At 71.4% G+C, this 53,452-nt stretch carries 42 protein-coding genes; 33 read left to right on the forward strand and 9 right to left on the reverse strand.

Features of this window, described 5'->3' with window-relative positions; translation table 11 throughout:
• Positions 1-84 precede the first annotated feature (84 nt).
• The 10 genes from ACWEF6_RS29815 to mmsB all read left to right on the forward strand — a co-directional run bounded on the left by ACWEF6_RS29815 (position 85) and on the right by mmsB (position 15,225).
• The gene (locus ACWEF6_RS29815; RefSeq protein WP_449686007.1) at positions 85-1,587 is read left to right on the forward strand and encodes a sugar ABC transporter ATP-binding protein; all 1,503 of its coding nucleotides are present in this window, start codon (positions 85-87) and stop codon (positions 1,585-1,587) included.
• Positions 1,584-2,630: an ABC transporter permease gene (locus ACWEF6_RS29820; RefSeq protein WP_449685971.1), complete on the forward strand. Its 1,047-nt coding sequence runs from the start codon at positions 1,584-1,586 to the stop codon at positions 2,628-2,630. Before ACWEF6_RS29815 ends, ACWEF6_RS29820 begins: the two co-directional genes overlap by 4 nt.
• Positions 2,627-3,610, forward strand: a complete 984-nt coding sequence (gene yjfF, locus ACWEF6_RS29825) for a galactofuranose ABC transporter, permease protein YjfF (protein ID WP_310976243.1) — start codon at positions 2,627-2,629, stop codon at positions 3,608-3,610. Before ACWEF6_RS29820 ends, yjfF begins: the two co-directional genes overlap by 4 nt.
• Positions 3,611-3,626: 16 nt before the next feature.
• A complete protein-coding gene (locus ACWEF6_RS29830) occupies positions 3,627-7,448 on the forward strand; it encodes a LamG-like jellyroll fold domain-containing protein (protein ID WP_449685972.1) in 3,822 nt (1,273 codons plus the stop codon).
• A 70-nt stretch (positions 7,449-7,518) separates the two neighbouring features.
• Entirely contained in the window at positions 7,519-9,147 is a 1,629-nt protein-coding gene (gene araB / locus ACWEF6_RS29835) for a ribulokinase (protein WP_449685973.1), read from the forward strand.
• On the forward strand, positions 9,147-9,824 hold the full coding sequence (locus tag ACWEF6_RS29840; protein WP_449685974.1) for an L-ribulose-5-phosphate 4-epimerase: 678 nt from the start codon (positions 9,147-9,149) through the stop codon (positions 9,822-9,824). The genes araB and ACWEF6_RS29840 overlap by 1 nt, the downstream gene beginning before the upstream one ends.
• Positions 9,825-9,840: 16 nt before the next feature.
• The gene (gene araA, locus ACWEF6_RS29845) at positions 9,841-11,349 is read left to right on the forward strand and encodes an L-arabinose isomerase (RefSeq protein WP_449685975.1); all 1,509 of its coding nucleotides are present in this window, start codon (positions 9,841-9,843) and stop codon (positions 11,347-11,349) included.
• Between the two features lie 32 nt (positions 11,350-11,381).
• Positions 11,382-12,491 (forward strand): multiple monosaccharide ABC transporter substrate-binding protein, encoded by a 1,110-nt coding sequence (gene chvE / locus ACWEF6_RS29850; protein ID WP_449685976.1) that lies wholly within the window; start codon positions 11,382-11,384, stop codon positions 12,489-12,491.
• On the forward strand, positions 12,488-14,008 hold the full coding sequence (gene mmsA / locus ACWEF6_RS29855) for a multiple monosaccharide ABC transporter ATP-binding protein (protein WP_449685977.1): 1,521 nt from the start codon (positions 12,488-12,490) through the stop codon (positions 14,006-14,008). The genes chvE and mmsA overlap by 4 nt, the downstream gene beginning before the upstream one ends.
• A complete protein-coding gene (gene mmsB / locus ACWEF6_RS29860; protein WP_449685978.1) occupies positions 14,005-15,225 on the forward strand; it encodes a multiple monosaccharide ABC transporter permease in 1,221 nt (406 codons plus the stop codon). Before mmsA ends, mmsB begins: the two co-directional genes overlap by 4 nt.
• A gap of 234 nt (positions 15,226-15,459) precedes the next feature.
• On the opposite strand, the gene ACWEF6_RS29865 is transcribed toward mmsB, so the two are convergent.
• Positions 15,460-16,905, reverse strand: coding sequence for a DUF1996 domain-containing protein (locus ACWEF6_RS29865; RefSeq protein WP_449685979.1), 1,446 nt, complete (start codon positions 16,903-16,905; stop codon positions 15,460-15,462).
• A 239-nt stretch (positions 16,906-17,144) separates the two neighbouring features.
• Here ACWEF6_RS29865 and ACWEF6_RS29870 point away from each other — a divergent pair, with 239 nt between their 5' ends.
• Positions 17,145-17,978: a substrate-binding domain-containing protein gene (locus ACWEF6_RS29870; protein ID WP_449685980.1), complete on the forward strand. Its 834-nt coding sequence runs from the start codon at positions 17,145-17,147 to the stop codon at positions 17,976-17,978.
• Between the two features lie 10 nt (positions 17,979-17,988).
• Here ACWEF6_RS29870 and ACWEF6_RS29875 read toward each other — a convergent pair whose 3' ends face one another.
• The 3 genes from ACWEF6_RS29875 to ACWEF6_RS29885 all read right to left on the reverse strand — a co-directional run bounded on the left by ACWEF6_RS29875 (position 17,989) and on the right by ACWEF6_RS29885 (position 22,036).
• Positions 17,989-19,212, reverse strand: a complete 1,224-nt coding sequence (locus tag ACWEF6_RS29875; RefSeq protein ID WP_449685981.1) for a cytochrome P450 — start codon at positions 19,210-19,212, stop codon at positions 17,989-17,991.
• A 111-nt stretch (positions 19,213-19,323) separates the two neighbouring features.
• A complete protein-coding gene (glpK, locus tag ACWEF6_RS29880) occupies positions 19,324-21,273 on the reverse strand; it encodes a glycerol kinase GlpK (protein ID WP_449685982.1) in 1,950 nt (649 codons plus the stop codon).
• Positions 21,274-21,283: 10 nt separating this feature from the next.
• Positions 21,284-22,036 carry an IclR family transcriptional regulator gene (locus ACWEF6_RS29885; RefSeq protein ID WP_449685983.1) on the reverse strand — a complete coding sequence of 251 codons (753 nt, stop codon included), beginning with the start codon at positions 22,034-22,036 and terminating at the stop codon, positions 21,284-21,286.
• 154 nt (positions 22,037-22,190) lie between these two features.
• Here ACWEF6_RS29885 and ACWEF6_RS29890 point away from each other — a divergent pair, with 154 nt between their 5' ends.
• Genes ACWEF6_RS29890 through glpD form a run of 3 tightly spaced genes read left to right on the forward strand, consistent with a single transcriptional unit; the run spans position 22,191 to position 26,247 of the window.
• On the forward strand, positions 22,191-23,012 hold the full coding sequence (locus tag ACWEF6_RS29890; protein ID WP_449685984.1) for an MIP/aquaporin family protein: 822 nt from the start codon (positions 22,191-22,193) through the stop codon (positions 23,010-23,012).
• A gap of 14 nt (positions 23,013-23,026) precedes the next feature.
• On the forward strand, positions 23,027-24,541 hold the full coding sequence (gene glpK, locus ACWEF6_RS29895) for a glycerol kinase GlpK (RefSeq protein ID WP_449685985.1): 1,515 nt from the start codon (positions 23,027-23,029) through the stop codon (positions 24,539-24,541).
• A gap of 17 nt (positions 24,542-24,558) precedes the next feature.
• On the forward strand, positions 24,559-26,247 hold the full coding sequence (glpD, locus tag ACWEF6_RS29900) for a glycerol-3-phosphate dehydrogenase (protein ID WP_449685986.1): 1,689 nt from the start codon (positions 24,559-24,561) through the stop codon (positions 26,245-26,247).
• Positions 26,248-26,464: 217 nt separating this feature from the next.
• Here glpD and ACWEF6_RS29905 read toward each other — a convergent pair whose 3' ends face one another.
• Complete coding sequence (locus tag ACWEF6_RS29905) at positions 26,465-27,391, reverse strand: aminoglycoside phosphotransferase family protein (RefSeq protein ID WP_449685987.1); 927 nt, start codon at positions 27,389-27,391, stop codon at positions 26,465-26,467.
• 97 nt (positions 27,392-27,488) lie between these two features.
• On the opposite strand from ACWEF6_RS29905, the gene argG reads away from it, so the two are divergent.
• Positions 27,489-28,934, forward strand: a complete 1,446-nt coding sequence (argG, locus tag ACWEF6_RS29910; protein ID WP_310976225.1) for an argininosuccinate synthase — start codon at positions 27,489-27,491, stop codon at positions 28,932-28,934.
• Positions 28,935-28,985: 51 nt separating this feature from the next.
• Here the strand turns inward: argG and ACWEF6_RS29915 are convergent, their stop codons facing one another.
• Together ACWEF6_RS29915 and ACWEF6_RS29920 are read right to left on the reverse strand one after the other, a co-directional pair.
• Entirely contained in the window at positions 28,986-29,993 is a 1,008-nt protein-coding gene (locus ACWEF6_RS29915) for a medium chain dehydrogenase/reductase family protein (protein WP_449685988.1), read from the reverse strand.
• Between the two features lie 78 nt (positions 29,994-30,071).
• On the reverse strand, positions 30,072-30,629 hold the full coding sequence (locus tag ACWEF6_RS29920; RefSeq protein ID WP_449685989.1) for a TetR/AcrR family transcriptional regulator: 558 nt from the start codon (positions 30,627-30,629) through the stop codon (positions 30,072-30,074).
• 173 nt (positions 30,630-30,802) lie between these two features.
• Between ACWEF6_RS29920 and ACWEF6_RS29925 the strand changes: the two genes are divergently transcribed.
• The gene (locus ACWEF6_RS29925; RefSeq protein ID WP_449685990.1) at positions 30,803-33,571 is read left to right on the forward strand and encodes a BTAD domain-containing putative transcriptional regulator; all 2,769 of its coding nucleotides are present in this window, start codon (positions 30,803-30,805) and stop codon (positions 33,569-33,571) included.
• Positions 33,572-33,924: 353 nt separating this feature from the next.
• Here the strand turns inward: ACWEF6_RS29925 and ACWEF6_RS29930 are convergent, their stop codons facing one another.
• Complete coding sequence (locus ACWEF6_RS29930) at positions 33,925-34,431, reverse strand: hypothetical protein (RefSeq protein ID WP_310976221.1); 507 nt, start codon at positions 34,429-34,431, stop codon at positions 33,925-33,927.
• Positions 34,432-34,651: 220 nt separating this feature from the next.
• Here ACWEF6_RS29930 and ACWEF6_RS29935 point away from each other — a divergent pair, with 220 nt between their 5' ends.
• From ACWEF6_RS29935 to ACWEF6_RS29960, 6 genes are all read left to right on the forward strand, one after another.
• Positions 34,652-35,221, forward strand: coding sequence for a DUF6801 domain-containing protein (locus ACWEF6_RS29935; protein ID WP_449685991.1), 570 nt, complete (start codon positions 34,652-34,654; stop codon positions 35,219-35,221).
• 201 nt (positions 35,222-35,422) lie between these two features.
• Positions 35,423-36,001 (forward strand): papain-like cysteine protease family protein, encoded by a 579-nt coding sequence (locus ACWEF6_RS29940; protein WP_449685992.1) that lies wholly within the window; start codon positions 35,423-35,425, stop codon positions 35,999-36,001.
• Positions 35,998-36,759: a hypothetical protein gene (locus ACWEF6_RS29945; RefSeq protein ID WP_449685993.1), complete on the forward strand. Its 762-nt coding sequence runs from the start codon at positions 35,998-36,000 to the stop codon at positions 36,757-36,759. The genes ACWEF6_RS29940 and ACWEF6_RS29945 overlap by 4 nt, the downstream gene beginning before the upstream one ends.
• Before the next feature lie 84 nt (positions 36,760-36,843).
• The gene (locus ACWEF6_RS29950) at positions 36,844-37,881 is read left to right on the forward strand and encodes an Lrp/AsnC family transcriptional regulator (RefSeq protein WP_449685994.1); all 1,038 of its coding nucleotides are present in this window, start codon (positions 36,844-36,846) and stop codon (positions 37,879-37,881) included.
• Between the two features lie 30 nt (positions 37,882-37,911).
• Positions 37,912-39,027, forward strand: a complete 1,116-nt coding sequence (locus ACWEF6_RS29955; RefSeq protein ID WP_449686008.1) for a serine hydrolase domain-containing protein — start codon at positions 37,912-37,914, stop codon at positions 39,025-39,027.
• Positions 39,028-39,065: 38 nt separating this feature from the next.
• Positions 39,066-40,298, forward strand: coding sequence for an FAD-binding protein (locus tag ACWEF6_RS29960; RefSeq protein ID WP_449685995.1), 1,233 nt, complete (start codon positions 39,066-39,068; stop codon positions 40,296-40,298).
• On the opposite strand, the gene ACWEF6_RS29965 is transcribed toward ACWEF6_RS29960, so the two are convergent.
• The gene (locus ACWEF6_RS29965; RefSeq protein ID WP_449685996.1) at positions 40,295-41,278 is read right to left on the reverse strand and encodes a LacI family DNA-binding transcriptional regulator; all 984 of its coding nucleotides are present in this window, start codon (positions 41,276-41,278) and stop codon (positions 40,295-40,297) included. The two genes, ACWEF6_RS29960 and ACWEF6_RS29965, sit on opposite strands and share 4 nt — an antisense overlap.
• A gap of 300 nt (positions 41,279-41,578) precedes the next feature.
• On the opposite strand from ACWEF6_RS29965, the gene ACWEF6_RS29970 reads away from it, so the two are divergent.
• The 11 genes from ACWEF6_RS29970 (at position 41,579) to ACWEF6_RS30020 (ending at position 53,327) form a co-directional block, all read left to right on the forward strand.
• Positions 41,579-42,775, forward strand: coding sequence for a Gfo/Idh/MocA family protein (locus ACWEF6_RS29970; RefSeq protein ID WP_449685997.1), 1,197 nt, complete (start codon positions 41,579-41,581; stop codon positions 42,773-42,775).
• A gap of 210 nt (positions 42,776-42,985) precedes the next feature.
• Entirely contained in the window at positions 42,986-44,278 is a 1,293-nt protein-coding gene (locus ACWEF6_RS29975; RefSeq protein WP_449685998.1) for an ABC transporter substrate-binding protein, read from the forward strand.
• A gap of 3 nt (positions 44,279-44,281) precedes the next feature.
• Positions 44,282-45,256 carry a carbohydrate ABC transporter permease gene (locus ACWEF6_RS29980; protein ID WP_449685999.1) on the forward strand — a complete coding sequence of 325 codons (975 nt, stop codon included), beginning with the start codon at positions 44,282-44,284 and terminating at the stop codon, positions 45,254-45,256.
• Positions 45,253-46,098: a carbohydrate ABC transporter permease gene (locus ACWEF6_RS29985; protein ID WP_449686000.1), complete on the forward strand. Its 846-nt coding sequence runs from the start codon at positions 45,253-45,255 to the stop codon at positions 46,096-46,098. The genes ACWEF6_RS29980 and ACWEF6_RS29985 overlap by 4 nt, the downstream gene beginning before the upstream one ends.
• Before the next feature lie 4 nt (positions 46,099-46,102).
• On the forward strand, positions 46,103-46,660 hold the full coding sequence (locus tag ACWEF6_RS29990) for a DUF624 domain-containing protein (RefSeq protein WP_449686001.1): 558 nt from the start codon (positions 46,103-46,105) through the stop codon (positions 46,658-46,660).
• Complete coding sequence (locus ACWEF6_RS29995) at positions 46,657-47,781, forward strand: Gfo/Idh/MocA family protein (protein WP_449686002.1); 1,125 nt, start codon at positions 46,657-46,659, stop codon at positions 47,779-47,781. The genes ACWEF6_RS29990 and ACWEF6_RS29995 overlap by 4 nt, the downstream gene beginning before the upstream one ends.
• A 13-nt stretch (positions 47,782-47,794) precedes the next feature.
• Complete coding sequence (locus ACWEF6_RS30000; protein WP_449686003.1) at positions 47,795-49,021, forward strand: Gfo/Idh/MocA family protein; 1,227 nt, start codon at positions 47,795-47,797, stop codon at positions 49,019-49,021.
• Positions 49,018-49,959 (forward strand): DUF6807 domain-containing protein, encoded by a 942-nt coding sequence (locus tag ACWEF6_RS30005; RefSeq protein ID WP_449686004.1) that lies wholly within the window; start codon positions 49,018-49,020, stop codon positions 49,957-49,959. Before ACWEF6_RS30000 ends, ACWEF6_RS30005 begins: the two co-directional genes overlap by 4 nt.
• A gap of 13 nt (positions 49,960-49,972) precedes the next feature.
• On the forward strand, positions 49,973-51,259 hold the full coding sequence (locus ACWEF6_RS30010; protein WP_449686005.1) for a pectate lyase family protein: 1,287 nt from the start codon (positions 49,973-49,975) through the stop codon (positions 51,257-51,259).
• A 209-nt stretch (positions 51,260-51,468) separates the two neighbouring features.
• On the forward strand, positions 51,469-52,239 hold the full coding sequence (locus tag ACWEF6_RS30015; RefSeq protein ID WP_449686009.1) for a pectate lyase: 771 nt from the start codon (positions 51,469-51,471) through the stop codon (positions 52,237-52,239).
• Positions 52,240-52,304: 65 nt separating this feature from the next.
• Positions 52,305-53,327, forward strand: a complete 1,023-nt coding sequence (locus tag ACWEF6_RS30020) for a pectinesterase family protein (RefSeq protein WP_449686006.1) — start codon at positions 52,305-52,307, stop codon at positions 53,325-53,327.
• The last annotated feature ends 125 nt before the right edge of the window (positions 53,328-53,452 follow it).

The raw sequence follows: 53,452 nt of genomic DNA on the forward strand, positions 1-53,452 counted from the left end.
GTGGTAAGGCGGGTTAGAACCCGCCTTACCACTCACGACCCCCGCCTCCTCCCCGGAGCACACCAAATGCCTGAACCGCAGCCCATGGTGCGGATGAGCGGTATCCGCAAGGAGTTCCCCGGCGTCCTCGCCCTCGACGGGGTCGACTTCCGGATGTACCCCGGCGAAGTCCACGCCCTGATGGGCGAGAACGGCGCCGGGAAGTCCACCCTCATCAAGGTGCTGACCGGGGTGTACGGGGTGGACGCGGGCACGATCGAACTGGACGGCGACACCGTCGCCTTCAACGGACCGGGCTCGGCCCAGCAGGCCGGCATCAGCACGGTCTACCAGGAAGTCAACCTCTGCCCGAACCTGTCCGTGGCCGAGAACGTCTGCCTCGGCCGTGAACCCCGCCGCTTCGGCCGCATCCAATGGGGCCCGATGCGGAAGCGGGCCGAGGAGCTGCTGGCCCGGCTGGACGTCCACGTGGACGTCTCGGCCGAGCTGTCCACCTGCTCCATCGCGGTGCAGCAGCTGGTCGCGATCGCCCGCGCGCTCGACGTCGACGCGCGGGTGCTCGTGCTCGACGAACCGACGTCCAGTTTGGACGCCGGTGAAGTCGAACAGCTGCTGACGGTCGTCCGGTCCCTGCGCGAAAGCGGCATGGCGATCCTGTTCGTGTCCCACTTCATCGACCAGGTCTTCGCCATCGCCGACCGGATGACCGTGCTGCGCAACGGAAAGCTGATCGGCGAGTACCGCACCGCGGACATCACGCCGGTCGAACTGGTCACCAGGATGATCGGCAAGGAGCTCCAGGTCCTCGAGGACCTGGAGGACTCCGGCCCGTCCCGGGCCGAGGTCGCCGGCGCACCCGTGCTGCTGTCGGCCGAAGACCTGGGCCGCAAGGGCGGTGTCGCGCCGTTCAGCCTCGACATCCACGCCGGCGAGGTCGTCGGCCTGGCCGGCCTGCTGGGTTCCGGCCGCACCGAACTCGCCCGGCTGCTCTTCGGCGCCGACCACTCCGACAGCGGAACGGTGACCGTCGACGGCGACACCACCTCACTGCGCACGCCGCGCGCCGGGCTCGACCACAAGATCGCGTTCCTCTCGGAGAACCGCAAGGCCGAAGGCCTGGTCGAGGAACTGACCGTCCGCGAGAACATCGTCCTGGCGCTGCAGGCCTCCCGCGGCTGGGCGCGGCCGCTGTCGCGCCGCCGCCAGGACGAGATCGCCGAGAAGTACGTCAAGGCGCTCGACATCCGGCCCGCCAACCCCGAAGCGCTGGTGGGCAACCTCTCCGGCGGCAACCAGCAGAAGGTGCTGCTGGCCCGCTGGCTCATCACCGAACCGCGGCTGCTGATCCTCGACGAGCCCACGCGCGGCATCGACATCGGCGCCAAGACGGAGATCCAGAAACTGGTCACCCAGCTCTCCGGCGACGGGATGGCCGTCGTGTACATCTCCGCCGAACTGGAAGAGGTCCTGCGGCTGAGCCACCGGGTCGTGGTGCTGCGCGACCGGAAGGTCGTGGCGGTCCGGGACAACCAGGGGCTCACCGCGGACGACATCATGGCCACGATGGCCGAGGGGGTGCAGGCGTGAAAGCCCTGACGAAACACCGGCTCTTCTGGCCCGTGGTGGCCCTGCTGGTGCTGCTGGTGGGCGACCTGATCGCGAGCCCGTCGTTCTTCAAGATCGAGCTGCGCGACGGGCACCTCTACGGGAACCTCGTCGACATCCTCAAGAACGGCGCCCCGCTGATCCTCATCGCGATCGGCATGACGCTGGTGATCGCCACCCGCGGCATCGACCTCTCGGTCGGCGCGGTCGTGGCGATCAGCGGCGCCCTCGCCTGCCTGTGGGTCAGCGACAACCCCGACGGGGTCGGCACCACGCTGATCGCGTTCGGCCTGGCGCTGGGGCTGTCCCTGGTGCTCGGGGTGTGGAACGGCTGGCTCGTCGCGGCCCTGGGCATCCAGCCGATCATCGCCACGCTGATCCTCATGGTCGCCGGCCGCGGCATCGCGCAGCTGATCACCGACGGGCAGATCATCACCGTCAACTCCCACTCCTTCGAGTGGATCGGCAGCGGGTTCCTGTTCACCCTGCCCGGCGCGATCTTCATCGCGCTGGGGGTGTTCGTGCTGGCATCGGTGCTCGTCCGCCGGTCGGCGCTCGGGCTGCTGGTCGAAGCGGTCGGCGGCAACCCCGAAGCCAGCCGGCTGGCGGGCCTGCGCTCGGCGCGGCTGACCTGGCTCGTCTACGTCTTCTGCGCCCTGTGCGCGGGCATCGCGGGGCTGATGATCAGCGCCAACGTGCACAGCGCCGACGCCAACCACGCCGGGCTGTTCATCGAGCTCGACGCGATCCTCGCCGTCGTCGTCGGCGGCACCCAGCTGACCGGCGGCCGGTTCTCCCTCGGCGGTTCGGTGATCGGCGCGCTGCTCATCCAGACGCTCACCACCACCGTGTACGCCCTCGGCATCCCGCCCGAGGCGATCATGCTCGTCAAGGCCGTCGTCGTGCTGGCGGTGTGCCTCCTGCAGTCGCCGGCCTTCCGCCGGAAGCTCCGGCGCCGCCGGGCCGCCACGCCGGGACGTCCGGCCACCACGCCCGCTCCCGAGAAGGTGGAGGTCACGGCATGACCACGCTCGCCCGCGTGAAGGGCTACCGGCCGCAGCAGCGGCACGTGCCGATCCTCGCGACGCTGGCGCTGCTGATCGCCGCGTACGTGTTCGGCGCGATCCAGTACGAGGCCTTCGGGTCCGGGCAGGTCGTCCTCGACCTGTTCATCAACAACGCCTTCCTGCTCGTGGTCGCGGTCGGCATGACGTTCGTGATCCTCACCGGTGGCATCGACCTGTCCGTCGGGTCGGTGGTCGCCCTCTCCACCGTCGTCTCCGGCGACCTGATGCAGAAGCACGGCTGGCCGGCGTACGCGGCGATCGCCGTGGTGCTGGTGGTCGGCGCCGTGCTCGGCGCCGGGATGGGCGCGCTGATCCACTTCTTCGAGATCCAGCCGTTCATCGCGACGCTGATCGGGATGTTCTTCGCCCGCGGCCTCTGCTACACGATCACCACCGAGGCGTACTCGATCGACAACGCCACGATCGCCACCCTGGCCCAGACGCAGATCCCGCTCGGCGGCGAGCTGCACATCTCGATCAGCGTGGTGGTCGCCCTGGTGGTCGTCGCCGCGGCGGCGTACGTCCTGGCGTTCACCCGGTTCGGGCGCACGGTGTACTCGATCGGGGGCAACGCGCAGTCCGCGATGCTGATGGGCCTCAAGACCGGCCGCACCAAGATCGCGGTGTACACGATCAGCGGCGTCTGCTCGGCCCTCGGCGGGCTGCTGCTGGTGCTCTACAAGTCTTCCGGCGACCCGCTCAACGGCGTCGGCCTGGAGCTGACGGCGATCGCGGCGGTCGTCATCGGCGGCACCATCCTCACCGGCGGTTCCGGCTACGTCCTGGGCACCGTGCTGGGGATCATGGTGCTCGGCATCATCCAGACCCTGATCACCTTCGACGGCACCCTCAACTCCTGGTGGACCTCGATCATCACCGGGGCCCTGCTGTTCGTCTTCATCGTCCTGCAACGCCTCGTCACCCGACGCACCCGCTGAGCCTCAAGGGAGAGCCATGCTCCGCAGACTGCGGCGGCCCACGGCCGTGCTCGCCGCTCTGGCGCTGTGCGCCGCCGTTCCCCTCGCGGCGGCGCCGGCCGCCGCGGCCGGCACCGACCCGGCCCTGGCGGGGCACTGGACGTTCGACGACGGCAGCGGGACGACCGCCGCCGACACCGCGGGCAGCCACCCGGCGACCTTGACCGGCGGCGTCGGCTGGGGCCCGGGCATCCGCGGTGGCGCCCTGACCACCGACGGGTCCACCGGCTTCGCGGACGCGGGGGCGCCCGTGCTCGACACCACCAAGAGCTTCTCGGTGAGCAGCTGGGTCAAGCTCGACAAGACGTCCGGCTACCAGACGTTCGTCAGTGCCGACGGCACTCAGGTGAGCAACTTCTTCCTGCAGTTCCGCGACGACTCCCGGCGGTTCGCCTTCACCCGGCTGGCCGGGGACGCGCCGACCGACGGTGTGGTGGCGGGCGCGAACTTCGACCCGGTCGCCGGCCAGTGGTACCAGCTGACCGGCGTGTACGACGCGAGCGCGTCGACGCTGTCCCTCTACGTCGACGGCACCCGGCAGACCACCGTCGCCGCGCCCACGGCGTGGGCGGGCGCCGGGCACCTGGTGATCGGCCGCGGCAAGTACGGCGGCAACCCGGTGGACTTCGTGGACGGCACGATCGACGACGTCCGCGCCTACTCGGGCGCGCTGACCGCGGCCGACGCCGCTCGCCTGGCCATCGCCGGGCACTGGGGCCTCGACGAGGGCACCGGCACCGCCACGGCGGACGATTCGCTCGACGCCCGCACCGCCACCCTGACCGGGGGTGCCGCGTGGGGTGACGGCGTCGTCGGCCCGCACGGCGTCGCGCTGAACGGCACCGACGCCGCGGTCGACGTCCCCGGTCCCGTCGTGGACACCGCGCAGAGCTTCTCGGTCTCGGCGTGGGTCAAGCCCACCGCGGCCGGCGGCTTCCGGACGGCGGTGAGCGTCGACGGTTCGTCGATCAGTGGCTTCTACCTGCAGCGCGCCGCCGACGGCCGGTTCGCCTTCACGCGCCGCGCGGGCGACGGGGACACCGCTTCATCCTCAGCGGTGTCGACGTTGCCCGCGCAGGCCGACCAGTGGCAGCACGTGGCCGGCGTCTACAACCGGGCGGCCGGCACGCTTTCCCTGTACGTCAACGGAACCTTCCAGCAGAGCGTCCCGTTCACGACGCCGTGGACCGCTTCCGGGCACCTGGAGATCGGGCGCGGCAAGTGGGCGGGTGCCGCCGCCGACTGGTTCGCCGGCGGCATCGACGACGTCCGCGCGTACCCGACGCCGCTGACCGCCTCCGCCGTCGCCGCGCTGGCCGCGAGCGGCTCGTGGCACTTCGACGAAGGCAGCGGCACCCTCGCCCGCGATGCCTCGGCGAACGCGGCCGACGGCACGCTGCGCGGCGCCACCTGGACCGCCGGGGCGGCCGGGAAGGCCGTCCAGTTCGACGGCAAGTCCACTGTGGACATGGGAAGCTCGCCCGCGTTCGACACCGGCACCGGCTCGCTGTCCTTGGCCGCGTGGTTCCGCACCACCGCGGGCGGCACCCTGGTCGACCACGGCGACGGCTACGCGCTCGGCGTCACCGGCGGCAAGCTCACCGCCCGCGTCGGCACCATCCAGGTGACCACGAACGGCAGCGGCCTCGCCGACGGCAACTGGCACCACGCCGCCCTAGTCCTGGACCGCGCTTCGCAGCGGCTCACCGTCTACGCCGACGGGGACGCCTCCGCGGTCACGAGCACCTGCGGGACGCCCACCGGCACGACCCTCGACGTCTCCGCCTGCCCGGCCTCGGGCACCGCGGCGGCCCCGTTCACCGTCGGCGCCGGCTTCACCGGCGCCGTCGACGAGGTCGAGCTGCGCCGCTTCCCGCTCACCGCGGCCCAGATCGGGACCCTCGCCGGGGCCAACCAGCTGGCCGTCGACGCCAACGTCGTGCGCGCCAACACCCGGCCGACGACGTACGGCTCCATCCTCGAAGACATCAGCCACTCGGTCGAAGGCGGCCTCTACGCCGAGCTCGTCCGCAACCGCACCTTCAAGGAGGGCTACCAGCCCGGCAGCGGCGCGGGCAACACGCCGGTGCCGTACTGGTCGCTGCTCACCTCGGCGGGCGCGACCGGGACGTACTCGGTCGACACCGCGAACCCGCTGAACACCGCGCTCGACCGCTCGCTCGAGCTGCACGCCGACACCGTCCCCGCCGCGGGCCGGCTGGCCGCCGCCAACGTCGGCTTCTACGGCGTCGCCGCCAAGCCGGCCACCAAGTACACCGGCAGCTTCTTCGCTCGCGGAACGTGGACCGGCGCGGTCCGCGTCAGCCTGGAGAAGCCGGACGGCACGGTCTTGGCGAGCAAGGACGTCCAGCCGGTCGGGGCCGCGTGGACGCAGCAGACGTTCAGCTTCACCACGCCGTCGACGATCACCGCCTCCACCGACAACCGGATCGTCGTGTCCCTGGTCAACAAGGGGAAGAAGGTCCTGAGCGGGGACGCCTGGTTCCAGCAGGTGTCGCTGTTCCCGCCGACCTTCAAGAACCGGCCCAACGGTGTCCGCGCCGACCTCGGGCAGAAGCTCGCGGCGATGAAGCTCGGCCTGTTCCGCGTCCCCGGCGGCAACTACCTCGAAGGCAACACGCTCGACACCCGCTTCGAGTGGAAGAAGACCATCGGCAAGCTCGAAGAGCGGCCCGGCCACCAGAACACCGCGTGGGGGTACTGGTCCACCGACGGCTTCGGCATCCTCGACTACCTCAAGCTCGCCGAGGACATCGGTGCCCAGCCGCTGCTGGCCCTGTTCGCCGGGTACACCCTGAACGGCCAGCACGTCAGCCAGGCCGATTACCCGGCCTACGTCCAGGAAGCCCTCGACGAGATCGAGTACGCCATCGGCGACAGCTCGACCACGTGGGGCGCCAAGCGGATCGCCGACGGGCACCCGGCGCCGTTCGACCTGCACTACGTCGAGGTCGGCAACGAGGACTGGTTCGACACCTCGGGCAGCTACGCCTGGCGCTTCACGGACATGAACAACGCGATCAAGGCGAAGTACCCGCAGCTGACCGTCATCGCCACCACCGGCGGCCTGCAGGGCGGAGCGGCGTCGACCACGCCGGGGGTGCGGCCGGACGCCGCGGACGACCACTACTACCAGTCGCCGCAGTGGTTCACCGACAACTCGACCCGCTACGACACCGCCGACCGCAGCGGCCCGGACATCCTGGTCGGCGAGTACGGCGCCCAGGACGGCCGGCCCACCGGCACCCTGGCCGCCGCCATCGGCGAGGCCGCGTTCCTGACCGGGCTCGAACGCAACAGCGACGTCGTCATCGGCTCGATGTACGCGCCGGTGCTGGTGCAGGAGAACCAGTCCAACTGGCCGGTCAACCTGATCGGGTTCGACGCCGGGACGAGCTACGCCTCGCCGTCGTACTGGGTGCAGCAGATGTTCTCCAGCACGCTGGGCAAGCAGATCGTCACCAGCCGCCTCAACCAGGGCAGCCCCCTGCGGCAGGTGGTCAACGTGACCACGAAGAGCGGAAGGAAGACCTTCACGGTCAAACTCGTCAACCCGACTTCGCAGGTGCAGACCGCCCGGCTGTCGCTCACCGGCGTCACCGCCGTCGACGGCACCGGCACCCTCACCACGCTCACCGGCGACCCGGCGGGGCGCAACAGCCTCGCCGCGCCGGCCGCCATCGTGCCGCAGACCAGGGAGATCACCGGCCTGGCCGCGACGTCGAAACTGACGCTGCCGGCCAACTCGGTGACGACGCTGGTCCTCACCGGCCGCTAAGACCCCGGGACGCGGCGCGTTCACCGCCGCCCGCGCCGCGTCCCGGTCACCAACCAGGAGGGAAGACACCGTGGGAGAACCACTCACCGTCGGCGTCGACTTCGGCACCCTGTCCGGCCGCGCGGTGGTCGTGCGCGTGGCCGACGGGGCCGAACTCGGCTCCGGCGTCTTCGAGTACCCGCACGGGGTGCTCGACGAGACGCTGCCCGCCACGGGCCGCGCGCTGCCGCCGGAATGGGCGCTGCAGGTCCCGGCGGACTACGTAGGAGTGCTCCGCAACGCCGTACCGGCGGCGCTGCGGGACGCCGGCGTCGACGTGGCGGACGTCGTCGGGATCGCCACCGACTTCACCGCGTGCACGATGGTGCCGACGACGGCGGACGGCACGCCGCTGTGCGAGCTGCCCGAGTTCGAAGGCAACCCGCACGCGTACGTGAAGCTCTGGAAGCACCACTCGGCGCAGCCGCAGGCGGTGCGGATCAACGAGCTGGCCCGTACCCGCGGCGAGAAGTGGCTCCCGCGCTACGGCGGCCTGATCTCCTCGGAGTGGGAGTTCGCCAAGGGCCTCGAGCTGTTCGAAGAGGCCCCCGACGTCTACGCCGCGATGCGGCACTGGGTGGAGGCGGCCGACTGGATCGTCTGGCAGCTCACCGGCGGCTACGTCCGCAACGCCTGCACCGCCGGCTACAAGGGGATCCTGCAGGACGGCCAGTACCCGAGCCGCGACTTCCTCCGCGAGCTCGCCCCCGGCTTCGAGGACTTCGTGACCGACAAGCTGGAGCACCCGCTGGGCCAGCTGGGGTCGCGCGCGGGTTCGCTGACCGCGGAGGCCGCGGCCTGGACCGGGCTGCCCGAGGGCATCGCGGTCGCCGTGGGCAACGTCGACGCGCACGTCACCGCCCCCGCCGCCCAGGCCGTCGAGCCCGGGCAGATGGTGGCGATCATGGGCACCTCGACCTGCCACGTGATGAACGGCGCCGAGCTGCACGAGGTCCCCGGCATGTGCGGGGTCGTCGAAGGCGGCATCGTGCCCGGGCTGTGGGGGTACGAAGCCGGCCAGAGCGGTGTCGGCGACATCTTCGGCTGGTTCGTCGAGCACTTCGCCGACGCCTCGCACGAGGAGCTCACCCGGCTCGCCGCCCAGCAGGAGATCGGCGAGCACGGCCTGATCGCGCTGGACTGGCACAGCGGCAACCGGTCGGTGCTGGTGGACCACGAGCTCTCCGGCGTGATCGTCGGGCAGACGCTCGCCACCCGCGCCCAGGACGTCTACCGCGCGCTGCTGGAGGCCACCGCCTTCGGCACCCGGAAGATCATCGAGACGTTCGACGCCGCCGGTGTCCCGGTCACCGAGCTGATCATCGCGGGCGGGCTGGCGAAGAACGCGCTGCTCATGCAGATCTACGCCGACGTCACCAACCTCCCGCTGTCGGTGATCGGCTCGGCGCAGGGACCCGCGCTCGGGTCGGCCATCCACGCGGCCGTGGCCGCCGGGGCCCACGCGGACATCCGCGCGGCCGCCGCGGCGATGGGCTCGGTCGAGCGCGCGGTGTACCGGCCGGTGCCCGCGCACGTCACGGCCTACGACGAGCTGTACGCCGAGTACACCGAGCTGCACGACTACTTCGGCCGCGGCGGCAACGATGTCATGCACCGGCTGGCCGCCCGCAAGCGTGCCGTCGCGAAAGGACAGTCCTGATGTCGCTGACCGGTGAAGTGCTCGACACCGTCGCCGAGCTGAAGGAGACGGTGGCGAAGCTGCACGGCGAGCTGACCCGCAACGAGCTGGTCATCTGGACCGCGGGCAACGTCTCGGCCCGGGTCCCGGGGCGGGACCTGCTGGTCATCAAGCCCTCGGGGGTCTCCTACGACACCCTGTCCGCGGACACCATGGTGGTCACCGACCTGCACGGCGAACTCGTGGAAGGGGACCTCGCGCCGTCGTCCGACACGGCCGCGCACGCCTACGTCTACCGGCACATGCCGGAGATCGGCGGCGTCGTGCACACCCACTCGACCTACGCCACGGCGTGGGCGGCCCGCGGCGAACCGATCCCGTGCGTGCTGACGATGATCGCCGACGAGTTCGGCGGGGAGATCCCGGTCGGGCCGTTCGCCCTGATCGGCGACGACTCCATCGGCCGCGGCATCGTCGAAACGCTTCGCTCGAGCCGCTCGCCCGCGGTGCTGATGCGCAACCACGGCCCGTTCACGGTCGGCCGCACCGCGCGCGACGCGGTCAAGGCCGCGGTGATGGTCGAGGACGTGGCCCGCACCGTCCACAAGGCCTTCGAGCTCGGCACGCCCGAACCCCTCCCGCCCGAAGACGTCGACCGGCTCTACGCCCGGTACCAGAACGTCTACGGCCAGCACTGACTTCCCAAGGAGAACGATGACTTCGGCATCGAAACCCCAGCTCTGGTTCCTCACCGGGAGCCAGGCCCTCTACGGCGAGGAGACCCTCGAGCAGGTCGCCGGCCAGTCGCTGCGCATCCAGCAGCTGCTCACCGCCTCCGGCGCGCTCCCGGCCGAGATCGTCGGCAAGCCGGTGCTGACCGAGGCTTCCTCGATCCGCCGCGTGCTGCAGGAGGCCAACGCCGACGCCGCCTGCGTCGGCGTGATCGCCTGGATGCACACCTTCTCGCCCGCGAAGATGTGGATCACCGGCCTGGACGCGCTGCGCAAGCCGCTGCTGCACCTGCACACGCAGCTCAACGAGGCGCTCCCGTGGTCCACCATCGACATGGACTTCATGAACCTCAACCAGGCCGCGCACGGCGACCGGGAGTTCGGGTTCATCCAGACCCGCCTCGGCGTGCCGCGCAAGACCGTCGCCGGGCACGTGTCCGACCCGGCCGTCGTCGCCCGGATCGACGCGTGGGCGCGGGCCGCGATCGGCGCCGACCACCTGCGGAACCTGCGGCTCGCCCGGTTCGGCGACAACATGCGCGACGTCGCGGTCACCGAAGGCGACAAGGTCGAGGCGGAGCTGCGGTTCGGCGTCTCGGTCAACACCTACGGCGTCAACGACCTGGTGGAACTGGTCGACCAGGTGTCCGAAAAGGACACAGTGGACGCGCTGGTGCGGCAGTACGCCGAGGATTACAACGTTGTCGCGGACCTGGCGGCCGGGGGAGCGCGGCACGAGTCGCTGCGGTACGCGGCGAAGATCGAAGCCGGGATGCGGAAGTTCCTCGCCGACGGTGGCTTCGGCGCGTTCACCACGAACTTCGAGGACCTCGGCGGGCTGCGGCAGCTGCCCGGCCTCGCGGTGCAGCGGCTGATGGCCGACGGCTACGGGTTCGGCGGCGAGGGCGACTGGAAGACCTCGGCGCTGCTCGCCGCGGTCAAGGCGATGGGCGTCGGCAAGTCCGCCGGCACGTCGTTCATGGAGGACTACACCTACCACTTCGGACCGGGCAAGCCGAAGATCCTCGGCGCGCACATGCTCGAAGTCTGCCCGAGCATCGCCGCCGCCAAGCCGTCGTGCGAGATCCACGCGCTGGGCATCGGCAACCGGGAGGACCCGGTCCGGCTCGTGTTCGACGCCGCGCCCGGCCCCGGTGTGGTGCTGGGCCTGGTCGACCTCGGCGACCGGTTCCGGCTGGTGGCCAACGAAATCGACGTCGTCGCGCCGGACGAGCCGCTGCCGAACCTGCCGGTCGCCCGGGCGGTCTGGGAGCCGGCGCCGTCGCTGGCGACGTCCGCGGAGTCGTGGATCACCGCGGGCGGTCCGCACCACACGGTGCTCACCCAGGCCGTGGGTACCGAGACCCTGCGCGACTTCGCGAATCTGCTGGGAGTAGAACTGCTCGTCATCGATCACGACACGACGCCGCACGACTTCGCCGACCGGATCCGCTGGAACCAGGCCTACCACCGGCTCGCCCAGGGTTTCTGAACACCGAGCTTCTGAGAAAGGAAGAAGGAACGATGAAGTTCACCAGAGGAATCGCGGCGCTCGCCGCCGCGGGGCTCGCGCTCACGCTGTCGGCGTGCGGCTCGAGCCAGAAGACCGCGGACCAGACGGCCGCACCCGGCGCCGGCGCCAGTGCCGAGGGCAGCCTGGTCGGCGTCACCATGCCGACGAAGTCGTCGGAGCGGTGGATCCACGACGGCGACAACATCAAGGCCGCCCTGGAGAAGCTCGGCTACAAGGTCGACCTGCAGTACGCCGAGAACGACATCCCGACCCAGGTGAACCAGATCGAGAACCAGATCACCAAGGGCGCGAAGCTCCTGGTCATCGCCTCGATCGACGGCACCGCCATCACCACCCAGCTGCAGGAAGCGGCCGACAAGAAGATCCCGGTCATCGCCTACGACCGGCTGATCCGCAACTCGCCGAACGTCGACTACTACGCCACCTTCGACAACTTCAAGGTCGGCGTCGAGCAGGCGAACTCGCTGGTCAAGGGCCTGGGTGACGGTGCCGGTCCGTTCAACGTCGAGCTGTTCGCCGGTTCCCCGGACGACAACAACGCGACGTTCTTCTTCAACGGCGCGATGTCGGTCCTCAAGCCCCTGATGGACAGCGGCAAGCTGGTCGTCAAGAGCGGCCAGACCGACTTCGCCCGCGCGGCCATCCTCCGTTGGGACCCGGCCACCGCGCAGCGCCGCATGGAGGACCTGCTCACCAAGACCTACACCGGTGGCGCGAAGGTCCAGGGCGTGCTCTCGCCGTACGACGGCCTGTCGATCGGCATCCTGTCGGCGCTGAAGAGCAACGGCTACGGCACCGCCGGCCAGCCGTACCCGATCGTCACCGGGCAGGACGCCGAGGTCGCCTCGGTCAAGTCCATCATCGCCGGTGAGCAGTACTCGACGATCTTCAAGGACACCCGCAAGCTCGCCGACACCACCGTCAAGATGGCCGACGCCGTGCTGAAGGGCCAGAAGCCCGAGGTCAACAACACCAAGGACTACGACAACGGCAAGAAGGTCGTCCCGTCCTACCTGCTGCAGCCGGTCACCGTGGACAAGACGAACTACCAGAAGGAACTCGTCGACTCGGGCTACTACACGGCAGGTCAGCTGAAATGACCGAACTGCTCGGCATGCGCGGGATCACCAAGACCTTCCCCGGGGTCAAGGCGCTGTCGGACGTCAACCTTTCCGTGCGCCGCGGGGAGATCCACGCGATCTGCGGGGAGAACGGCGCCGGGAAGTCCACCCTGATGAAGGTGCTCTCGGGCGTCTACCCCCACGGGTCGTACGACGGCGAGATCACCTTCGACGGGCAGCGGTGCGAGTTCGGGTCGGTGCGCGACAGCGAACGGCGCGGGATCGTGATCATCCACCAGGAACTCGCGCTGTGCGGTCAGTTGTCGATCGCGGAGAACATCTTCCTCGGCAACGAACAGCAGAAGCGGGGCTGGATCGACTGGAACCGCACCAACCACGAGGCCGGCGCGCTGCTCAAGCGCGTCGGCCTCGCCGAAAACGCCACGCGGGCGGTGCAGGAACTCGGGGTCGGCAAGCAGCAGCTCGTCGAGATCGCGAAGGCGCTGTCCAAAGAGGTCAAGCTGCTGATCCTCGACGAGCCCACCGCGGCGCTCAACGACGACGATTCGGCCCACCTGCTCGAGCTGCTGCGCGGGCTGCGGGACGAGGGCGTCACGTGCGTGATCATCTCGCACAAGCTCGGCGAGGTGACGGCGATCGCCGATACCGTCACGATCCTGCGTGACGGCAAGACGATCGAGACGCTCGAAGCGGCGGGGCTGACCGAAGAGCGCATCATCACCGGGATGGTCGGCCGCGACCTCGAGCACCGGTTCCCGCCGCGGGAGCCGGAGATCGGGGAAGAGGTGCTGCGGATCGAGGACTGGACGGTGCACAGCCCGACCCAGGCCGGGCGGGTCGTCGTCGACCACGCGTCGCTCTCGCTGCGGCGCGGGGAAATCGTCGGCCTGGCCGGGCTGATGGGCGCGGGCCGCACCGAACTCGCGATGAGCGTGTTCGGCCGGTCGTGGGGCAAGGACATCTCCGGCCGCATCTACAAGCGCGGCGAGGAGATCGAGGTCCGGTCGGTGCAGGAGGCCGTCCGCCACGGCATCGCCTACGCCACCGAGGACCGGAAGCGGTACGGGCTCAACCTGATCGAGGACATCCAGCGCAACGTGTCCGCGGCCGGGCTGGGCAAGCTGGCCAAGCGTGGCTGGGTCAACGAGCACGCCGAGCACGACACCGCCAACCGGTACCGCCGCGACCTGCGGATCAAGGCACCGAGCGTGCAGAGCGTCACCGGGAAGCTCTCCGGCGGCAACCAGCAGAAGGTCGTGCTCGCCAAGTGGATCTTCACCGATCCGGACGTGCTGATCCTGGACGAACCGACCCGCGGCATCGACGTGGGCGCGAAGTTCGAGATCTACACGATCATCAACGAGCTGGCCGCCCAGGGGAAGGCCGTCCTGGTCATCTCCTCCGAGCTGCCGGAGCTGCTCGGGCTCTGCGACCGGATCTACGCGCTGTCGGCGGGGCGGATCACCGGCGAGACCAAGCGCGAAGAAGCCACCCAGGAACTGCTGATGCAGTACATGACTAAGGAACGGGAATGACCACGACCGAAGCGCGGCCTGCCGTGCCCCCGGTTGAGCGCTCCAAGCGGAGGATCTCGATCAACCCGCGCCAGAGCGGCATCTACGTCGCGTTCGCGCTGATCGTGGTGCTGTTCGAGGTGCTCACCGGTGGCGCGCTGCTGGAGCCGCAGAACATCTCCAACATCATCGTGCAGAACAGCTACGTGCTGATCCTCGCGATCGGGATGATCCTGGTGATCATCTCCGGGCACATCGACCTGTCCGCCGGGTCGGTGGTCGCGATGACCGGCGCGGTGTCGGCGGTGCTGATGGTGAACTCGCACGTGCCGTGGTTCTGGGCCGTGCTGATCACCCTCGTCGTCGGCGCGGCGATCGGCGCGTGGCAGGGGTACTGGGTCGCCTACTTCGGCATCCCGGCGTTCATCGTGACGCTCGCCGGCATGCTGGCGTTCCGGGCCTTGACCCTGACGGTGCTGGGCAACCAGGGCATCGGCCCGTTCCCGGACGCGATCCGCACGCTGTCGAACGGCTTCACCGACGGCTACCTCGGCAACATCGGCCTCGGCCCGCTCGGCGGCGCCGACCTGGTGTCGCTGCTCGCGGGGGTGGCCGCGGTGGCCGGGATCGTGTTCACCCAGTGGCGCAAGCGGATGGGGCGGCTGGGCTACGGCCAGGACGTCGATCCCTTCCCGGTGTTCGTGCTCAAGCTGGTCGGGATCGCGGCGCTGGTGCTCGCGCTGGTCGTGCAGCTGGCCCGGTTCAAGAACCTGCCGTGGGTGCTGATGCTCCTGGCGGCGCTGGTGCTCGGCTACTCGCTGGTGGCCGGCAAGTCGGTGTTCGGCCGGCACATCTACGCCGTGGGCGGCAACCTGCAGGCCGCGACGCTCTCGGGCGTCAAGGTCAAGCAGGTGACGTTCTGGATCTTCGTCAACATGGGCGTCCTGGCGGCCCTGGCGGGGATCATCTTCGCGGGCCGGCTCAACCAGGCCGGCCCGACGGCGGGCATCAACTTCGAGCTGGACGCGATCGCGGCGGCCTTCATCGGCGGCGCGGCGGTCCAGGGCGGCGTCGGCAAGGTGGTCGGCGCGATCACCGGCGGCCTGATCATGGCGGTGATCAACAACGGCATGTCCCTGATCGGCGCCCCGAGCGAGCGCGTGATGCTGGTCAAGGGCGTCGTCCTGCTGGCGGCGGTGGCCTACGACATCTGGACCAAGCGCCGCGCGGCTTCCTGACGCGCATGGTCACGTGAAGGCCGCCTCGGGGCTCGGTCCCCGAGGCGGCCTTCGCCGTGTCGCCCCACCAATCACGCGAGATCCGCCTCCAATCACGCGAGTTCCGCCTCCAATCACGCGAGTTCCGCGCTCGATCACGCGAGTCCCGGGTTCGATGGCGCGGGCGGCCCGCGCCCAGCGCGAAGGCCACCTCGGGGAGTGTCCCCGAGGTGGCCTTCACCGTGTTCCCTCAGCTCACTGGTTGCAGCGCTTGCCGGTGTTGATGCAGTTGACGACCTGGTTCATCAGGCGCTGGCCCATGACGTTGGCGAAGTCGTCGTGGTCCGAGCGCGGGTTGTGCTTCTCCTGCGCGAAGGCGTCCACTTTGTACTGGCCCTTGACCTGGATGTCGTGCGGGATGTTGTAGACCAGCTTGATCACCAGCTGCGGCACGTTCTGGAAACCCTTCGGGCACTTGCCCTGCTGGTCGGCGAACACGATGTGCGTGCGGTGGTTGGCGCTGTCGATGTTCTTGCCGTCCCAGCAGTTCGGGAAGGCGTGGATCCGCTCCACCTTGCTGTTCTGCGGGCAGATCGGGTAGTGGTCGGTCAGCCGGTCCTCGAAGCCGGTGCAGGTCCAGCTGGGCCGGGCGTTGGCCGGGCCGTTGGTGCTCTGCTTGGCGTCACCGTAGAGGATCCGGAGGAACTGCGGCATCGCGACGACCTTCTTCGCGCCGCCGCTGGTGAACGTGATCGTCGCCGACTGGACGCGCTGGATCTCGCCGTCGTTGTCGCCGACCTCGTTCTTGTCGTTGACGCCCGGCAGTTCGCCCGCCTGGCCGCCCGAGTTCTGGCCGCCGTTGTCGAGGCCGCCCTTGCCGTTCTGCTTGAGCACGCACTGCGCGAGCCCGCCGAGGTTGGTCGGCTTCGCGGCCCGGCGGCCGATCGCGATGGCGATCCGGTCGATGGTGGCCGCGCGCTTGTCCTTGAGCGGGCCGACGACGGCGTTCTGGATGTCCTGCGGGGTCTTGAGGTCGCCGTTCGCGATCCGCTTGTTGGCCTCGTCGATCTGCTTGTCGAGCAGGTCGAGGTTGCGGTTCACCTCGTCCATGGCCTGGTCCGGGACGTCGGGCAGCTTGCTCGCGACGTCCGGGCAGTCGACCTGGGCGCTCGCCTTGTCCTTGGCGCTGCCGGCCCGGTCGGGCTGCGTGGCGGGCGGGTTCTTCTCGGCGTCGCCGGTGTCGATGCGGACCACGGGCCAGAAGTAGGCGGACTTGTCGCCGTTCTTGCAGGTGGTGCCGGCCTTGGCGAGGCTCTTGTTGTTCGAGTCGGCGTTGGTGGAGAGGTTGCCGACGTAGTCGTGCAGGTGCTGGGCACCGTTCTTGATCCCCGGCTGGGCGATGAAGTTGTCCGGGTTGAAGTGCTGGTTCTCGTTGCGGCCGCAGTCCACCGTGAACGTGCCGCGCGCGCCCTTCTGCTGCAGCGCCTTGTTCACGTTGATGCCCGACGGGACCTTCGCGATGTCGATGAAGAACGACGGGTCGGCCTCGTCGGCGCTGGCCTCACCGGTGCGGCCGGCGGTGGTCGCGACGACGATGCCGCCGACGGCCAGCGCGAGAGCCAGGCCGCCGGTCGCGATCTTCGTGCGGCGGGTGATGCGATGTCTGCCCGTGGCGGGGGTGCGGGAGTTATTCCGGGCCATGTTCACCTCGTTCGGTTGTCCGGGCACGCCGAAACACGCCTGCGTACCCGGTCTGGAGACGCGCGGAACCCGGGGAGTGAGCATCGGGCGCGGGTATCGGGGGAACCCGCCCGGTGTCACTGGTTCCGGCATTGGGGGGAACGGCCGCCGGCCGGGGCCGGTTCAGCCCGTTACCTTTTCGTTATTTATGGAAGGTGAACAAAGTTCACGTATGATCTTGTGATCGCTAACATCACCTCATGCCCGTGGACGACGCAGGTCCTGACGGCCCGCTCCGCGCGCGGCCCCTCCGGCGCCGGGGCACGCTCGGGGTGATCGCCACCGGCTCGTCGGCCTCGGGGCCGGTGCTGCACGGCCTCCGCGAGGCCGCCCGCGAGCAGGAGTACGTGCTGAGCGTCTTCAGCGTGTCGAGCAGGAGCGCCGCGGCGGTGCTGGCGGCGGTGGCCGGGCTGCAGCTGCAAGGCGTCGCCGGGATCGTGGTGCTCGACGGGCACCTGCTGGCCGAGCTGGCCCCGGTCGCCGGCATCCCGCTGGTCCCGGCGGCGTCGACCGACCAGTACGCGGGCGCGCGCCAGGCGACCGAGCACCTCCTCGAACTCGGCCACGCGACGGTCTGGCACCTCGGCGGCCCGGAGGAGGGCCCGGTCGCCCGGGCCCGCGAACGCGGCTGGCGCGAGACGCTGGAGCGGCACGGAGCCGAGGTCCCGCCCGTGGTCCGCGGCGACTGGTCGGCCCGCTCGGGCTTCCGCGCGGGCCAGTCCCTGGCGGTCGAATCCGGTGTGGGCGCGGTGTTTTCGGCGAACGACCACATGGCACTGGGGCTTCTGGCGGCCTTCGCGGAGGCGGGCATGCAAGTCCCGCGAGACGCTCACGTGGTCGGCTTCGACGACGTCCCCGAGGCGGCGTACTTCGCACCCCCGCTGACCACGGTCCGCCAGGACTACCTGGCGGCGGGCCGTCGCACCCTGGCCACGATGGCGGCCCGCCTCGATGGAGTCGCGCTCCCGGCCTGGGGAACGGTCGAGGCCGAGCTGGTGGTGCGCGAGAGCAGCCGCTGCCTCAAGGGCGCGTAGGTTCCGGAAGTCACCGGGTCAGCGGCAGGGACGCCATCCCGCGCAGCGCCGGGTTGGGACGGCGCGTCACCTCGCCGCCGATCCGCAGCGTCGGAAACCGCTTTCCCAGCTGTTCGAGCAGCACGGTCATTTCGAGCCGCGCCAAGGCCGCGCCGAGGCAGAGGTGCAGGCCGTGCCCGAAGAACAGCCCGCGGCCGCCGTCCCGGGTGATGTCGAAGCGGTCCGGGTCGGCGAACCGCGCGGGGTCCCGGTTCGCCGACCCCGAGAGCAGCACGATCACGTCGCCCTCGGCAATCTCGCGGCCGTCGAGCACCGCCGGCCGGGCGGCCGCGCGCTGGGTCACCTGGGCGGCCCCGTCCCACCGCAGGATCTCCTCGGCCGCACCGGCCGCCAGTCCCGGATCGCCGGTGAGCAGGGCGAACTGGTCCGGGTGGGTCAGCAGGGCGTGGACCCCGTTGCCGAGCGCGCCCGCGGTCGTCTCGTAGCCGCCGCCGAACAACACGAGCAGCGAGTTGAGCACCTCTTCGCCGGACATCAGCTCCTCGCCGGCGGCGGGCCTGGCCAGCAGCGCGGACGTCAGATCGTCGCGCGGCTCCGCCCGCCGCCGTGCGATCAGATCCGTGAAATAGGCGTGGTATTCGACGGCGGCCGCGTCGACCGCGGCGCGCAGCTCCGGCGACATCGCGGGGTCGACCTGCTTGCCGATCAGGTCGGTGACGCGGCGCAGCCGGTCGTGGTCGGTTTCGGGCACGCCGACCAGATCGCCGATCACCGCCATCCCGAGCGGGTAGAGGACGGTGCCGACGAACTCCGCCGCGGTCCCGCCGGCGGTGGCGTCGGCGAAGCGGTCGAGCACGCGGTCGGTGGCCCGGCGGACGGAAGGCTCCAGCGCCTGGACGCGCCGGACGGTGAAGTCGCGGACGAGCAGCCGGCGTTCGCGGGTGTGGTCCGGCGGGTTCTTCCACGGCAGCAGATCGGCCAGCAACGCCATCGCGGGGTTGTCCCGCCAGCCCGGCGTGTGCCGGTCGCGCCACCCGGCGTCGAGGACGCGGAAGGTCTCGCCGTCGGCGAGCACCTGCTGGCAGTCGGCGAACCGGCTGAGCACCCAGCCGCCGAAGACCTCGCTGCGGAAGATCGGCGTCTCCTCGCGGAGCTTCGCGTAGACGGGGTACGGATCGGCGAGCCCGGCCGGGCTGGACAGGGACAACAGGGCGTGATCGGCGGCTGCGGACACGAGTGCTCCCTCCGGTGGCGGAAAGCGGTACCCGCAGTCTTCTCCCGACGCCCCGGCCGGGCAACGTCCGGCAGCCGGCCACCACTCGGCGGACCGCCCGTGCGGCAGGCACTACAGCTTCAGGCGGTCACCGAGCCCGCGGACGTGGTCCGCCCGGCCGCAGTCGAGGTCCTGCTGGCGGCGGCGTTCCGCGACGAACGCGCGGCCCAGTCCCGTCCGGTCCGAAGTGGACATACTCCGGCGCAGGTCGTTCAGCAGCCCGCGTTCCTCGCCGCGGACGTGGGCGTCGACGACGTTCTCCAGCCGCAGCAATGCCTTCTCGAAGTCGTCACCCTCCAGGACGGCCAGCAGGTCCTCGGCGAACGGCGAGCCCGGAGACTCCGGCCGGACGATCCGCTCGGTCGCCGTCGCGTGCGCGACCAGGAGGGCCGACAGCTCCGCCACCAGGGCCGGCCGGTCGGCTTCGGTGTTGCGCAGGTCGCGCAGCAGCTGCTCGAACCGGCGGTGGTCGGCCAGCAGCACCTCGACCAGGTCCGAACCCGGTGCCGCCGCGGCCGGGGCCGGGCGCATCCAGCCGAACGTCAGCTCCACCGCCTGGCGCCAGTGCGCGTACTCGGAGTCGCGGCGGGCCGGGTCCATCGCCGGCAGCCACTGGCCCGCCCGGTGCCAGTTGCGCCGCAGGCCCTCCAGGTCCGGCCAGTACCCGACGGACAACCCCGCCGCGTAGGCCGCGCCGAGCGACACCGTCTCCGCCACCATCGGGCGCACCACCGGCACGTCGAGGACGTCGGCGATGAACTGCATCAGCAGGTTGTCCGCGGTCATCCCGCCGTCGACTTTCAAGGTCGAGAGCGCCAGCCCGGAGTCGGCGTTCATCGCGTCGACGACCTCGCGGGTCTGCCAGCCCGTCGCCTCCAGCACCGCTCGCGCGAGGTGGCCCTTCGTGATGTACGACGTCAGCCCGGCGATCACGCCGCGTGCCTCGCTGTGCCAGTGCGGCGCGAAGAGGCCGGAAAACGCGGGCACGATGTAGCAGCCGCCGTTGTCCTCGACCGTCCGGGCGAGGGTCTCGATCTCGGGCGCGCTGCCGATCAGCTCCAGGCCGTCGCGGAACCACTGCACCAGCGACCCGGTGACGGCGATCGACCCTTCCAGGGCGTACACCGCGGGCTCGTCGCCGATCTTGAAGCCGACCGTGGTGAGCATGCCGTGGGTGGACAGCACCGGCGTCGGGCCGGTGTTGAGCAGCAGGAAGCTGCCGGTGCCGTAGGTGCACTTCGCCTCGCCGGGCGCGAAGCACGTCTGGCCGAACAGCGCCGCCTGCTGGTCACCCAGCGCGGCGGCGATGCGGATGCCGGGGACCACGCGGGACGTCGTGCCGTAGACCTCGGTCGACGAGCGGATCTCCGGCAGCATCGCGCGCGGGACGTCGAAGAACTCCAGCAGCTCGTCGTCCCAGTTGAGGGTGCGCAGGTTCATCAGCATGGTCCGCGAGGCGTTGGTGACGTCGGTGACGTGCACGCCGCCCTCGGCGCCGCCGGTCAGGTTCCAGATCAGCCAGCTCTCGATGGTGCCGAAGAGGACGTCCCCGCGTTCGGCGCGCTCGCGCAGGCCGGGGGTGCGTTCGAGCAGCCAGCGGATGCGCGGAGCGGAGAAGTAGGTGGCGAGGGGGAGGCCGCACAGCCGGCGCACCCGGTCGGCGCCGGGTTCGCGGGCGAGCTGTTCGAGCATCGCGTCGGTCCGGGTGTCCTGCCAGACGATCGCCCGCCCGATCGGGTTGCCGGTGCGCCGGTCCCACAGGACGGTGGTCTCGCGCTGGTTGGCGATCCCGAGCCCGACGACCTGCTCGGCGGTCGCGCCGGCGTCGGCGAGGGCCTGCGGGACGATCCGCGAGACGTTCCGCCAGATCTCGGTGGCGTCGTGCTCGACCCACCCGGGTCGCGGGAAGTGCTGCTGGTGCTCCCGCTGCACGACGGAGACGAGCCGGCCGCGGGCGTCGAACAGGATGCACCGGGTGGAGGTGGTGCCCTGGTCGATGGACATCACGTACCGCTGGACCATGGTCCTCCCTTCACCACCGGGACGCGCCCAGGTCTCGCGAGACCGCCCGGGCCGCGTCGCGGACCTGGGTCAGCAGCCTCGGGCTCGGGGCGCCGTCGGGCTCGCAGATCCGCTCCACCGGACCCGACACCCCGATCGCGCCGACCACGATGCCGCCGTGGCCGCGGATCGGGGCCGCGATCCCGGCCTCACCCGAGATCATCTCGCCGTTCTCCGCCGCCCAGCCCGCCTCCCGTACCTTCGCACACGCCCGCTTGATCGCCGTCTGGGTGACCAGCGTGCGGCGCGTGTACGGCTCCGGGACCGCCTTCAGCGTCGTGTCGTAGGCCAGCAGCACCTTCCCCAGCGCGGTCGCGTGCAGCGGCAGCAGGGTGCCGACGTCGAGGGTCTGCAGGCTGTCGTCCGGGCGGAACACGTGGTGCACGACCAGCACCCGGCCCTCCAGCGGTGCCCCGATCCGGACGGCCTCGCCGCTGCGGGCGGCCAGTGCGTCGGCCCAGTTGATCGCCCGGGAGCGCAGCTCGTTGACGTCCAGGTAGCTCGTGCCCAGGTGCAGCAGCGCCGCGCCGAGCTGGTACTTGCCCGTGTCGCGGTCCTGCTCGACGAAGCCGACGCCCTGCAGCGTGCGCAGGATCCCGTGCGCGGTGCCCTTCGCCAGCTCGAGGGACTCGGCGATCTCGCCGACGCCCAGACGGCCCGAGCCGCGCGCCAGCAACCGCAGGATCGCGGCGGCGCGCTCGATGGACTGGATCGGACCGGGCACGGCGCGACCCTAACCCGACCGGCCCCGATTCGACAATGTCGAACATCCACTTCGGCCGTTCGACAATGCCGACCGGCGTCCGTTGACCGGCCTGACCCGCGAATTTAACTTTCATCCACCAATAGGGGGACAAGGTCCTTTGTGGAGGAAAGCAATGGTGCGAAGCCTCAAGGCCCGCGGGCTCGCCGGCGAGATGGCCGCCGAGTTCGTGGGGACGATGATCCTCATCCTGTTCGGGTGCGGCGTGGTGGCGCAGGTCGTCGCCGCGGGCATCGGGGACCACGACAGCATCGCCTGGGCCTGGGGCCTCGGCGTCACCCTGGGTGTCTACGTCGCTTCGCGGATCAGCGGCGCCCACCTGAACCCGGCTGTGACGGTCGCCCTCGCGGTGTTCAAGGGCTTCGAGTGGCGCAAGGTCGCCCCCTACGCCCTGGCCCAGACGGCCGGCGCGTTCCTGGCGGCGATGCTGGTGCGCTGGAACTACACCGAGGTCCTCAACGCGAAGGACCCCGGCCTGACCATCAAGACCCAGGGCGTGTTCTCCACCCTGCCCGGCAACGGCACGCTGCCCGTCGGTGACTGGGCCGCCTTCCGCGACCAGATCATCGGTACCGCGATCCTCGTCCTGGTGATCTTCGCGATCACCGACCTGCGCAACACCTCGCCCGGCGCGAACCTCGCCCCGGTCGTGGTCGGCTTCCTCGTCGTCGCCATCGGCATGGCCTGGGGCACCAACGCCGGCTACGCGATCAACCCCGCCCGCGACTTCGGCCCGCGCCTGGCCTCCTGGCTGACCGGCTACGACACGGCGTTCACGGACCAGTACGGCTTCCCGTACTGGTGGATCCCGATCGTGGCGCCGGTGCTCGGCGCGATCGTCGGCGGCGCGATCTACAAGTACCTGATCGAGCGCCACCTCCCGGCCGGCGACCCGCTGGACGCCATGCCCGCCAAGGACCTCGAGCCCGCCAACTGAGTAGGAGCACGACCATGCCGGACTTCGTCGGTGCCGTGGACCAGGGCACGACCAGCACCCGCTTCATGATCTTCGACCACGGCGGCAACGAGATCGCCCGCCACCAGCTCGAGCACGAGCAGATCCTGCCCAAGCCGGGCTGGGTCGAGCACGACGCCACCGAGATCTGGGAACGCACCCGCTCGGTCATCGCGACCGCGCTCAACAAGGCCAACCTGACGGTCGGCGACCTGGCCGCGCTCGGCATCACCAACCAGCGCGAGACCACCGTCGTGTGGAACCGCCGCACCGGCCGCCCGTACGGCAACGCGATCGTCTGGCAGGACACCCGCACCGACCGGATCGCCTCCGCGCTCGAGCGCGAGGGCAAGGGCGACATCATCCGCCGCAAGGCCGGCCTGCCGCCCGCCACCTACTTCTCCGGCGGCAAGCTGCAGTGGATCCTCGAGAACATCCCGGGGGTGCGCGAGGACGCCGAGAAGGGCGACGCGCTCTTCGGCACCACCGACTCGTGGCTCATCTGGAACCTCACCGGCGGCCCGGACGGCGGCGTGCACGTCACCGACCCGACCAACGCCTCCCGCACCATGCTGATGGACCTGGAGACCCTCGACTGGGACGACGAGCTGCTGTCGTTCTTCGGCGTCCCGCGGCAGATGCTGCCGGCGATCCGGCCGTCGTCGAACCCGGGCTTCGGCACCACCCGCGCGGACGGCCCGCTCGGCGGCGAGGTCGCCATCACCGGCGTCCTCGGCGACCAACAGGCCGCCACCGTCGGGCAGGTCTGCTTCCGGCCCGGCGAGGCCAAGAACACCTACGGCACCGGCAACTTCCTGCTCCTCAACACCGGCCAGGAGCTGGTGCGCTCCCAGCACGGCCTGCTGACGACGCTGTGCTACCAGTTCGGCGACGACAAGCCGGTCTACGCCCTCGAAGGCTCGATCGCCGTCACCGGGTCGGCCGTGCAGTGGCTGCGCGACCAGCTGGGCATCATCAGCGGCGCGGCCCAGAGCGAGAGCCTGGCCCGCCAGGTCGAGGACAACGGCGGCGTCTACTTCGTCCCGGCGTTCTCCGGCCTGTTCGCCCCCTACTGGCGCTCCGACGCCCGCGGCGCGATCGTCGGCCTCACCCGCGCCACGACCAACGCCCACATCGCCCGGGCCACCCTGGAAGCGATCTGCTACCAGACCCGCGACGTCGTCGAAGCCATGCAGAACGACTCCGGCGTCACCCTCGACGTGCTGCGGGTGGACGGTGGCGTCACCGCCAACGAGCTGTGCATGCAGCTGCAGGCGGACATCCTCGGCGTGCCGGTGTCGAAGCCGGTCGTCGCCGAGACCACCGCGCTGGGCGCCGCGTACGCGGCCGGGCTGGCGGTCGGCTTCTGGAAGTCGACCGACGAGCTGGAGCAGAACTGGAACGAGGACAAGCGCTGGACGCCGTCGTGGAGCGACGAGCAGCGCGCCGAAGGCTACGCGGGCTGGCAGAAGGCCGTCGGCCGCACGCTCGACTGGGTCGACGTGCAGTGAGCAGGAGGAGGAACACCGTGACCCCGCTTTCCCCGGCCTACCGGGCGGAGACGCTGCGGAAGCTGGTCAACGAAGAGGTCGACGTGCTGGTCGTCGGCGGGGGAGTCACCGGGGCCGGCGTCGCGCTCGACGCCGCGTCCCGGGGGCTGTCGACCGCGCTGGTCGAGGCCCGCGACTTCGCCGCCGGCACGTCCAGCCGGTCGTCCAAGCTGATCCACGGCGGCCTGCGCTACCTGGAGCAGCTGGACTTCAAGCTGGTGCGCGAGGCGCTCAAGGAACGCGGCCTGCTGCTGCAGAAGCTGGCCCCGCACCTGGTGCGGCCGGTGAAGTTCCTGGTCCCGCTGCAGCACCGGGTGTGGGAGCGCGGCTACATCGGCGCCGGCGTCACGCTGTACGACACCCTCGGCGGCGCCCGCGCGCTGCCGCGGCACCGGCACCTGTCCAAGCGGGGCGCCTTCCAGGTGGCCCCGGCGCTCGCGGACGACGCGCTGATCGGGGCGATCCAGTACTACGACGCCCAGGTCGACGACGCCCGCCACACGATGACGATCGCCCGGACGGCGGCCGAGCAAGGCGCTTCGGTGCTCACGCGGACTCGCGTCACTTCGCTGCTCCGCGACGGCGAGCGCGTCGTCGGCGCGAAGGTGGTCGACCGCGAGAGCGGTGTCGAGTTCGAGATCCGCGCTCGCACCGTCGTGGCGGCCACCGGTGTCTGGAGCGACGACATGGCGGAGGCGGCCGGCATCCCGGCGCCGTTCACCGTGCGGGCCTCGAAGGGCATCCACCTCGTGGTGCCGCGGGAGAAGATCGACCTCGACACCGGGCTGATCCTGCGCACGGAGAAGAGCGTGTTGTTCGTCATCCCGTGGGGACGGCACTGGATCGTCGGCACCACCGACACCGAGTGGGACCTCGACCGCGAGCACCCGGCGGCGAGCCGCGCGGACGTCGACTACGTGCTCGAACACCTCAACGCCGTCCTGCGCACCCCCGTGACGCACGACGACATCGAGGGCGTCTACGCCGGCCTGCGCCCGCTGCTGGCGGCGAAGGCGGCCGCGACGACGAAGCTGTCGCGGGAGCACGCGGTGGCGCACCCGGTGCCGGGCCTGGTCATCGTGGCCGGCGGCAAGTACACGACGTACCGGGTGATGGCCGCGGACGCGGTCGACGTCGCGGTCGAGGAGCTCGGCCGCCCGGCCCCGCCGTCCTGGACCGACCGGCTCCCGATCGCCGGCGCCGAGGGCTACCACGAGCTGTGGGAGGACCGGTCCGGCGTCGCCGCGAAGTCGGGCCTGCCGCTGACCCGCGTCGAGCACCTGCTGCAGCGGTACGGCACGCGGATCTGGAACCTCCTTTCGCTCATCGAGGAAGACCCTGCGCTCGCGGAGCCGATCACGGAGGGCTCGGAGTACCTCCGCGTGGAGGCGGCGTACGCGGTCTCCCACGAGGGGGCGCTGCACCTGGAGGACGTCCTGACGCGGCGGACGCGCATCTCGATCGAGGAGCGCGACCGCGGCGTCGCGGCGGCGCCGGTCGTCGCGGAGCTGATGGCCCCGCTGCTCGGCTGGGACGCACCGAAGCGCGAGCGCGAGGTGGCGAACTACCTCGCGCGCGTCGAGGCGGAGCGCTCGGCCCAGGAAGCCCCGGACGACGCGGCGGCGAACGCCACCCGCCTCGCGGCTCCGGCGCTGCTGCCGAGCTGAACCGGACACCCGGAACCGACCTGAAGGGGAGGACAGGGATGTTCAGCGGCGTCTCGCGACGGCGGTGGTGCTCGCCGCGGTACCGGCGAGTGCGGACGAACCGGGCGGCCCGATCGATCTGGACACGCTGCCCGGCGGGCTGACCGGGTCACTCCGCTGCCGTTGCCCGCCAAGGGCGCTTACTGCCGTGCCGCGGACCTCAACGACCGTGGCGCGGTCACGGGCGAATGCTCGGTTCCGGAGCAGAACTCGCACGCCGTGCGGTGGGACCTGCCGGTGATCGGGAACCGGTGAGCACGCCCAGCTCGGCGAGCACGTACCGGGCGTTGGCCGAAATGACCGGGTTGGTGTGCCGGTAGTACGGCAGCTGGAGCACGGCCATCGCCAGCGCCCGGCCCCGGCCGCGGGCCCAGGTGGCGTCGTCGGGGGCCACGGCGTCGCGGAAGGCGTCCCGGGTGTCCGTGGTCAGCAGGCCCCACGCCGGGATCAGATCGATCGCCGGGTCGCCGAGGCCCGCGGTCGCCCAGTCGAGGACGCCGCTGAGGTGGCCGTCGCGCAGCAGGAGGTTGCTCGGCATCAGGTCGCCGTGCACCCAGCGCGGCGGCCCGGTCCATTGTGGAGCGTCGACTGCTTCGGCCCACACGGCGAGGGCCGCCTCCGCGTCGAACGGCTCGTCGGTGCGGCTCAGCTCGGCGATCGCCTCGCGGGCGGCCGTGTCCACGGTGGACAGCGGCCGCCCGCGGTGGGCCGGCGGACCCGCTGCCCGGTTCGCCCGGAGCGCGAGGACGAACTCCGCCAGCCCGGGAGCCGGGTGGCCTTCGAGCGCCGGGAAGCCGTCGAGCCAGCGGTGCACCGCCCACGGCCACGGGTACCCCTCGGCGGGCTCACCGACCGCGACGACCGCCGGGACCGCCACCGGCAGGTCGCCCAGTGCGCCGAGGGCCTCGCGTTCCTTCGCGATGTCGCCGGCGCCACCAGCGGTCAGCGGCAGCCGGACGGTCAGCTCGGTCCCGAGGCGGTACACGGCGTTGACCGTGCCGCCGGAAGCCAGGGGAGTGAGGGGCAGCCCGGCCCAGCGGGGGAACTGCCCGTCGACGAGCCGCCGGACCAGGCCGGTGTCGATGGTGTGCTGATCGGCGTGCATCGGCATGCTCCCACCGAACCACCCTGGTCAACGGGGTTTTCGTGACCACGAGCACCCCGGATTGCACGACGATGCATAGGCGTGCATAATCATTCGCATGTCCAAGGTGCTCACTTCCCTGCCCGTCGGCGAGCGTGTCGGTATCGCCTTCTCCGGCGGCCTCGACACTTCCGTAGCGGTCGCGTGGATGCGCGACAAAGGCGCGGTCCCCTGCACCTACACCGCCGACATCGGCCAGTACGACGAGCCCGACATCGAGTCGGTGCCCGGCCGGGCCGGCCAGTACGGCGCCGAGATCGCCCGGCTGGTCGACTGCAAGGAAGCACTGGTCGAAGAGGGACTCGCGGCCCTGACCTGCGGCGCGTTCCACATCCGCACCGGCGGCCGCAGCTACTTCAACACCACCCCGCTCGGCCGCGCCGTCACCGGCACGCTGCTGGTGCGCGCGATGCTCGAGGACGACGTCCAGATCTGGGGCGACGGCTCCACCTACAAGGGCAACGACATCGAGCGGTTCTACCGCTACGGCCTGCTGGCCAACCCCTCCCTGCGCGTCTACAAGCCGTGGCTCGACGCGGACTTCGTCACCGAGCTCGGCGGCCGCAAGGAGATGTCCGAGTGGCTGCTCGCGCACGACCTGCCCTACCGCGACAGCACCGAGAAGGCCTACTCGACCGACGCCAACATCTGGGGCGCCACGCACGAGGCCAAGTCCCTCGAGCACCTGGACACCGGGATCGAGATCGTCAAGCCGATCATGGGCGTGGCGTTCTGGGACCCCGAGGTCGAGATCCCCGCCGAAGACGTCACCATCGGCTTCGAGCAGGGCCGCCCGATGACGATCAACGGCAAGGAGTTCGCCTCCGCCGTCGACCTGGTCCTGGAGGCCAACGCCATCGGCGGCCGGCACGGCCTGGGCATGTCCGACCAGATCGAGAACCGGATCATCGAGGCGAAGAGCCGCGGCATCTACGAGGCCCCCGGCATGGCGCTGCTGCACGCCGCCTACGAGCGGCTCGTCAACGCCATCCACAACGAAGACACCCTCGCCAGCTACCACAACGAGGGCCGCCGCCTCGGCCGCCTGATGTACGAGGGCCGCTGGCTGGACCCGCAGGCCATGATGCTGCGCGAGTCGCTGCAGCGCTGGGTCGGCACTGCGATCACCGGCGAGGTGACGCTGCGGCTGCGGCGCGGCGAGGACTACTCGATCCTCGACACGACCGGCCCGGCGTTCAGCTACCACCCGGACAAGCTGTCGATGGAGCGCACCGAGGATTCGGCGTTCGGCCCGGTCGACCGGATCGGCCAGCTGACCATGCGCAACCTCGACATCGCCGACTCGCGGGCCAAGCTGGAGCAGTACGCGAGCCTCGGCATGGTCGGCGGCTCGAACCCGAAGCTGATCGGCGCCGCCCAAGCCGCGTCGACCGGCCTGATCGGCGCGATGCCCGAGGGCGGCGCCGAGGTGATCGCCTCGCGCGGCAAGACCGACGACGTCGAGCTGCTCGACAGCGCCGCGATGGAGTTCGGCACGGACTGATTGCCCACGACCCGAAGGCCACCACGCTCGCCGTGGTGGCCTTCGGTGCGTTCAGGGGACGAGCACGACCTTGCCGGTCACCGTGCCGGATTCGGCCAGCGCCAGTGCTTTCGCGGCTTCGGTCAGGGGAATCCGCGCGGCCACCTGGGCCTGGAGCTTTCCCTGGACGGCCAGGTCGAAGACGGCGGTCAGGTCTTCGACCAGGCGCGCGCGGAACCGCGGGAGGTTCCGCTTGCCGCCCCAGACGTTGTAGAAGTGCGCGCGGCGGCGGTTCGGCAACGCGGTCCACCACAGCAGGCGGGCGAACAGCTTCAGCACCGGCAGCCGCGAGTTGCCCGGCTGGTCCTTGGTGGCCGCGCTGCCGTAGGCGACCAGCGTCCCGCCCGGGGTGAGCAGCCGGAACGAGTCGGCGATGCCGGGCCCGCCGACGTGGTCGAACACGGCGTCGACGCCTTCCGGGGCCAGCTTGCGCACCTCGGCGGGCACGTCGCCGCGGTAGTCGACGGCGGTCGCGCCGAGCGCGGTCACCACGCCGGCGTTGCGGGCCGAGGCGGTGCCGATCACCTCGATCCCGGCCGCGCGGGCCAGCTGGACCAGCGTCGTGCCGACGCCGCCGCTCGCGCCGTGCACCAGGATCGTCGCCCCGGCCGGGACCTTCGCGATCCGGTGCAGCATCTGCCACGCCGTGATGCCGTTGACGACGAACGTCTCCGCCTCGGCCGCGTCGAGCCCGTCCGGCACCGGGACCAGGTCGGCGGCGGGCAGGACGAGGTGGGTGCGCCAGCCGCCGATCTTGGTCAGCGCGGCCACGCGCCTCCCGATCAAGGCCGGGTCGGCGGCTTCGAGCACGGTGCCGACCACGTCGTAGCCGGGCACGAACGGGAACGGCGGCTGGTCGAAGTACTTGCCCCGGCGCATCTGCTGCTCGGCGAAAGAGACGCCGGTGGCTTCGACGCGGACGAGGGCTTCCCCGGCGGCGGGCCGGGGGAGCGCACGGTGTTCGACGCGCAGGCCGTCCGGCTCGACGATGCCGGGGAGGACGATTTCGGTGACGGTCACGGGAATTCCTTTCGTGGCGTGAGTGACTGGTCAATCACTCGACGGGCGAGAAAAAAGCCCCGAGGTGGGGCCGGGTTTTCAGTGGCGGATGCCGGCGGACAGCACGGCGGCCCACTCGCCGGCGTGCTCGTCCAGGTCGAGGGTGGCGACCAGGTGGCAGAGCTGGCCGTAGGCGATGAACCGCTGCACCTCGTCGTCGGCCGCGCCGGAGCGCGAGCGGGCGAACTCGGTCACCTTGGCCAGCCCGCGGCGGACGGCGTCGGCGATCTCGGGGGTGTCGGCGGCCGACTGGGCGTGCACCTGCAGCATCAGGAGGTTCCGGTCGGCGATCAGTTCGGCGTACGCGCCGCCCATCTCGTGGAGGATCTTCCCGGGGTCGGCGCCCTCGACGCGGGCGGCGCCGTTGGAGAGCGCGTGCACGACGAGTTCGTAGCACCGGTCCAGCGCGGCGACGAACAGGGAAACCTTGCCGGGGAACAACTTGAAGACGTACGCGGGCGAGATGTCGGCGCGAGCGGCCACCGCGCTGATCGGCGTGCTGTGGTAGCCGCCGTGGGCGAATTCGGCGATGGCCGCGTCGACGACGGTGTCCCGCCGGGCGTCGGAGGTGGAGAGGGTGGCACCGCGTTTCGTCACGTGAGTGACTGTACACTCACTCTCGCTGAACGGGCAACTCTCCGGCAATCGAGTGACGTTCACCGTCTCGATGTCTCGGATGTCCGCGAATTCCCCACGGGCAGCGCCGCGGTCCGGTTACAGTCCGGCTTCGAGGTTCCGCCTGGGGGCGGCCGCGGGAACGGGAGCGCGCGATGGGGCCTGAAGTGCGGTTTCACCTGCTCGGACCACTGACCGTGACGGTCGGCGGGCAGCCGCTGGCGCTCGGCGGGGCGAAGCAGCGGGTCCTGCTCGCGCACCTGTTGCTCAACGCGAACCGGACGGTCTCGCCCGGCCAGCTGGTCGACACCCTGTGGCCGCACGATCCGCCGACGTCGGCCACCGCGAACCTGCAGACCTACGTGTGGCGGCTGCGCCGGCTGTTGCCCGAGGGCGCCGTCGTGCGCACCCACGACCCGGGTTACTCCTTGGAGGTCGACCCCGCCGACGTCGACGCCCACCGGTTCGCCCGGCTCGTCGCCGACGCCGCCCGCGCGGCCAAGGACGGCGCGCCCGAGACCGCGTTGACGCTGCTGGCCGACGCCGAAGCGCTGTGGCGCGGCGACCCCCTGGAAGACCTGCCGACCGCGCCCGCCTGGGACGCCGAGCTCGGCCGGCTCGTCGAAAACCGGCTGGCCGCGGTCGAGGAGCGGCTGGCGCTGCAGGTCCGGCTGGGCCGGCACGACCCGGCGATCGCCGAGCTCACCGTACTGCTGGCCGAGCACCCGTACCGCGAACGGCTCTGGCAGCAGTACCTGCTGGCGCTCACCGGCGCGGGCCGCCGGGCCGAGGCGCTGCAGGCGTACGCGACCGCGCGCGAACGGCTCGTCACCGAACTCGGCGTCGAACCGGGGCCGGAACTGCGGGCCCTGCAGGCGGCGATCCTCACCGGTGAGCCGCTGCCCGGCCCCGCCCCGGTGGCACCGGTGCGGCAGCTGCCCGCCGACCTGCCGGACTTCACCGGCCGCGAGGAGTACGTCCGCGAACTGTCCGCCGCGCTCGGAGCGGGACCGGCGCCGGTCGTGCTGACCGGCGCGCCCGGCACCGGCAAGACGGCCCTCGCGATGCACGTCGCCCACGGCCTCGCGGGCCGCTTCCCGGACGGCCAGCTCTACGTCGACCTGGCGGGCACGGGCGCGCCGCGCGACCCGGCCGAGGTGCTCGCCGACTTCCTGCACGCCCTGGGCGTCACCGGGAACACCGTGCCGGCCGGGCTCGGCCAGCGGGCGGCGCTGTTCCGCTCCCGCCTGGCCGGGCGTCGCCTGCTGCTGGTGCTCGACGACGCGGCGACCGCCGGGCAGGTCCGTCCGCTGCTGCCTGCGGACCACGGGTGCGCGGTCCTGGTGACGACCCGCGGCCGGCTGCCCGAGCTGGCCGGCGCGAAGCACGTCGAGCTGCCCGTGTTCGGCGAGCGGGAGGCCGCGCAGCTGCTGGCCGAGCTGGCCGGGCCCGACCGGGTGGTCGGCGAGCCGGCCGAAGCGGCGGCGATCGTGCGGTGTTGCGGGTACCTGCCGCTGGCGATCCGCATCGCGGGCGCGCGGCTGGCCGGACGTCAGGCGTGGAGCCTGCGCACGCTGCACGACCGGCTGGCCGACGAGTCGAGCCGGCTGAGCGAGCTGCGCGTCGGCGACCTGGGTGTCCGGCCGAGTTTCGAGCTGAGCCTGCGTCAGCTGCCACCGGCCGCGCGGACGGCGTTCGGCCGGTCGGCGGTGCTGGGCGCGCAGGACTTCCCCAGCTGGGTGGTCGACGCATTGCTGGACCGCGCGGGCACGCACGACGTCCTCGACGTGCTCGTCGACGCGAACCTGGTGTCGCTGACCGGGCAGGACGCGAGCGGGCACCCGCGGTACCGCCTGCACGACCTGCTGCGCTGCTACGCGAGCGAACTCCTGGCGGAGGAACCCCTTCCGGCCCGCCGCGAGACGCTGACCCGCGTCCTGTCGGTGCTCCTGGCGCTGGCGAAGACGGCGTCGGCGGCCCTGCCACCGGCGTTCGGCGCGATGACCGGCCCGGCTGTCCCTGCCGGCGCGGTCCCGGCCCGCTTGGTGACCGACCCGCTGGCGTGGTTCACGGCGGAGCGCAAGCTGCTCGCGGCGGCGGTCCAGCTGGCGGCGGACGCCGGGTTGGCCGAATTGTCCTGGCAGCTGACGGCGGCAGCGGTCCCGTTCTACGACCTCCGCGGCGCGTACGACGACTGGCGACGCAGTCACGCGACGGCCTTGGCGGCGGTGGAGGCGGCGGACAACCGCAGGGGAGCGGCGGTGCTCCGCCGAGGCCTCGGCCAAGTCCGCCTGTACCACGACGAGTACGAGGCGGCGGCGAAGGACATGCGGCGTTCGGCGGAGCTGTTCGCCGAACTGGGCGACGTCCGCGGCGAGGCGTTGGCGGTGGCGGGCCTCGGCACGGTGGCCCGGGTCCGCGACCGCCCGCGCGAGGCACTGGACTTCTACCGGCGCGCGCTGTCGGGCTTGGAGCGGGCCGACGATCGCAGCGGTGTCGCCCAGATGCGCAATTCGATCGGGTCGACGTATGCGTTGCTGGGGGCGTTCGAGGAGGCGGAGACGTGGCTGCACCGAGCGCGTGAACTGGCGCGCGAGATCGAGGACGCCCACCGCGAGGCGAAGGTCCTGACGGAACTGGGCACCTTGCACCGCGACACGGGCCGGCTCCCGGAGTCGTTGACGTGCTTGAGGTTGGCGTTGAGCATCCTGGAGGAACTGGACGACGAGAGGTGCAGCGCGTACGCGTTGCTGGGGATCGGCCAGACGCTGCTGGAGGCGGGCGAGCCGATCCAGGCGCGCGGGGTGTGCGACCGGGCGTTGCGGGTGTTCCGCGAGACGGGCAACCACCAGGGCGAGACAACGGGCCTGGCGCTGCTGGAGCAGGTCCAGCGCCGGAGAACTCCTTCGGCGGCCCGCACCTGAGCCCGGCCCGCAGTGGTCGGACCGCCCAGGCACGCAAGCCGACCGCCGGGGTACGCGGGCTGGCTGCCTAGGCACGCCAGCCGACCGTCGGGGCACGCGAGCCGACGCGGCTTCATCGGCGACTGGCACGGGTTCCGGGCGAATTTCCGCGACCGCCCGGGCGTGACCAAAGCCGGAACTCGCGTGATTGAGCCCCGAATTCGCGTGACCGGCACCCGAACTCGCGTGATCGAGGCCGGAACTCGCGTGATCGGGGCCGGAACTCGCGTGACTGGAGGGGCATTTCGCGTGATTGGAGGGGCGACACGGTGAGGCGGCGGCGCGGAGCGCCGCCGCCGACCCGACCCCGGACCTCAGTTGCTGTTGCCCGGCTTCCAGCCGAGGTAGTTGGCGAAGTAGCCCTGGCGGGCGTGGCCGATGGCGCCGTTGACGCTCGTCGCCCAGACGCCGCCGCTTCCGTCGGCGATGCCGACGTGGCCGTAGGCCGAGATGTTCCAGAACACGAACGCTCCGCGCGGCGGGGTGCCCGTCGTGTGGCGGGCGCCGTCGGACGACCGCCAGTGGTCGATCGCGCTCGCGTGGTGCGTCACGCGGTCCCACGCCAGGCGCACCGCCTTTTCGCAGTAGCCCTGGTACGCGGTGCTGCCGTTGCGGCTGGAGAACCAGGCGATCGCCTGGTTCGCGGTCCGCGCCGCGGCGAGGTCGGCCGCCGAGTCGGTGATCACCGCGCCCGGGTCGGCGATGTCGGCGGCGGTCACCTCCGCGTAGACCTCCGACGGGGCGACGGCGGCCGAGGCGACGGTCGCGCCGCCGAAGAGCAGGGCGGCCGAGAGCGCGGCCGCCTGGCAGATCATGCGCATGGTTTCTCCCTCAGTAGGCCGGGCGGGCGGCCCGGCGACGAGAACCCTGCGCCGCGCCGCTACACCGGCACTACACCGCCGCTCTCGCGCGGGCGAATGACAAAAACCGCGACGGCGAGGACCGACGCCCGTGACAAATTTTCCGCAACCGAAAACAGTCGTGGCCGGTTGGGAAGTTTTCCACCTAGTATCCGAAGCCCGACGAGGAAAGGACGAACAAATGCGGAAAACCCGTGGAATCGGCGTTGCCGCGCTGCTGGCCGCCGCGCTCGCCATTGTTTCCGCCGGACCGGCCGCGGCCGCCGAAAAGTCGCTCACCTACCGGGGCGGGTTCCCGCTGATCGGTGACCAGCAGGTCGCCGTGGTGGTCAAGGCCGACATCCCGGCGGCCACGACCGCGGGCAGCACGATTTCGGTGCCGTTCAGCCTCGACGTCGACGCCGGCCAGGCCGCCGGCGACGGCCTCCGCCTGGTCGGCGCCACCCGGCTTTCCGGTTCAATCAAGTCCCGGGTGAACGTCGCGGTCGGCGGCCAGTCCGTCGCGATCCCGGTCGAACTGCCGATCCCCGAGACGCCGGTGCCCGCCGAAGGCAGCCTGAAGTTCACCGCCGTCGGGCAGGTCGACTTCACCGTCCCGGCCGGCACCCCGGCCGGCGAGGCGACCAGCAGCGTCGACGCCGCCGCGAGCACGCACGTCGTCACCGACAGCAGCCTCGGCGAGTTCGACGTCGCCCTGACGCTCGACCCACCTGACCAGGACGCCGTCCTCGGCACGACGACCGTGTCCTGACCGGGGCGCGAAGCAGGGGCCGCCGGAATCCGTCCGGCGGCCCCGAGCCGATGCCGGAATCCGGCGTCCCGGAGCTGCCGGGATCCGCCCGAATCGTTTCCCGTCAACGCAATCCTCCCTTGGTAGGTACCGGATCACCGTGCCGGGCGCGGAGTATTCCGTGCCACCACGTCGAATCGTCACCGGCTGGAGGAGCACTTCGTGAAAACCACCTCACGAGTCCTGTGTGGACTCGCCGCGCTCTCGGTCGCGGCCGTTGCGCTGCAGGCGCCGGCCGCCGCGGCCGCGGCCCGGACCGATCTCGGGATCACCATGCAGGCCCAGCAGAAAGACCAGTGGTGCTGGGACGCCAGCGGCAACACCATCGCCGCCTTCTGGGGATACTCCCTGACCCAGACCCGGTTCTGCCAGATCGCGCACAACGAGTCCGGCAGCGACTGCGCGAACAACCAGGGCTACCTGTCCGACCAGCAGCGCGTGTTCCGCTACCTCGGTTTCACGAACGTCGGGTCGTACAACTCGGGCGGCCAGACGCTTTCCTTCACCGGCGTCAAAAGCCAGATCGACGCCGGAAAACCGGTCGGCACGCGCATCGGCTGGCGGTCCGGCGGCGGCCACATGCACGTGCTCTACGGATATGACAATTCCGGCGGCGCCACCCGCGTCGAATACGGCGACCCGTGGCCGAACAACAGCCGCTACAACTCGATGAACTACGACACCTACCGCTCGAACAACCAGTTCCAGTGGACCCACACGCTGTACGGGATCGAGGGATGAGCATGCTGCGGAAAGCGATGGGCGTGGCCGTGCTGGCCGGCGCCGCGATGCTCACCACGGACGGCGCCGCGAGCGCGGCGAGCGGGCCCGCGGGCGCGCCGACCGCCGCCGACACCGCCGCCATCGGGCAGGTCACCGGCGGCCCGGACACCCTCGGCCGCCTCGCGAAGACCAAGTTCCCCGGCAGCCACGCGGCCACGGCGCAGCAGACGGCCGACCCGCGCACGCAGGTCCCGGTCTACGAGCCGACCGCGGCGTTCGTCGCCGGGAAGTCGGACGTCCCCGCCGCGCTCGCCTACGTCGCCGTCCCGGCGAAGACCGGCGACGGCACCGCCGCGACCGTCTGGGCGGAGCGCCAAGGCCCGGCCTGGACCGTCGTCAACGTCGCGTCCGGCGACTACGAGCGGCAGTACGCCCAGGCCGCGGCCGGCGGCTACCTCCTGCACGAACCGCAGGTCAACGCCTGGTACGCGGTGCACGGCGACGCCGTGACCGTCCTGGACGGCTCGGTCACCGGCCTCGCCGCGGGCACGAAGCTGTCCCTGGCCGACTACCGCGCCGCGCTGCACCAGCGGTACGCGGACAAGCTGCCGGGCTCGGCCTACGACCGCGACGGCGCGGGCGGCGGCTACGGCGGCCGGGAACGCGCGGTGCCCGCCGCGGATCCCGGTGACGTGCCCGCGTTGCCGTTCGTGCTCGGCGGCGTCCTCGTGCTGGTCGCGGGTGCGGCCGCGGTGCCGCGGCTGCGGCGGCGGTAGGACGACGACGGAAGGACGACGAGGGGCCGCCGGGGGAGTCCGACGGCCCCTTGGCAGCCGGTCATGATCAGGTCACAATGCGCCATGCCCGTTTCGCCCGGTGCGCCGCCGGAAGCGGCGCGCCCGGGGTTGAGCGCGTCGGACCTCGCGCTGGTGGAGGCGCTGCAGCGCGACCCGCGGGCGCCGTGGACCCGCATCGCCGCCGCCGTCGGCACCGACGCGACGACGGCCGCCCGCCGCTGGGAACGGCTGCAGGCGGCCGGGCTGGCCTGGCTCACCGCGTACTCGACGCCGCCGACGACCACCGTCGGCTACGTCGACCTCGCGTGCCGCCCGGACGCGCTGAGTGCCTTGACACGCGAGCTCTGCGGCTGGCCGTCGGTGTTCAGCGTCGAGCGCACCACCAGCCGGTTCGCGTTGTTCCTCGGCCTGGCCGCCCGCGACCTCGACGCGCTGGACGCCCTGGTCACCGGCCGCATCGGCACCCTGCCCGGGGTGCGGGAGGTCCGGTTCGCCGTCGCGACCCGCGTCTACCGCGAGGGCAGCGGCTGGCTGGTCGACGCGCTCGCCCCGGAGCAGCGGGCGGTGCTCGACGACACCGCCGTGCAGGCCCGGCTGGTCGTCCCGCAGCAGTGGAACGACCGGGACCTGCGCGCGCTGGTGGAGTCCCTGGGCGAGGACGGCCGGCGCAGTTACGCCGTGCTGGCCCGCGACTGCGGGATGAGCGAGTCGGCGGTGCGGCGCACCCTCGCCCGGATGCTGCGCAACCACGAACTCGACTTCCGCTGCGACCTCGCGCACGTCCCGGCCGGCTGGCCGGTGATCGCCGGCTACCGCCTCGACGTCCACCCGACGGAGCTCGACCGCGCCGGCACGGCGATCGCACAGCTGCCGGAGACCCGGCTTTCGGCCGCGGTGGTGGGGGAGGGCAACCTCGTCGTCTCGGCGTGGCTGCGGGTGCCGGCCGACTGCACGGGTTACGAGACGCGGCTGGCGGAAGCGGCGCCCGGGGCGCGCGTTCTCGACCGCGCGATCACGCTGCGGATGCCGAAGCGGATGGGCCGCCTGCTCAGCCCGCACGGCCTCGCCGGCACCCACCAGGCGATCATCCCGGCCCGCTGAACTAGGGTCGGACCGACCCTGGGGAGGATGATGAGCCTGCGCGAGACCCTGCAACGCCACGTCGACGCCGGCACGCTGCCCGGCGCGGTGGCGATCGTGGACACCGGTGGCCGGCGGGAGGTCGTGGCCGCCGGCTCGGTCGACGTCGAGGGCAGCCGCCCGATGGCCGAGGACACGCTGTTCCGCATCGCCTCCATCACCAAGCCGATCACCGCGGCCGCGCTGCTGGTGCTGGTGGACGGCGGCACGCTCGCCCTCGACGACCCGATCGGCCGCTGGCTGCCCGAGCTGGCCGAACCGAAGGTCGTCCGCACCCCGTCGAGCCCGCTCGACGACGTCGTCCCGGCGAAGCGGCCGATCACGGTGTTCGACGTGCTGACCGGCCAGGCCGGCTGGGGCTTCCCGTCGGACTTCACACTCCCGGCCGTGCAGGCGCTGCTCCCGGTGCAGGGTGACGGCCGCGAGGTGCAGACCTTCCCCGAGCCCGACGTCTGGCTCGCGCGGCTCGCCGAAGTGCCCCTGGCCCACCAGCCGGGGGAATCCTGGCTGTACGACACGTGTTCGGTGCTCCAGGGCCTGCTCGTCGCCCGCGCGTCCGGGCAGTCCTTCCCGGAGTTCCTCGCCGAACGGATCTTCGCCCCGCTGGGCATGACCGACACGGGTTTCGTGGCCGAGCCCGCCCGGTCCACCGCCTTCTCCAAGAAGACCGCCGGCGGGCTGGTGCTCGCCGATCCGCCGGACGGCCAGTGGCGCACGATGCCCGCGCTGCCGCTCGGCAGCGGCGGCCTCGCCGGGACGGCGGGCGACTGGGTCGCGTTCGGCCGGATGCTGCTGAGCGGGGGCGCGGGCGTGCTCACTCCCGAGGCCGTCCGGTTGATGACGACCGACCACACCACCCCGGCGCACCGCGAGATCGGCGCGCTCTTCCTCGAAGGCCAGGGCTGGGGGATGGGCGGCTCGGTGGACATCGCCGCCACCGAGCCGTGGCACGTCCCGGGCCGGTACGGGTGGGTCGGCGGCACCGGCACCACCGCGCACGTCGTCCCCACCACCGGCACCGTGGCCGTCCTGCTCACCCAGGTCGGCGAGGACAACCCCGTGCCGCCCGGCTGGATGCGGGACTTCTGGCGCGCGGCGGCCGCGTAGGGTCGGAAGCGATCCAGGACGGCGGAAGGACACAACGGGTGGGCGAATCGAACTGGGCCGGGAACCTCACTTACGGCGCGGACGCGGTGACGACCCCGCGGACCGTCGCCGAGGTCCAGGACGCCGTCGCCGGCGCGACGCACGTCAAGGCCCTCGGGAGCCGGCACTGCTTCAACACGATCGCGGACTCCCCGGGCGGGCTCCTGCTGGACCTGCACGCGCTCGACATGGGTGTCGAGATCGGCGACGGCACGGTGACGGTCGGCGGATCGGCCCGCTACGGCGACTTCGCGCAGCAACTGCACGACGCGGGCTTCGCGCTGCCGAACCTTGCGTCGCTGCCGCACATCACCGTGGCGGGCAGCGTCGCGACCGGCACCCACGGCTCCGGGCGGCGGCAGCCCGGCCTCGCCGCGGCGGTGTCCGGGATCGAGCTGGTCACCGCCGACGGCTCGCTGAAGACGTTCACGCGCGCCGACACGGAGTTCCCTGGCCTGGTCGTGAGCCTCGGCGCGGTCGGCGTCGTCACCCGGCTGACGCTCGACGTGGTCCCCACGTTCGACGTCCGGCAGGACGTGTTCGACGACCTGCCGTGGGAAGCCGCGGACACGCATTTCGACGAGATCGAAGACGCCGGCTACAGCGTCAGCATGTTCACGAACTGGGCGAACGACCGGATCGACCAGGTGTGGGTCAAGAGCCGCGAAGGCACCGGGCGCACCGGCCTGTTCGGCGCGGTCCCGGCGGACGGGCCGCGCCACCCGGCGCACGCCGCCGGCATCCCCGCGGACAACTGCACGCCCCAGCAGGGGGTGCCGGGTCCGTGGCACGAGCGGCTGCCGCACTTCGCGCTGGCGTTCACCCCGAGCGTCGGGGACGAGCTGCAGTCGGAGTACTTCGTGCCCTACGGCGCGGCCACCGCCGCGATCCGCGCAGTCCGCGAAATCGGCGGCCTCGTCGCGCCGCTGCTGCTGGTCTCGGAGATCCGCGCGATCGCGGGCGACGACCTGTGGCTCAGCCCCTGCCACGGCGGCGACCGGGTGGCCCTGCACTTCACCTGGCAGCCGCGGCAGCCGGAGGTCGAGGCGGTGCTGCCGGTGCTCGAGGAGCGGCTGGCCCCGTTCGGGGCGCGCCCGCACTGGGGCAAGCTCTTCCACGGCGTCCCGGGGGAGTACCCGCGGCTGGCGGAGTTCCGGGCGCTGGCCGGGAAACTGGATCCGCAGGGCAAGTTCCGCAACCCGTTCCTGGACCGCAACGTCTTCGGGGGCTAACCCGAGGGCGGGGCCGTGGTGGCGCGCACGATCAGGTGCGTGTCCAGCACCTGAGCCGTGTGCTCGTCGGCCTCGCCGTCGAGCAGGCCCAGCAGGATCGTCACCGCCGCACGGCCCGCCGCCTCGGTCGGCATCGCGATCGTCGTCAGCGGGGGCGCCGAGATCGCCGCGAACACCAGGTCGTCGAAGCCCACCAGGCTGATCTCGTCCGGCACCGGCACACCGCGGGCGTTCAGCCGCGCCAGCGCGCCGAAGGCGACCAGGTCGTTGTAGGCGACGATCGCCGTCACGTCCGCCGCCAGCGCCAGGTCCGCGCCCTGCAGGCCACCCTCGAACACCGGCGGGAACGGGCCGAACTCGACGACGTCCGTGCCGTGCTTCTGCGCGGTCTCCGCCAGGCCCTGCTTGCGGGCGCGGTTCGCCCACGACGCCCGCGGCCCGCCCAGGTAGGCGCAGCGGCGGTGGCCGAGCGCGGCCAGGTGCTCGATCGCCTGGCGCATGCCGTCCGCGGCGTCCATCACGATCGACGGGATCCCCGGCACCTCCCGGTTGAGCAGCACCAGGGTCGTCTGGCCGGCCAGCGCGCGCAGCTGGTCGTCGGTCATGCTCGGGCTGCACAGTACGACGCCGTCGACCTGCTTGGCCATCCGGCGCACGAGGTTCTGCTCCATCGCCGGGTCCTCGTCGCTGTTGGCGAACAGCACCGCGATGTCGTCCTGCCGGGCGCGGGCCTGGACCCCGTTGAGCACCCCGGTGAAGAACGGGTTGCCCAGGTCGGAGACGACGATCCCGATGTGCCCGGTGCGCGCCGCCGGTCCCGGCTGCGGCGTGCCGGCCGCGTGGTAACCCAGCTCGTGAGCCGCGGCCAGCACCCGAGTGCGCGTCTGCTGCCGGACCAGGTCCGGGGACGTGAACGCGCGCGAGACGGTCGAGATCGACACGTTGGCCCGGCGGGCGACGTCGTGAATGGTCACGGTCACGGCAACTCCTCGGCAGGCTCCGAGCAACATCATGGAAACGGCCGCGAGCGTTGTCAACAAATCCTGCAAACCGTTCCCGCGACTTGCAGGCCGAGCTGGTCTATTCCAGTAAGCGCTATCTCGAAAACCGCAGGTCCATCCGGACCATCGAATGTTCGATGATTTCGACGCCGCGGTCCTGATGATTGACACGTTTGTCGCGCACACCCTACGGTGGCGACCGGAAGTTTCTCCCGAAAGCCTGACCCCATTCGTCAGTCCCGCGCGGGCCGTCCACCGGTGCCCGCCGATCGGAGATCCATGTCGGGGAGCCGGAGCCGCACCGTGGCGGACCCGCCGAGGCTGGCGGTCGTCGGCACGTCCGGCTACGCCTTCAGCTACCTGCACCGCGCGCGGATCCTGCACGACGAAGGACTGGTCCGGTTCGCCGGCATGGCCGATGTCCGGCCGCCGTCGGCCGCCGCCGGGGCGCTGCTGCCGGCCGGCGGCACCGCACACCCGAGTGTCGAAGACCTGCTCCGCCGCTGCCGCCCCGGCATCACCGTCGTCGCGACGCCGCCGCACGCGCACGTCCAGGTCGGCGCCGCCGTGCTGCGGGCGGGCAGCGACCTGCTGCTGGAGACCCCGCCGGTGCTCGACCTCGACGGCTTCACCACGCTGTCGCGGCTGGCCGCGGAGACCGGCGCGGCCTGCCAGACCGGGTTTCAGAGCTTCGGTTCCCCGGTGCTGCCGGTCCTGCGGGCCGCGATCGCCGACGGCAAGCTCGGCGCGGTAGCAGGCGTCGGCGCGGCCGGGGCGTGGATCCGCACCGACGCCTACTACCGCCGCAACCCGTGGGCCGGCCGGCGCTGGCTCGACGGCGAGGCCGTCGTCGACGGCGCCCTGACCAACCCGTTCTCCCACGCCGTGGCCACCGCGCTCCTGGTCGGCGGGGTCGCCGGGCGCGACCCGGCGGAGATCGCCCTCGAGCTCTACGGCACCCGGGACATCGAAGCCGACGACACCGCCTGCCTGCGGATCCGGTTCGCGGACGGGCCCGAGATCGTCGTCGCCGCTTCGCTGTGCGCCGAACAGGACCACGAGCCCTACGTCGTCGTGCACGGCGAGCGGGCGCGCGCGAAGTTCTGGTACAAGAGCCACCGCCTCGAGATCGACGACGAGCGGTGCCACCTCGGCGAACCGGCCGACCTGCTGCGCAACCTGATCGCCCACCACCTCGACCCGGACGGCGTGCCGCTGCTCGCGCCGCTGTCCGGGACCCGGGCGTTCGCCTCGGTGGTCGAGGCGGTGCGGGACGCGCCGTCGCCGTCGCGGATCCCGGCAGGCTGGATCCGCACGGTCGGCGAAGGGGCGAGCCGGCACCCGGTCGTGCGCGGGATCGGCGAAGAGGTCGCCGTCGCCGCGGACCGGCTGGCGCTGTTCTCGGAAATCGGCGTCCCGTGGGCGAGTGCCGCACGCCGCCGGACGGGCGGCGCGGCCGCCGAACGCACCGGATAACCCGGCCGGTGCGCTCCAGCGCTGGCAGCCCGGTTGTCGCCACCGGTGCTGTAAGCGCTTTCTCAGCGTGCCCGCTGAACCGTGAAAGCGTTGGTGCACAAGGGGTATTGCCACCATTTGCCCGTTGACACCGATGGAGCGCACTGCCTACCGTGAGCGCGCTGACAGCGTTTTCAGAAAAGTGCTGACACGCTGAGGACGGAGAGTTCGATGGGGCGGACAACTGAGCGCAGGAACAAGAGGCGGGGTGTCGCCGCGCTGGCCGTGGTGGTCCCGCTGCTGCTGACCGGGGTGGCCGCCTGCGGCTCGGACTCCGGTGGCGGCGGGAACGTGACCATCAACTTCGTGTGGTGGGGCAGCGAAGGGCGGGCGAACCTCACGAAGAAGGCCGTCGAGCTCTTCCAGCAGAAGAACCCGAGCATCAAGGTGCAGACGTCGTTCTCGGCGTACGCGGCCTACTGGGAGAAGCTGGCGACGCAGACGGCCGGGGGCAAGCCGCCGGACGTGCTCAACGTCGACAGCCGCTACCTGGCCGAATACGGCGGCCGCAACGTCCTGGCCGACCTGAACTCCGGTGCGGGCAAGGCGATCTCGCTCGCCGACGTCAACCCGGAGCTGGCCGCCACCGGCGTCTACCAGGGCAAGCGCTACGCGGTTCCGTGGGCGCAGAACACCCCGGCGATGATCTACGACCCGGCCGCGTTCACCGCGGCCGGCGGTGACCCGGCGAAGGGGATGACCTGGGACGCCTACGCCGAGGTGGCCCGGAAGGCCGGCACGGCGGGCCCGGCGCGCGGGGTGACCGATTTCGGCATCCTCGACACCACGCTGGAGATCTGGCTGCGCCAGCAGGGCAAGCAGTTCTACACCCCCGAGGGCAAGCTCGGCTTCACCGCCGACGACCTGCGCGGCTACTGGCAGCTGGCGAGCAAGTTCCGCGACACCAAGGCCGCCTCGCCCGCCGACGTCACGGCGTCCTACAACACCTCGCCCGAGCAGTCCCCGCTGGGCAAGAAGCTGACCAGCTCGGAGTTCGCCTACGACAACCTCCTGCCGGCCTACCAGAAGGCGAACGGCAAGCCGCTCAACGTGGCGCCGTACCCGACCGGCGCGAACGGCGACACCGGGCAGTACCGGCGGCCGTCGATGTTCCTCGCCGTGTCCGCGCGCAGCCAGCAGCAGGAGGCCGCCGCGAAGCTCGTCGACTTCCTGATCAACGATCCCGAGGTCGGCAAGATCGTCGGCACCGACCGCGGGCTCGCCCCGAACCTCAAGGTCCGCGCGCAGCTGGCGTCGTCGGCGAAGGGCAACGACAAGACGCTCTACGACTACGAAGCCGCGCTCGAGCCGAAGCTCGGGGCCGCGCCGCCGGTGCCGCCGAAGGGGGCCGGGGCGATCCAGAAGCTGCTGCAGCGCACGTACGAAGAGGTCGCGTTCGGCCGGATGAGCATCGACGACGCGGTCAACCGGTTCATGACCGAAGCCCAGAAGGGACTGTCCTAGCCGATGACGACCCTGCGCACGCCGGACCCGCCGGTCGCGCCCCCGGCGCCCGCCGCGCGCGGCCGCCGGGGCCGTCCGGCCGGGCGCCGCCGCAAGAGCCAGCCGGAGGCGTTCGCCTTCCTCACGCCGTGGCTGCTCGGCGCGGTGGCGCTGACCATCGGCCCGATGGTGGTCTCGCTGTACCTGTCGTTCACCGACTACGACCTGTTCACCTCGCCGGAGTGGGTCGGGTTCGGCAACTTCGCGCACATGTTCACCGGCGACGACCGCTACCTGCAGTCGGTCAAGGTCACGCTGATCTACGTGCTGGTTTCGGTGCCGCTGAAGCTGGCGGTGTCCCTGTTGGTGGCGATGCTGCTCAACACCCGCCGCGGCGCCAACGGCTTCTACCGAGCGGCGTTCTACGCGCCTTCGCTGCTCGGCGCGAGCGTCGCGGCGGCGCTGGTGTGGCGGGCGCTGTTCATGGGCGGCGGCCCGGTGAACGAGGTCCTCGCCTTCTTCGGCTGGCACACGCCGAGCTGGGTCGACGACCCGCAGTTCAGCCTCGCCTCGATCGTGCTGCTGGGCGTCTGGCAGTTCGGCGCGCCGATGGTGATCTTCCTGGCCGGGCTCAAGCAGATCCCGGCGGAACTGCACGAGGCGGCCGCGATCGACGGCGCGGGCGCGTTCCGCCGGTTCCGGCACATCACGCTGCCCATGCTCTCGCCGGTGATCTTCTTCAACCTGGTGATGGAGGCGATCCACGCCTTCCAGGCGTTCACCCCGGCGTTCGTCATCGGCGGCGGCCGCGGCGGCCCGGCCGACGCGGACCTGTTCTACACGCTCTACCTGTTCGAGGTCGGCTTCCAGGACTTCCGGATGGGCTACGCGTCGGCGATGGCGTGGGTGCTGCTGGTGGTCATCGCGATCGTGACGGCCGTCGTGTTCCGCACCGCGAAGCTGTGGGTCTTCTACGACGACGCGGAGGACCGGAAATGACGGTCCTGCCGCGGAGCGCCCGCTCGGCGGGCTGGCACGTGCTGTGCCTGGTCATCGTCGCGATCGTGCTGTACCCGCTGGTGTGGCTGGCGTTCGCGTCGGTCAAGCCGCCGGACGAGATCCTGTCCCGGCTCGCGCTGCTGCCGACCCGGTTCGTCTTCGACGGCTACTCGAAGGGCTGGGAGGGCGCGGCGGACGTCGGGTTCGGCCGCTTCTTCCTCAACTCGTTCCTGGTGGCCGGCCTGTCGGTGGCGGCGAACGTGCTGTCGTGCTCGCTGGCCGCGTTCGCCTTCGCCCGGCTGAAGTTCCGGTTCCGGGGCGCGCTGTTCGCGTTCATGATCACGACGTTGATGCTGCCCTACCACGTCACGCTGATCCCGCAGTACGTGATCTTCCAGCAGGCCGGCCTGGTGAACACGTTCGTGCCGCTGATCCTGCCGAAGCTGCTGGCGACCGAGGCGTTCTTCGTGTTCCTGATCGTCCAGTTCATGCGGGGGATCCCGCGCGAGCTCGACGAAGCGGCGATCATCGACGGCTGCTCGGTCTACCGCACGTTCTGGCACGTGGTGCTGCCGCTGTCGAAACCGGCGCTGGTGACGACGTCGATCTTCACGTTCATCTGGACGTGGAACGACTTCTTCACGCAGATGGTGTACCTGAACGACACGGAGAAGTTCACCGTGCCGCTGGGGCTGCGGCTGTTCGTGGACACCAGCAGCGAGTCGAACTTCGGCGCGATGTTCGCGATGTCCGCGCTCGCGCTGGTCCCGATCGTGCTGTTCTTCCTCGCCTTCCAGCGGCTGCTGGTGGAAGGCGTCAGCACCAGCGGCCTGAAGGGGTGAAGTGATGCGAACGCAGTGGCGAACCGGGCTCGGCGACTTCTCGGACTGCCTGCTGGCGGGGCTGCTGGTCGCGCTGGCGTCGGTCCCGGTGGTGACGGCGGCTCCGGCGCTGGTGGCGGGCTGCCGGGTCCTCGACCGCACCCGCCGGGACGTGGGAAGTCCACTGTGGACGACGTTCTGGGCGGACTTCCGCGAGGCCGCGCGGGGCGGGGTGCTCTTCGGGCTGGGGTGCGTGGCGGCGGTGGTGGTGTTCGCGGTGGACCTCGAGGTGGTGGCGTCGATGCCCGGGGCGGGGGTGCTGAAACCGGCGCTGTGGGTGCTGGCGGTGATCGGGGTGGTGGTCGCGGTGCGGACGTGCGAGCTGGTGGCGACCGGGGGCCCGGCCTGGCGCCGGGCGATGTCGACCGCCGCCCGGGAAACCGCCGCCGACCCCAGGAACGCCGTGCTCCTCGCCGCGGCCCTCGGGATCGCCGTCCTGCTCGTCTGGATGCTGCCGATCCTCGCCCTCGTGGTGGCCGGGCCGCTCGCCCTGGCCGCCGTCGCGACCGGTGGCCGCCGATGACGCCGGACGTCGTCGTCTTCGGCATGGCCGGCTACGCGGGCCAGCACCTGCGCCGGGCCCGCGCCCTGCACGACCGCGGCGAACTCGTGCTCGCCGGGGCGTGCGACATCCGCGAGCCGTCGCCGGAGGCTCGTGCGCTGCTCCCCGAAGGCGCCGTCATCACCCGGGACGCGGCCGAACTGCTCGCCCGCACCACCCCGGACATCGCCGTGGTGGCCACCCCGCCGCACACCCACCTGCCCCTGGCGAAGCTCGCACTCACCGCCGGGTGCCACCTGCTCGTCGAGAAACCGCCGGTGCTCGACCTCGCGGCCTTCGGCGAACTGGCCGAGCTGGCCCGCGGCCGCGCCTGTCAGACCGGCTTCCAGAGCTTCGGCTCCGCCGCCGTCCCCGTCGTCCGAGCGGCGATCGAAACCGGCGAGATCGGGACGGTCACCGGCATCGCCGCCGCCGGGGCGTGGATCCGGCGGGACCGGTACTTCGCCCGCGCCGAGTGGGCCGGCCGCCGCCGGGTCGGCGGGCAGGCGGTCGTGGACGGGGCGCTGACGAACCCGTTCGCCCACGCCGTCGCGACCGCCCTGCTGGTCAACGGCACCGCCGAGGACCTGCCCGAGCGGATCGCCGTGGAACTGTACCGGGCACGGGAGATCGAGTCCGACGACACCGCCTGCGCGCGGCTGAGCTTCGCCGGGGCTCCGGACGTCGTCGTCGCCGCCACCCTCGACGCGGAGGCCGACCACGAGCCGTATGTGCTGGTCCACGGCACCGAAGGCCGGATCCGCTGGCACTACAAGACGGACCTGGTCTCCATCGGTGGCCGCCGACGCACGGTCGCGCCACCCCGGGACCTGCTGGCCAACCTCGTCGCCCACGTCCGGGACGGCGAGCCGCTGCTGGCCCCACTGGCGGCCACCCGCGCGTTCACCGCGCTGGTGGCGGCGGTCCGCGACGCCCCCGAACCGCTGCCGTTGCCCGCCGAGTGGGTCCGGGCCGTGGACAGCGGGCCCGAACGGCACTTCGTCGTGCCGGGCGTGGACCGGGACGTCGACACCGCGGCCGAACGGCTCGCGCTCTTCTCCGAACTCGCCCTGCCCTGGACCGGCGCCGGCACGCGCGCCTGAACGAGATGAGGTGATGGCGGTGCGTCGCCACGCGATCGTCGGCCTGGGCTCCCGCGCCCAGCTGTTCGCCCGGGCCCTGGCCACGTCGCCGCGGGCCGAGCTCGTGGCCTTCTGCGACCACAACGAAACCCGCATGCGGGTCCACAACGGCTGGCTCGGTACCGAAATCCCCGGCTACCGGCCGGAGGACTTCACCGCCATGCTGGCGAAGGAACGCATCGACGTCGTCGTGGTGTGCACCCCGGACCACACGCACGCCGGTTACGTCGTCGCCGCGCTGGAGGCCGGCTGCGACGTCGTCACGGAGAAGCCGATGACGACCGACGTCGAGGGCGCGCGCCGGATTCTCGCCGCCCGGCGCGAGACGGGCCGTTCGGTGCGGGTCGCCTTCAATTACCGGTACAACCCGGTGCACCGCCGGGTGCGGGAACTCCTGGCCGCCGGGGCGATCGGGGCGATCGGCTCGGTCGAGTTCAGCTGGCTGCTCGACACCGCGCACGGCGCCGACTACTTCCGCCGCTGGCACCGGGACAAGGCCAACTCGGGCGGCCTGCTCGTGCACAAGTCCGGCCACCACTTCGACCTCGTCAACTGGTGGCTCGGCACCGGCCCCGAAACGGTCCTCGCGCTGGGCCGGCTGTTCTTCTACGGCGACAAAACCGGCCACCGCACCGCCGGCGACCGGTTCGCGCTGGACCTCGAAGCCTCACCCCAGCTGCGCGCCCTCTACCACGACGCCGAGCGGGAGGACGGCTACGTCCGCAACCAGGACGTGTTCGGGCCCGGCGTCACCATCGAAGACGACCTGTCCGTGCTCGTGCGCCACCACGGCGGAGCGGTGCTGAACTACCACCTGCACGCGTACTCGCCGCGGGAGGGCTACCGCGTCGCGTTCTCCGGCAGCGAAGGACGGCTCGAACTGGACGTCCGGGAGAACGAGTACGCGGCCGGCGCCGAGCCGGTGGCGAAGCGGGCGCGGGCCCGGCTGACCGTGCAACGGCACTGGGAACCGGCGGAAGCCGTGTTCGACGGGCTCCTCGGGGACGGGCACGGCGGCGGCGACGAACGGATGCTCGCGGAGCTGCTCGGCGACGCCGAACCGGACGCGCTCGGCTGCGCGGCCGACCACGACGCCGGCCTGCAGGCCCTGCTCACCGGGCTGGCCGCGAACCGGTCCCTGGAAACCGGGCGGCCCGTGTCCGTCGGGGAACTGCTGGGGGAGATCGGGGAACCGGCGTGAGCCGGGCCGCGGTGGGGGACAGCACGCCGGAGGCGACCGAGGGGGCCGACGGCCGGGTGCGCGTCCGGCTCGGCGACGTCGTCCTGGCCGAGTACGTCGTCGAGCCGCCGACGCCGGCCGGGGACTCGCCCAAGCCGTACCTGCACCCGCTGCGCACCACCGCGGGGGAGGTCGTGACCGCCGTCCGGCCGCACGACCACACCTGGCACAACGGCCTGCAGTTCACCATGGCCCACCTCTCGGGCGAGAACTTCTGGGGCGGCCGCACCTACGTCCGCGGCCGCGGCTACACCCCGCTCGACAACAACGGGACCATCGGCCACGTCCGCTGGGAGAGCGTCGACGAAGCCGCCGGGCACTGCGAGCTGCGGCACGAGCTGGCCTGGCGCACCGCGGCCGGACGGCGCTGGCTCACCGAACACCGGACGCTGCGGTTCGGCGACGTCTCGCTGCGCGGCGGGCACTGGACGCTCACCTGGTCCAGCCGGCTGCGCAACACCAGCGGTCACGAGCTGCGCTGGGGGAGCCCGGTCACCGAGGGCCGGGACACGGCCGGCTACGGCGGCCTGTTCTGGCGCGGGCCGCGCTCGTTCGTCGGCGGCACGGTCCGGACGTCGGACGGGAAGTCCGCGGCCGACGCGATGGGCCACCGGGCGCCCTGGCTCGCTTTCACCGGGCAGCACGACGAAAGCCTGCGGACCTCGACGCTGCTGTTCGCCGACAGCCCGGACAACGCCGCTCACCCGACGGCCTGGTACGTCCGTGCCGAACCGTTCCCCGTGGTCAGCTTCGCCGCGACCTACCACCGGCCGTGGCTGCTCGAACCGGGCGAGGAGCTGGCCCTGACCCACCACGTCGTCGTCATCGACGGCGCCCCGGACGCGGCCGGGCTGGCCCGGCACGCCGCGCGGGTGCTCAGGAGACCGGACACCGACTAGAGGAAGAGCCGACATGCGCTGGAAGGCTTTCGCGGGGTGCTTCGCCCTGCTCGGACTGACGCTCACCGCGGCACCCGCCCAAGCCCACGGCCGCGATCCCGGCCGGGTCGTCCTCGGCGCCCACGACGGCTGGGCGGCCGCGACCACCGGCACCACCGGCGGTTCGGCCGCCGCTCGCGAAGACATCCACACGGTGACCAAGCGCTCGGAACTCGCGGCCGCGCTGGCCGCGCACCCCGGTGCACCGAAGATCATCTACGTCCGCAGCACGGTCGAGGGCAATGTGGACGCGGCCGACCGGCCGATGAGCTGTGAAAGTTTCGCCGATCCGGCGTACAGCCTTCCGGCCTACCTGGCGGCGTACGACCCGGCCACCTGGGGGCGAGTGCCGCCGTCCGGGCCGCTGGAAGAAGCGCGCGAGCGGTCACAGGCCAACCAGGCGAAGCAGGTCGTCCTCGACGTCGGCCCGAACACCACGATCGTCGGCCTCGGGCGCGACGCCACGCTGCACGGGCTCACCCTGCGCGTCACCGGCGACAACGTCATCCTGCGGAACCTGCACTTCTCCGACGCCCACGACTGCTTCCCGCAGTGGGACCCCCTGGACACCGCCGACGGCAACTGGAACTCCGAGTACGACAACCTCGACCTGGCCGGCGCCACGCACGTCTGGGTGGACCACAACGAGTTCAGCGACGGCGGGAACGACCGGCAGCCCACCTACTTCGGGCGCAAGTACGAGGTCCACGACGGCCTGCTCGACATCGTCAACGGCGCCGACCTGGTCACGGTGTCCTACAACCGGCTGCACGACCACGACAAGACCATGCTGATCGGCAACACCGACAAGCCCACCTACGACGTCGGCAAGCTGCGGGTCACCGTGCACCACAACCTGTTCTCCGAGATCGGGCAGCGCGCGCCGCGGGTGCGGTACGGCCAGGTGCACGTCTACGACAACCTCTACTCGATCGAGGACCCGGCCGCCTACACGTATTCGCTCGGCGTGGGCGTGGAGTCCCGGATCCACGCGGAGAACAACTTCTTCCGGATCCCGGCCGGGCTGCCGCTGGGCCAGCTGGTGCACTACTGGAAGGGAACCGTGCTGCACGCGACCGGGACGCTGGTCGCCCAGGGCACCCGGTGGCCGCGCGCGGTCGACCTGCTGGCCGAATACAACGCGGCGAACGACCCGGACCTGGGTCCGGACGTGGGCTGGACGCCGACCCTCGTCGAACGCCTCGATCCCACCTGGGCCGTTCCGGCACTGGTCCTGACGGCCGCCGGGCCCGGCCGCTGACCTTCGACAGTTTCGGCGTTTTCTGAAAACGCGCGCCGGCGGCGACCATCCGGGCGACATGCGTGCCGCTGCGGCGAACGACATTGACACGGCCTGTCCGCAACCCGAAACTCGGGATCGAGAAAGCGCTTTCACAACCCGGTCGGACGTTTTCCATCAGCGCCGATTGAACGCACGAGACCAGGGAGTGATGAATGGTTCCTCCAACGATGTCCCGGATCATCCGGGTGGTGGCGGTCGCCGCGCTCGCCGTTTCGGCGGCGGTCGGCACGGGCGCCACCGCGTCGGCCGCGTCGTGGCCGACCCCGAGCGGCAGCGTGCCGGTGGGCGCGACGATCAAGGTCACCAGCGGCACCTACGACGGCGGGCTCAAGCGGTTCTACGGCACCGGCGACCTCGGCAGCGGCGGCCAGGACGAAGGCCAGAGCCCGCTGTTCCAGCTGGCCAACGGCACCACGCTGAAGAACGTCGTCCTGGGCAGCCCCGCCGCCGACGGCGTGCACTGCCTCGGCACCTGCACGCTGCTCAACGTCTGGTGGGAGGACGTCGGCGAAGACGCCGCGACCTTCAAGGGCACCTCCGCCTCGCAGACGATGACCATCGACGGCGGCGGCGCGCGCAAGGCCTCGGACAAGGTGTTCCAGCACAACGGCCCCGGCACGATGTACATCCGCAACTTCCAGGTCAACGACTTCGGCAAGCTGTACCGCTCCTGCGGCAACTGCAAGACGCAGTACAAGCGCAACGTCGTCGTGGACAACGTCACCGCCACCGTGCCCGGCAAGACGCTGGTCGGCATCAACACCAACTACGGTGACACCGCCAAGCTGACCCGGATCACCATCGTCGGGGATTCCAGCCGCAAGATCGTGCCCTGCGAGAAGTACAAGGGCGTCACCAGCGGCGAGCCGACGAAGATCGGCAGCGGCCCGGACTCGACGAACTGCCTCTACACCGCGGCCAACATCACCTACCAGTAACCGACCCGCGCCGGGGGTGCCGGCCGCCGTCCGATACCCCCGGCGCGTTCCACCGTGGAGGCGCCATGTTCAAGACCCTGCTCGTCGCGTCGGTGGTGGCGGGAGCGTCGCTGATCGCCCCGGCCGCCGAGGCCGCGGCGGCGAACGTCGTCGTGGCCAAGGACGGTTCCGGCAACTACACGACCGTCCAGGCCGGCATCAACGCCGTTTCGGCCGGCGGCACGATCTCGATCAAGCCCGGCACCTACCGGGAGGTCGTCTCGGTGCCGTCCGGCAAGACCGGGGTCACGATGCGCGGCACCACCGGGAAGGCCGCCGACGTCGTCGTCGACTACGACAACGCCAGCGGGACGAAGAAACCCGACGGCTCGACGTACGGGACGTCCGGCAGCGCGACCGCGACGATCGCGGCGAACGGCTTCACCGCCACCGCGCTGACCTTCCGCAACTCCTTCGACCGGGGCGCCCACCCGGAGATCAAGGACACCCAGGCGGTCGCGGTCAAGACCACGGGCGACCGGATGGTTTTCGACAACGTCACCTTCCTCGGCCACCAGGACACCCTGTACGCCGACACCGCGGCCGTCGGCACGGTCGGCCGCCAGTACTACCGCAACTGCGCCATCAGCGGCGACGTCGACTTCCTGTTCGGCCGCGCTACGGCGGTGTTCGACCGGGTGACGATCACCGCGCTCGACCGCGGTTCCAGCAGCAACAACGGCTTCCTGACCGCGGCCAGCACCCGGCGGTCGAACCCGTACGGCTTCCTGATCACCGGCAGCAAGGTGGTCAGCTCGGCCGCCAACGCCAGCTTCTACCTGGGCCGCCCGTGGCACCCGGGCGGCGACGTCGACGCCATCGCTCAGGTCCTGATCCGCGAGACGTCCCTGCCGGCGGCGATCAAGCAGGCGCCGTGGACCGACATGTCGGGCTTCTCCTGGAAGGACGCCCGGTTCACCGCGTACCGCAACACCGGCCCGGGCGCGGGGACCGGTGCCGACCGGCCGCAGTTGCCCGCCGCACAGGCCGGCAACTACACCCCGCAGAAATACCTGGCCGGCAGCGACGGGTGGAACCCCGTGCACTGACCCCTTCGTGAGTGGTAAGGCGGGTTCTAACCCGCCTTACCACTCACCCACACATCGCTAGAGGACACCACTGTGATACTCACCCAGAACAAAATATAATGTTTGTGGGGTGGTGGTTGTTTATT

It is taken from the genome of Amycolatopsis sp. NPDC004772 (assembly GCF_053601215.1).

Bases quoted from the DNA above. Each gene is read 5' to 3' on its own strand.
- ACWEF6_RS29815 (WP_449686007.1), top strand. From the start codon at position 85: ATGGTGCGGATGAGCGGTATCCGCAAGGAGTTCCCCGGCGTCCTCGCC.
- yjfF (WP_310976243.1), top strand. From the start codon at position 2,627: ATGACCACGCTCGCCCGCGTGAAGGGCTACCGGCCGCAGCAGCGGCAC.
- ACWEF6_RS29830 (WP_449685972.1), top strand. From the start codon at position 3,627: ATGCTCCGCAGACTGCGGCGGCCCACGGCCGTGCTCGCCGCTCTGGCG.
- ACWEF6_RS29840 (WP_449685974.1), top strand. From the start codon at position 9,147: ATGTCGCTGACCGGTGAAGTGCTCGACACCGTCGCCGAGCTGAAGGAG.
- araA (WP_449685975.1), top strand. From the start codon at position 9,841: ATGACTTCGGCATCGAAACCCCAGCTCTGGTTCCTCACCGGGAGCCAG.
- chvE (WP_449685976.1), top strand. From the start codon at position 11,382: ATGAAGTTCACCAGAGGAATCGCGGCGCTCGCCGCCGCGGGGCTCGCG.
- mmsA (WP_449685977.1), top strand. From the start codon at position 12,488: ATGACCGAACTGCTCGGCATGCGCGGGATCACCAAGACCTTCCCCGGG.
- mmsB (WP_449685978.1), top strand. From the start codon at position 14,005: ATGACCACGACCGAAGCGCGGCCTGCCGTGCCCCCGGTTGAGCGCTCC.
- ACWEF6_RS29865 (WP_449685979.1), bottom strand. From the start codon at position 16,905: ATGGCCCGGAATAACTCCCGCACCCCCGCCACGGGCAGACATCGCATC.
- ACWEF6_RS29870 (WP_449685980.1), top strand. From the start codon at position 17,145: ATGCCCGTGGACGACGCAGGTCCTGACGGCCCGCTCCGCGCGCGGCCC.
- glpK (WP_449685982.1), bottom strand. From the start codon at position 21,273: ATGGTCCAGCGGTACGTGATGTCCATCGACCAGGGCACCACCTCCACC.
- ACWEF6_RS29890 (WP_449685984.1), top strand. From the start codon at position 22,191: ATGGTGCGAAGCCTCAAGGCCCGCGGGCTCGCCGGCGAGATGGCCGCC.
- glpK (WP_449685985.1), top strand. From the start codon at position 23,027: ATGCCGGACTTCGTCGGTGCCGTGGACCAGGGCACGACCAGCACCCGC.
- ACWEF6_RS29905 (WP_449685987.1), bottom strand. From the start codon at position 27,391: ATGCACGCCGATCAGCACACCATCGACACCGGCCTGGTCCGGCGGCTC.
- argG (WP_310976225.1), top strand. From the start codon at position 27,489: ATGTCCAAGGTGCTCACTTCCCTGCCCGTCGGCGAGCGTGTCGGTATC.
- ACWEF6_RS29925 (WP_449685990.1), top strand. From the start codon at position 30,803: ATGGGGCCTGAAGTGCGGTTTCACCTGCTCGGACCACTGACCGTGACG.
- ACWEF6_RS29930 (WP_310976221.1), bottom strand. From the start codon at position 34,431: ATGCGCATGATCTGCCAGGCGGCCGCGCTCTCGGCCGCCCTGCTCTTC.
- ACWEF6_RS29935 (WP_449685991.1), top strand. From the start codon at position 34,652: ATGCGGAAAACCCGTGGAATCGGCGTTGCCGCGCTGCTGGCCGCCGCG.
- ACWEF6_RS29945 (WP_449685993.1), top strand. From the start codon at position 35,998: ATGAGCATGCTGCGGAAAGCGATGGGCGTGGCCGTGCTGGCCGGCGCC.
- ACWEF6_RS29950 (WP_449685994.1), top strand. From the start codon at position 36,844: ATGCCCGTTTCGCCCGGTGCGCCGCCGGAAGCGGCGCGCCCGGGGTTG.
- ACWEF6_RS29955 (WP_449686008.1), top strand. From the start codon at position 37,912: ATGAGCCTGCGCGAGACCCTGCAACGCCACGTCGACGCCGGCACGCTG.
- ACWEF6_RS29970 (WP_449685997.1), top strand. From the start codon at position 41,579: ATGTCGGGGAGCCGGAGCCGCACCGTGGCGGACCCGCCGAGGCTGGCG.
- ACWEF6_RS29975 (WP_449685998.1), top strand. From the start codon at position 42,986: ATGGGGCGGACAACTGAGCGCAGGAACAAGAGGCGGGGTGTCGCCGCG.
- ACWEF6_RS29980 (WP_449685999.1), top strand. From the start codon at position 44,282: ATGACGACCCTGCGCACGCCGGACCCGCCGGTCGCGCCCCCGGCGCCC.
- ACWEF6_RS29985 (WP_449686000.1), top strand. From the start codon at position 45,253: ATGACGGTCCTGCCGCGGAGCGCCCGCTCGGCGGGCTGGCACGTGCTG.
- ACWEF6_RS29990 (WP_449686001.1), top strand. From the start codon at position 46,103: ATGCGAACGCAGTGGCGAACCGGGCTCGGCGACTTCTCGGACTGCCTG.
- ACWEF6_RS29995 (WP_449686002.1), top strand. From the start codon at position 46,657: ATGACGCCGGACGTCGTCGTCTTCGGCATGGCCGGCTACGCGGGCCAG.
- ACWEF6_RS30000 (WP_449686003.1), top strand. From the start codon at position 47,795: ATGGCGGTGCGTCGCCACGCGATCGTCGGCCTGGGCTCCCGCGCCCAG.
- ACWEF6_RS30010 (WP_449686005.1), top strand. From the start codon at position 49,973: ATGCGCTGGAAGGCTTTCGCGGGGTGCTTCGCCCTGCTCGGACTGACG.
- ACWEF6_RS30015 (WP_449686009.1), top strand. From the start codon at position 51,469: ATGTCCCGGATCATCCGGGTGGTGGCGGTCGCCGCGCTCGCCGTTTCG.
- ACWEF6_RS30020 (WP_449686006.1), top strand. From the start codon at position 52,305: ATGTTCAAGACCCTGCTCGTCGCGTCGGTGGTGGCGGGAGCGTCGCTG.